The organism is Pseudomonas sp. B21128, assembly GCF_044218865.1.
Lineage (GTDB): Bacteria > Pseudomonadota > Gammaproteobacteria > Pseudomonadales > Pseudomonadaceae > Aquipseudomonas > Aquipseudomonas iridis.
Genome location: NZ_CP162590.1, coordinates 2,534,737 through 2,592,407, shown reverse-complemented (window position 1 = coordinate 2,592,407; position 57,671 = coordinate 2,534,737). Strand labels below are relative to the sequence as shown.

The window sequence follows — 57,671 nt, the reverse complement described above, 5'->3', positions numbered from 1 at the left end:
CGCGCCCTGCAGGGCAACGTGCGCGCGCATGAGAGCCGGCTCAACCAGGCCTGGGACAGACATTTCGACGCGATGATCGGCGTCGGTCTGCCCTGGCCATCCACCACCTCGCTGAGCGAGCATTTGCTCAACGCGCATATGGGGCGGCTGATCGAAGCTCATCGCGGCACGTCTCGTTCAAACGATGCGCTGTACCTGGAGCGCCATGCGCTCAAGGGCCCGCGTGCCTTCAACTACCTGAAAATGGCCCTGGGACTGGTGCCGTTTGTGGGCACGGCACTGTCCATTTACGATGCATGGACAGCGGCCAATCAGGCGGTGGCGGCGTTTTTGCGCGGGGAGATCGGCGACGGGTTGAGCGAGCTCAAATCGGTGCTGACGTGTCTGATCGACGCGGCCATGGACCTGCTGCCGGGCGAGATGCCGAGCTCGTTGTTGTCGCGCACGGCCCGCCAACTCACCCGTACGCGCCAGTTGCGCCGACTGGCGCGCAACGCCGCCGCCTTCCATGACACATCGCAACGGCAGGCCCGGCATGTGGTGCAACGCTTCATGGGCTACGAATACGAACAACCGCTTTCCCTTTCGGGTCTGCACCCGGCCACCAACGGCATTTATCGCGGGATCTACCGGCATGCCGACGGCGACTTCATCGTCCGTCAGGGGCGAATCTACGCGGTACAGCGCAGTCAGGATTCGCGTAACTGGCGCTTGCTGGGCAATAGTCGAAAAACCTACAAACAGCCCATTGCCCTGGACGAAAACGGTGAGTGGGATACTTGGTTCGGTGTATACGGCACTACTTTCGAAGGCGGCGGACTCGGTGGCGGGCAAGTGCTCGGCCACCTGGCCGACGCGCTGGATCCGCTCTGGCCGCAGGCGATTCGTCAGCAATTGCCGCGTTGGTGGGCCGACCACGCGTTTCGCCGTCATCATCGTTTGACCGAAGCAGCCGATGACCTGGCGGATCAGATTCATGCCAGAGGCCGGGTAAGCGATGCGGCGATCAACCGGTATGGCAATGCCGCAGTCGAAGATCGTCCAGCACTGGTCGCGGCTGCCGAAACAGCGTGTCTGGGTGATATCGAACTGGCCAAACGCGCTTTTCAGACACTGGATGAATTGATCCCCCTGGCCAGCGGCAACAAAAAACAGGAGGCCAGGCTGTTCCGCAGCAAGACCGCCTGGCTGTTGACCGATCGCTATCGTCGCCTGGCCTACTTCACGTCACACAGCGTCCTGCCCATCACCCATAAAATCGACGAGTTGGCGCTGGCCCTGGACAATCTGCCACTCGACAACATCGCCCGCCGGATAACGCTGCTTGAGGAGATCCGCCTGCTGCGTTTGCAATTTCTCAGCAAACTGGATCGGATGGAGCGCCTGAAGATCGAGCTCAACCTGTGGAACGATCGCATTCAAGTCAGGGCAGACAAGCTGCAGGTCGCCACCGAAGTCAACGATATCAACAGCAAACACAGTGACGCCAATCTGCTGTACCTGCGCACCAGTCAGCGGCTGGAAACCGTCAAGCACTACGGCCAGATCAATGATGTGTCGTGGTTTTATCTGACGGGTCAGGCGAGCAAAATCCGCATTGATGTCGATCGCGCTCTGTACACGCAATACATCTTGCCGACCCTCACCGCGACCGCGGCCCAACGCAGCCAGATTCTGCAAAACTGCCTCGACCTGTACACCCGTTTTCGGCGCGAGATGAACATCTGGACCCATCGTTACCCACAGCACTTTCACCTTGATCAGGTAGAACCGCTGCTCAGCGGTATCGAGAAACTAGGCGAACGGGCACGCAAGGGGATTATCGATCCGGCGGTGGCGGCACCGACTGGGGAATCTGCCCAGCGCGTTTTCACCACCGCCGACAATCAGCTGATGTATGGCGTCGAGCGTTGGGAGCCAACGACGCAAAAACGCCAATATGTGTCGACGGGCCGGAGCGGCCATGAAGAAATCTGGGAACAGGGCAACGATGGTCAATTCCGCTTGTTGAACCCGCGCCCCGTCGAACCGAACATTTCCACGCACCTGACGCTGGCGGCGCTGTTGACTGATGCGCAGCAGCGCCTCGACACCCTCCCCGGTTATCGCACCAAGGTCCAGTCATACGCGGAGCAGAATATGCTCCCGGTCGATCTGGAGCACATGATGATCAGCGAAGCAGCCGAACTCAATCGACGCGCCGACCGCATCGCGAACCTCGATGCGCAGAACCCGATCATCACGACACTGCGCGACAAGGCCAGTGACCTGACCAGCAGCGGTCGCGCACTGCGAACACGGCAAGCGCTGGCCAGCCAGAAACCCACCGACGGCATGCTTGAGGATCTGCTTGCCCAGCAGGTGGTCGAGCTTCGCAAGACCACCGCGATCAAACACCTGGGCAAATATCGTGGTCGCAACGATTACCTGCAGGAATACGAGGTGTGGAACATGACGCCACCTTCGCCACAGTTGCTGTGGTACGCACATTTCCACTACCGCAATCCGACGCCGGTGTTCGGGCAATTCGAGAAGGCGCACTTGAAAATGCCGCAGCACCGTTTCCTGACCCATGCGGATGACGCCGCTTTGCCCTACGCGGACATCGGTCAAACGTCGGCGGTCCTGCCCCACTTCCAGGCGCTTTGAGTGAGTGCGCCCGGCCCGCAAAAATGCGGGTTGGGCGCAGCCTTTGCGTTGTTGCCGGATGGACGGATTGAACCCGGGATTGAGCGCGTGACTGATTTCGCCTTCATCGTCGACTACGGCTCCAACGGGTACTGAGAGCGAATCAACAGCCCCTCACCCCAGCCGTCTCCCCAAGGGAGAGGGGGCCGACCGAGGTGTCTGACGCTATGCGTCGACTTCAAAGACCCGGTTGATTATGGATTCGGTGAAGATTGTTCAAGTCGACGTATTTCGCCAATATCCCCCAAACAGTCTCCTCTAGGGCCGCCCCTGCTCCAGGTGTCAGGCCAGTTGACCGCGCAACTGTCGCGCCGCCGCCACCATGTTCACCAGTGCGGCTTCCGTCTCCGGCCAGGCGCGGGTTTTCAGACCGCAATCAGGGTTGACCCACAGACGTTCGGCGGGAATTCGCTGCACCGCTTTGCTCATCAACTTGACCATCTCGGCAGTGTCCGGCACCCGCGGCGAGTGGATGTCGTAGACGCCGGGGCCAATGTCATTCGGGTAGTCGAACGCTTCAAAGGCCTCGAGCAACTCCATGTCAGAACGCGAAGTTTCGAGGGTGATGACGTCGGCGTCCATGTCGGCGATGGCCTTGATCACGTCGTTGAATTCGCTGTAGCACATGTGCGTGTGAATCTGCGTTTCGTCCTGCACGCCGGACGCCGTCAGACGGAACGCCTCGACCGCCCAGTCCAGATAGGCCTGCCAATGCGCACGCCGTAACGGCAGGCCTTCGCGAAACGCCGCTTCGTCGATCTGCACGATCTTGATGCCGGTGTTTTCCAGATCAACCACTTCATCGCGCAGGGCCAGCGCCAGTTGCTGCGCCTGAATTTTGCGCGACACGTCTTCACGCGGGAACGACCACATCAGCATCGTCACGGGGCCGGTCAACATGCCTTTCATGACCTTGTCGGTCAGGCCTTGTGCGTAAGTAATCCAGTCGACCGTCATGGCGTGCGGCCGGCTCAGGTCACCATAAATCACTGCCGGTTTCACGCAGCGCGAACCGTAGCTCTGGACCCAGCCGAACCGCGTGAACAGGTAGCCGTCGAGTTGCTCGGCGAAGTACTCGACCATGTCGTTGCGCTCGGCTTCACCGTGTACCAGCACGTCCAGCCCGAGGCGTTCCTGAATCAACACGGCGTGGCGGATTTCACTGCGCATGGCGTCGTGGTAATCGTTGGCCGACAGCTTGCCCTGCTTGAACGCCTGACGCGCCAGACGGATCGCACCGGTCTGCGGGAACGAGCCGATGGTGGTCGTCGGGAACGTCGGCAGCTGCAGACGCGCCTGTTGCTTGGCGATGCGTTGGGCAAACGGCGAATGACGCTGACTGTCGCTGGCGTTGATCGCCTTGATCCGCGCCTGCACCACAGCCTTGTGAATGCGTGGCGACTGCGCACGGCTGGCCTGAACAGCCCGGCTCTCAGCCAGCGCCGTTTGCACCTTGGACGCCTGCGGATCATTCAGCGCATCACGCAACACGGAGATTTCGCTGCACTTCTGCACGGCAAACGCCAGCCAGCTTTTGAGTTCCGGATCGAGTGTGTCTTCACGCTCGACGTCCACCGGACTGTGCAGTAACGAGCAGGAACTGCTGACCCACAGGTTGTCACCGAAACGCTCCTGCGCCGGTTGCAATTGCGCCAGCGCCTGCTCGAGTTCGCAGCGCCAGACGTTGCGACCGTTGACCAGACCCACCGAGAGAATCTTGTAGGTCGGCAGGCGATCGAGCACCTGACCGAGTTGCTCCGGCGCGCGCACCGCGTCGATGTGCAGCCCCTGCACCGGCAGACCCACGGCCAGACCGAGGTTGTCTTCCAGGCCACTGAAATACGTCGCCACCAGTTTCTTCAGCGGTGAATACTGGAGGATGTGATAAGCGCGTTCGAAGGCGCTTTTCCAGGCTTGCGGCAGATCGAGGGTGAGGATCGGTTCGTCGATCTGCACCCATTCCACGCCTTGCTCGGCGAGGCGCACGAGGATTTCGTTGTACACCGGTAGCAGGCGTTCGAGCAGCTCGAGTTTGTCGAAATCATTGCCTTTAGCCTTGCCCAACCACAGATAAGTCAGCGGGCCGATGATCACCGGTTTGACGTTGTGGCCCAGCGCTTTCGCTTCTTCGACTTCATCGAACAACTGGTTCCAGCTCAGCTTGAACTGCTGATCAGCGCTGAATTCCGGGACGAGATAGTGGTAGTTGGTGTCGAACCACTTGGTCAGTTCTTGCGCATATTGAGTCTTGCCGTGCTCGGCGCCGCAGCAGTTGGCGGACGCACCACGGGCCATGGCGAACAAGGTGTCGAGGGTTGGCAGGCCGCGCTCGTCGCGCGCGTTGCCGAAACGCTCGGGGATCACGCCGAACATCAGCGAGTGAGTCAGCACCTGGTCGTACCAGGCGAAGTCGCCGACCGGCAGCAGATCGATGCCGGCGTCTTTCTGCAACTGCCAGTGGCGGGCACGCAGTTCACGACCGACCTGATTCAGGGTGGTCTGATCGAGATCACCGTGCCAATAGGCTTCGAGGGCTTTTTTCAGTTCGCGGTCGGCGCCGATGCGCGGGAAACCAAGGGTGTGGGCCACGGCCATGTCGAATGTGCTCCATTGCATAAAAGATGGCGCCATTGTCGACAGTCAAACCAACATGAGACAAACTCAACCTTTTCGTGTTGATCACAAGTTTTCCTCATGGAGCCAGCCGGTGCTTGAAATCCGTCACCTGAAAACCTTGCACGCCCTGCGCGAAGCCGACAGCCTGGTCGATGCCGCCGACCGTCTGCACCTGACCCAATCGGCACTCTCGCACCAGTTCAAGGAGCTTGAGGAAAGGCTGGGCATGCAGTTGTTCGTGCGCAAAACCAAACCGGTACGCTTCACCAGCGCTGGCTTGCGCCTGCTGCAACTGGCGGACGCAACCCTGCCACTGCTGCGCGCCGCCGAACGCGACATCAGCCGCCTGGCCGGTGGCACTGCCGGGCGTTTGCACATGGCGATCGAATGCCACAGCTGCTTCCAGTGGCTGATGCCGACCATCGACCAGTTCCGCGATGCCTGGCCGGAAGTAGAACTCGATCTCGCATCAGGCTTCTCCTTCGCGCCGTTGCCGGCCCTGGCGCGTGGTGATCTGGATCTGGTGGTGACCTCCGACCCGCAGGAAATCGCCGGCATCACCTATGTGCCGCTGTTCACCTACGAAGCCATGCTCGCGGTGGCCAATCAGCATGCGCTGGCGAGCAAACCGTACATCGTGCCCGAAGACTTGCTGACTGAAACGCTGATCACCTACCCGGTAGAACGCGACCGACTGGATATCTTCACCCGCTTCCTCGAACCGGCCGACATCGAGCCGGCGCAAGTGCGCACCTCGGAACTGACGGTGATGATGATGCAACTGGTCGCCAGCGGCCGTGGCGTCTGCGGCATGCCGCACTGGGCGCTGCATGAATACAGCTCGCGCGGATACGTGAAAGGCAAGCGGCTGGGCGAGAAAGGCTTGTTTGCCACGCTGTACGCCGGGATACGCGCCGACATGCTCGATGCGCCGTACATGCGCGACTTTTTGCTGACGGCCAAGGACACGTCGTTCTCGACACTGGATGGGGTCAGCGCCGTGCGCTGAACCCAGCCCCCCCTGTGGGAGCGAGCTTGCTCGCGAAAGCGGTTTAACATTCAACGAATGGGTTGTCTGATACACCGCTATCGCGAGCAAGCTCGCTCCCACAGGGTTCTGTGTGTGGGTTCAGATCTGGCGCCACATGTGGATCTTGTCGAAGTAGTCTTCGCCGACCCGCACCGCCAGCGGCTCAAGTCCAAACTGGATAAAGCCGCAGCGCTGGTACAACGTGAACGCTGCATCGTTGCCAGCGGTCACCGTGAGCTGGACAAGCTTGAGCTCGGGATGATTGTGCGCCTCGGCCAGTGCCGCTTGCACCAGCTCAAACCCCACACCGTGCTGACGAAAATCCGCCGACACATACATGCCGAACAGCGTGGCCTTGTGTCGGGCCTTCTCGCGTGGCTCGAATGCCAAACCGACAATGCCAGCCAGCGTGCCACCCTCGAATGCGCCGAGCACCACATCAAGCTGGCTGGTCAGACGCGCTTCCCACCAGCTCAACGGCATCACTGCGCGTTCACGCACGCTGGAGGTAAACGCCTGCGGATGCCGGTCGTAGGCTTCGAGCATCAGTGCCCGATAAGCCAGGGCATGGCTGGCGTCCAGCGTTTCGATCCACATCTCAAGCGGCTCGCCGTTGCTCAAGCATCAAGCGAATGGCCAGACCGCCCAGCACCAGGCCCATGAAATAACGCTGCACCGCCAGCCACGTGGGGTTGCGCACGAACCACGACGCAATGCCCGCCGCAAACAATGCAATCAGCAGATTGACGCTGAAACTGACGCTGATCTGGGTCAGGCCGAGGATGAGGCTTTGGACGAACAGCGAGCCGTGTTCAGGGCTGATGAATTGCGGAAACACCGAAAGATAGAACACCGCAATTTTCGGGTTCAGGGCACTGGTGAGAAAACCCATGGTGATCAGTTTGCGCGACGAATCCGGCGGCAACTGCCGGGCTTCGAACGGCGAACGCGCGCCGGGTTTCAGCGCCTGCCAGGCCAGCCACAGCAGGTACAGCGCACCGGCCCACTTCAACACTTCATAAGCCATCGGCACCGCGAGAAACACAGCGGTAAGCCCGGCAGCAGCGGCAAACATATGCACAAAGAAACCCGCGACCACACCCAGCAACGACGTGACGCCCGCCTTGCGCCCCTGACAGATCGAACGCGAGATCAGATAGATCATGTTCGGCCCCGGCGTGAGGACCATCAGCAACGCGGCGGCAGCGAAAATCAGCAGGTCTTGAAGCGGGATCATGGCGGGCGTCCCTTGCGTTAATGATCAGGCGATTTGGGTCAGCGAGGCTCGATAAAACGGCAGGATCAGGTCGCGTGTCAATGGCGCCAGTTCGAGCGCCGGATCAGTGGCCGGATCGACCCAGATGACCTCTTCGATTTCAGCCGCCGGGGCGACTTCGGCATCGATGGTCAGTTGAAAGATTTCTGCCTGTACGACAAATCCCGGTTCATTGGCGGCGGGTGCTGAAAACTGGCCAAGGAACGTTGCCTGGGTGGGATCGATGACCAATCCCAACTCTTCTTCCAGCTCACGGGCCAGTGCCTGCACCGGCAATTCATCGGCTTCGATCTTGCCGCCCGGTTGCATGAACGCCGTGGTGGCGCGTTTGCGTACCAGCAAGGTCTGGCCGTCGGCGTTGAGCAACAGCGCGGCGGCAATATGGATGATGCGAGGTGAAACGGCGGATGCACACGTCATGGGTCAGCCACGGTCCTGGGGAAAAACCGCAAGGATCCCACGCCTGCCCCGCCAACGTCACCTCACACGCCATCACCCTTGTTCCTGAAGCGTCCCTTCTGCTTCCTGCGGCACCTTCACGAACACTTTGTATTTGGCCCCCTCCATGGCCTCGAAGCTGATCAGCTTGTCCACCAGCAGTTCGCTCAAAACCTTGCCGGCATTGAGTAGCAACATGCCGTTGTCGGCATTCAGATTGCGCGCCAGAATCATTCCCGCCGCCAGCTCCCGCGTGCCCAGCACCTTGACGTCCGGGTCGGCCAGCACCACGTCGCTGAGGAACGCCGCGCACACCTGAATGAAATCCTCGACCAGCTCGGGATCGTAGAGTTTGCCGGCGTACTGACGCAGGTATAGCAACGCCTCGTCGCTGTTCATTTGCCGCTCGAGAATCAGCCCGCGCTGCAGTTCGACGAAGTCCACCGCCAGTTTGAGCAGTCGCGAACCCAACGGGATAGCCTCGCCCTTGAGCCGATCCGGAAAGCCGCTGCCGTCCCAGCGTTCCTGATGATGCAGGATCAACCGGGCGGCATCCTTCATCGGGTCGAGGGTCATCAACAGCGATTCGCTCTGTTTCGGATAATCGCGATAGCGATCGCGCTCGGTATGGCGAAGCAAATCCGAGGGGGTGACCATCATGTTGTCGGTCCAGCTCAGTTTGCCGATGTTGTACAACGCAGCGGCCATGGTCAGGTCACGACGGCTGGCTTCATCGATGCCGTGCATTTTGCAGTAGGCGCGCACCAGTTCGATGATCTGCCGATTGGTCTGCTTGGCCGGCGGCAAACGCAGGTTGGCCAGCAACGAGAACACTTCGGTGCCAGTCACGTAACTGTGTTTGAGTTCCTCGTAGGCCAGATCAAGCATGTCGGCGGTCTGCTGCAACTCGGCGGTACGCGCGGCGACGTGTTTTTCCAGGGTGCTGTTGAGCAATTTGAGCTGATCGTTCTGCACTTGAGCCAACCGCTCCAGGCGCTGACGTTCACGCTCGGAATGCTGATGCTCCAGCGCCTGACGCAAGGTCAGGAGCATTTCTTCGTCGTTCCAGGGTTTGCTGATGTAGCGATCGATCCGCCCTTCGTTGATGGCTTTGATGATCGCCGCAGGATCGGCATAGCCGGTGAGCATGATCCGCGTAGTCGCCGGATAGCGTTCATGGACGTGAGCCAGCAATGTAGCGCCGTCCATATTGGGCATGCGGGCGTCGCTCATCACCAGGTCGACGGGCTGTTGGGTCAACATTTCGAGCGCCTGGGCACCGCTGGTGGCCAGCAGCACGTCGTAAGGCTGACTGCGCAGCAGGCGCCGCAGGCTGTTGAGGATCGATTCCTCGTCATCGACCAGCAACACCGTCGGCCGGCGCGGTGAAATCGGGGCAGATTGTTCTTCCATGGGGTCGCCTCAAGCGAAACAGTGAACCTGACAGGCGCGCCGACAGACGTCCTGACTTGCCTGCGCTTGAGGGCAAGGCTAGATGATTTTCGCGGGGTTCACGCGATGCATCCGTTACACACCTGCAAGCGAAGTGCTCTGCGGCCAACTATGCTCAAGAGGTCGAACGACACAAACGGCCTGCGTGCGGGCATGCAAGGAGGGGAAAAAGGATGCTCCCGAGCAACAGCGAGTCTGGATCTGGCGTGGCGCCGTGAGTGCGCAAGTCGGGCCGATCAACCGCCGCATACTCATCGTCGACGATACCGCGTCGATTCATGCGGATTATCTGAAAATACTCAGTCCGGGCAACGCAGGCTCCGACAGCCTCGGGGAAACTGAAAACCTGCTGTTCGGCACCCCGGCCGCCGCACCGAAAGAGCACTTTGAACTGGACTCGGCCTTCCAGGGAAGCGAAGCGCTGAAAAAACTGCAAGCCGCCATGGCCGCCCAACGCCCCTATGCCATGGCGTTCATCGACATGCGCATGCCGCCGGGCTGGGATGGCCTGGAAACCATCGAACGGCTGTGGCAGGTCGACCCCAAGCTGCAAGTCGCGTTGTGCACGGCCTACACCGATTACTCCTGGGAAGATATCGATCAGCGGCTGGGGCTGACCGATGGTCTGTTGATTCTGAAAAAACCCTTCGACGCGATCGAGATCCGCCAGATGGCCAGTGCCCTCACGGTCAAATGGCAGATGACCGAGAACGCTGCGCTGAAGATGACTCAGCTCGAGGTGGCCGTTCAGGCGCGTACTCGAGAGCTGTCCGACGCCAATATCATCGTGCAAAACAGCCCGACGATCCTTTACCGGTTGCGCGGCGACCCCTCGTTCAAACTGATGTATATCTCGCACAACATCACGCGATACGGCCATGTGGCGGCCGATCTGGTGGGATCGGCAAACTGGGCACAGGATCTGATTCATCCCGACGATCAGGCTGGAGTAGATGCCGCCATGGCCCGGGTGCTGGACCGACACGCCTTAGGTGCTTCGATCGAGTTTCGCCTGCGCACCGGAGAAGGCACCTGGCGCTGGGTAGAAAACCGCTACGTCCCGGTCCGCGACCACGAGGGCCGGTTGCTGGAGGTCGAAGGCATCATCCTCGACATCACCGAGCGGCGCGTGGCCGAGGAGAAGCTCGCCTTGCTGGCTCGCACAGACGGCCTCACCGGGCTGGCCAACCGCGCCACCCTGATCGAACGGCTGCATCAGGCGTTTGCTGGCGCACGCCGGGGCGCAGCGCCATTCGCGGTGTTCTATCTGGATCTGGACCACTTCAAGCGAATCAATGACAGCCTCGGTCACCCGATCGGCGATCTGCTTTTGCAGGAAGTGGCGCGGCGGATCAAATCGAGTGTGCGGGAAAACGACGTCACGGCGCGCCTGGGCGGCGACGAGTTTGCGATCCTGCAGCTGGACGTCAGCGATCCGACCCGTTCCGCCGCCATGGCCACCAATATCCTCGATGCACTGATGGCGCCGTTCCACCTCGCGGGCAATGACGTGCATATTTCAGCCAGCATCGGTATCAGCACCTACAGCGACGCCAGCCACGACGCCGACAGCTTGCTGGGGCAGGCGGACATGGCGCTGTACCGCGCCAAGGACACGGGCCGCAATCAGTATCACTTCCACTCTGAGGCAATTACCCAGGAAGTGGCCGAGCGCATGGCCATTGTCGCTGAGTTGATGATTGCGCTGGAACGCGATGAACTGGAGTTGAAATACGCGCCGGAAGTCGACATGCACAGCGGCAGGATTTTAGGCATGGAAGCACAGGTCGGCTGGAATCACCCCGAGCGCGGCCCGCTGCCGGCGGGTGCGTTTGTCCCGGCCGCGGAAAAAACCGGTGCCATTATTCACCTCGGCCGCTGGGTGCTGGATCGCGCTTGCCGGCAAATGAGCCAGTGGCGCAAGGCGGGGGTGGCGCCACCGGTGATGGCGATCAAGATTTCGCTGGCCCAGCTCAAAAGTGGTTCCGAGCTTATCTACGATGTATTGCGCATCACCGCGCGCTATGAGCTCGCCCCGTGGGATCTGCGCTTTGATGTCACCGAAGCGACGCTGGCCCAGACCAAATGGACCCACAACGATGTGCTGCCGAGATTGAGCGAGCTGGGGGTGAAAATCGCCATTGATGATTTTGGCACCGAATACTCATCGTTCGACTACCTGAAAACCTACCGGGTCAATCACCTGAAACTCGCCCAGTCGTTTCTGGACAGTGCGGCGCAGGACATGGCCGGGGCCAACACGCTGAAGGCGATCATCAATTTTGCCAGGGATCTGGGTATCGGCATCATTGCCGAAAGCGGCCAGCAGCCGGGGCACATGCCAACGTCCGGCGCTCCGCTGGTTGCGGCTCAGGGCCTGTACTTCAGCGAGGCGCTCAGCCCCGAGCACGCGGCCCGGATGCTCACGGCCGCCAGCAACGAGTCGACCGGCACAAGGGGGAGTGAGGGATGAAAACGCCCTTCCCCCAGACCAACCGCCGGATTCTGATCATCGACGACACCCCGGCGATACACGCTGACTTTCGCAAGATACTCACCCCGGACACCAGCGGCGAAGCCGATCTGAACAGCCTGGAACAGACGTTGTTCGGCACCCGTCAGGCACCGCACCTGGCCTTCCAGGTCGACTCCGCCTATCAGGGGCAAGAAGCGCTGAAACTGGTGCAACTGGCACTGGAACAAGGCAGGCCTTACGCGCTCGCATTCACCGACATGCGCATGCCGCCCGGTTGGGATGGTCTGGAGACCATCGAAAGACTCTGGCAAGCCGATCCGCACCTGCAAATCGCGTTATGCACCGCCTACACCGACTACAGCTGGGAGGCCATGGCCGAACGGCTGGAGTTCGGCGATCAGTTATTGATCCTGAAAAAACCCTTCGATGCCCTGGAAATTCGCCAGATGGCCAACGCCCTGACCTGGAAATGGCAACTGGCTCAGGACGCCGCACTGAAAATGCTCAACCTCGAACAGACGATCGAGGCACGGGTCCACGAATTACTCAAGGTGTCGCACCTGTTGCAGTACGACACCCTCACAGGTCTGCCCAACAGCACCCTGCTCGGTGACCGCCTGACTCAGTACATTGCTGCCTGCCGACGCCATGACAAAAAACTGGTGGTGCTGTTCCTCGGTCTGGATCGCTTCAAACGCATCAACAATGCGCTGGGGCATCCGGCCGGCGACGAAATGCTCAAACGGGTGGGTCAGCAGTTGCTCAAAAACGTGCGCGGATCGGACTCGGTTTTTCGCTACGGCTCTGACGAGTTCGTGGTGATCCTCACCGATATCAACCACCCCCAGCAGACCCGCAGCATCGCCGAAAAACTGCTGGACGTCATTCGCACCCCTCAGATGATCGCGGGGCATGACGTCAGCGTCACCGCCAGCATGGGTTTGAGTGTTTATCCGGACGACGGGCTCGAGGCCATCGACTTGATCAAAAACGCTGAAACGGCCATGCGTAGCGTCAAGGACTGCGGTCCGGACAATTTCGGTTTTTTCATCGAGGCGATGAATGCGCGCGCACGGGAACAGCAGAGTATCGAATCAGGTATTCGCCAGGCGTTGCAGAGAAACGAGTTTGTCTTGCACTACCAGCCAAAAATCGCCCTGCAGAGTGGTCGGATTGTCGGTGCCGAAGCGCTGGTTCGCTGGCAAAAACCGGGGCATGGCTGGGTCTACCCGTCAGACTTTATTCCAGTGGCCGAAGACAGCGGGCTCATTGTCCCGCTGAGCAAGTGGGTGTTGGCCGAAGCCTGCCGCCAGGCGCGGCAATGGCAAGCCGCAGGATTGCCGCCGATCCGCATGTCGGTCAACACCTCGGCCATCGACTTTCGCCAGCGCCACTTTGTCGAGAGCATCGAACAGGTCCTCGCAGACACAGGGCTGGACCCGTGCCTGCTGGAGCTGGAAATCACCGAAAGTGTGCTGATGCAGAACGTCGACGCGACCATGAGCGCGTTGCAACGGTTGAAAGCACTGGGGATCAAGCTGGCCATCGACGACTTCGGCACCGGGTATTCAAGCCTCAGCTACCTGCGCCGCTTTCCCATCGATGTACTGAAAATCGATCAGTCATTCATTCGTGGTCTGAGCAGTGACAGCAGCGATGCCGCGCTGGTCGGCGCGATCATCAGCCTGGGCAAGAGTCTGAACCTGAACGTCATCGCCGAAGGCGTGGAAACAGCAGCGCAACTGAAATACCTCAAGGATCACCATTGCGAAGAAGCTCAAGGTTTCTATTTCAGCGAAGCCTTGCCGGCGCCGGCGTTTGCCCGGCTTCTGAGCGCGGGGTTTGCTGCGCCCTGGGCCGATCCATCGACCCCCAGCGACAGCCCGGCGACCCGCACGAAGGACCATCTTCAATGATCCTTTTGCGTTACGTGCTGGCCCTCCTGTTTTGCGGGGTGTGTGTCCACGCTGCCAGCGAGCCATTGAACCAGCCACTCAAGCCCTTGCCCGAGAGGGCTCCCGTCAATCGCGAACGCGTCGCGCTGGGTCGCCAATTGTTCAATGATCCGCGGCTATCGGCGAACAACACGCTGTCCTGCGCCAGTTGCCACCAACTGGACAAGGGGGGAGCCGACACCCGTGCCCGGTCTCTGGGGTTCGATGGCAAACCGGTGCCGTTCAACACGCCCACCGTGCTCAACGCCAGCCTCAATTTCCGGCAATTCTGGGACGGACGGGTCGAGACGCTGGAGGAGCAAGCCGACAATGTCATCACCAGCCCCCACGAAATGGGCGGTGACTGGAAAACCGTCGTGCAGCGCATCACCGACGACCCCGACTACCGCAAGGCCTTCGACGGCGCCTACCAGGACGCCGTGACCCAAGCCAATATCCAGAATGCACTCGCCTCCTACGAGCGCACCCTGCTATCCCCCGGGTCGCGCTTCGATCAATACCTCTTGGGCAATACCGACATCCTCACCCTTGAAGAAAAGTACGGTTATCAACGCTTCAAGGACTACGGCTGCATCGCCTGCCATCAGGGCGTGAACATCGGCGGCAACATGTTTCAGAAGTTCGGCGTATTCGGTGATTACATCGCCGATCGCGGCAACCCGACGGTAGCTGACCAGGGACGATTCAATGTCACCGGTGACGAAGCTGATCGCGCGGTCTTCAAGGTGCCGAGTCTGCGCAATGTCGCCCTGACCGCGCCGTACTTCCACGACGGTTCAGCCCCCGACCTCGAACGGGCCGTGGACGTCATGTTCCAGTATCAGCTGGGGCGCACGCCGAGCGCAGAAGACAAAACGCTGATCATCCTGTTTCTCAAGACCCTGTCCGGACAATGGGAGGGCAAGCGATGAAGAAGATGTCACGCAGAACCAGTCTGCTGTTGGTCACGCTGCTAGCCATTCTGCTGGCCTCGACGCTGTTGTTTCTCTATCTCAAGTCCAGCTCCGAAAAGACCGTCACGTACACCGAATCGCGCGACCTGATCCGCCAGATCACCCAGCAGGACGCGCGGTGGGAAAACGAGATACTCAAAGCCCGGGTGGCGATTTCCCACAACTACGACCCGCTGGTGTCTCCGGTGATCGAGATGCGTCAGTTGTGGGAGCGCTTCGCCACAATGGAATCGGGGCATGGGCGCAAAGCCTCCAGGCAATGGAACGATGCGCACGAAGGCTTTCTCAAAGCGATGCAGGAAAAGACTCGCCTGGTGGAGCAGTTCAAGTCACACAACGCCTTGTTGCGTAACTCCCTGGCCTTCCTGCCGACCGCCGAAGACGATATCCAGGCGCAATGGGCGGACCTGTCCGACCTCGACAAGCTGCAGGTACAAAACATCGCCACCGACACCTACGACTTGCTGCTCAGTGCCCTGGAGTTCGCCCAGGTCACGTCGGCCGACAAGGCTGCGGATATCGAAGTGGGGCTGAACAAACTGGCGGTTAACGCGCAACGCTTGCCGGAAGAATTTCATGCCCCGGTGAAAATCCTCAGCAATCACGTCGCGCTGATCTTGCGCGAGCAGCCCATCGTCAACGAACTGCTGGAAAACATCGAAGCTGTCCCCGTGGCCGAACGTCTGGACGCCATCAGCCACATGCTCAACCAGGATCAGCAACGGGTCGAAAAAATCGATCGCGAGTACCACTTTTACATGCTGCTGTTCTCTGTGCTGCTGATGCTGTCACTGCTATGGCTGGCCGTCCGGTTGATCCGTAGCTTCGCCGAGATTCACCGGGTCAACAACGCCCTGCAAAACGCCAACGATGTGCTGGAGCAACGGGTCGAAGAGCGCACCCGGGAACTCAACAACGCCCAGAGCGAACTGCTCGACGCCGCGCGACAGGCGGGCATGGCTGAAATCGCGACCAACGTGTTGCACAACGTCGGCAACGTACTCAACAGCGTGAATATCTCCTGCGAGCTGATCGGGCGAAAACTGCGCAGCAGCAAGGCACTTGGCCTTGGCAAGGCCATGCAATTGATCAACGCACACCCCAACGATCTCGGGCATTTTCTCAGTGAAGACGACAAGGGCAAATTGCTGCCCGGCTATCTCAATCAACTGGTCAGCGCCATTGCCCAGGAACAGCAGGAAATGGCCGATGAACTGGGTCAGATGAACAAGAGCGTCGACCACATCAAAGACATCGTCGCCACCCAGCAATCCTACGCGGGGGCCAACAGCATGACCGAACCGCTGTACATCGACGAACTGCTGGAAGACGCCCTGCGCATGAATGCCGGCGCACTGACTCGCCATCACGTCACCGTGGTCAGGCAATACAGTGAAGTGCCCCAGGTAATGGGTGACAAACACCGCTTGCTGCTGATTCTGATCAACCTCATCAGCAACGCCAAATACGCGATGACCGACCTCAGCAACCGCCCTCGGACAATGACCCTTGGGGTGGAAATCGTTGACCAGGCCTTTCTGCAAATCAGCGTCCGGGACGATGGTGAAGGCATCGCCCCGGAAAACATGACACGGATCTTTGCTCACGGCTTTACCACGCGCAAAGAAGGCCACGGTTTTGGCCTGCACAGTTGCGCGCTGGCGGCGATCGAAATGAATGGCCACCTCACTGCGCACAGCGACGGGCCTGGGCTGGGCGCCTTGTTCACCTTGCAACTTCCGCTGATCACCGTGACGGAGAACGCATGAGCGAACTGTCGAACCGCCGCATTTTGCTGATCGACGACATGCCGTCGATTCACGAAGACTTTCGCAAGATTCTCACCCCGCCCCAAGCGCACTCGGCAGAACTGGACGAGATGGAAACGGCGCTGTTCGGTGCTCAAGCCCGCCCGCAACGACCGAATTTCGTACTCGACTCCGCTTATGGTGGCGAGGAAGGACTGGCCAAACTCAACCTCGCCCTGCAGGAGCAATGTCCCTATGCCGTGGCGTTTGTCGACATGCGCATGCCCGACGGCTGGGACGGCGCGAAAACCATCGAACACCTTTGGCAGCAGGACCCGCAATTGCAGGTGGTCGTCTGCACGGCGTATTCCGACTATTCCTGGGACGAGCTGCTCGATCGCCTTCAGGCTCACGACCGTCTGTTGATCCTGAAAAAACCCTTCGACAACATTGAAGTCCAGCAAATGGCCAACACGCTGTTGACCAAGTGGCAGATGACCGAACGCGCATCATTGCAAATGCATCATCTGGAGCATCTGGTGGATCAGCGCACCGCCCAGTTCAAACACGCCAGCGTGGCCTTGCAGCGCGAGATCGACGAGCGCAAACACCTGGAAGGTCAGTTGGTGCAGTCAGAAAAGCTCGCCTCGCTCGGACAACTGGCGGCCGGGGTCGCCCATGAAATCAACAACCCGATCGGCTTCATTTCCTCCAACCTCGGTTCGCTGGACGGTTACTTTCAGCAAATGCTGAGCATGCTCGACGCCTATCAGGCCGCCGGACAAACGCTGCCACCCGAACCCGCCGCGCAGCTGCAAAAACTGCGCGAAAACCTCGAGCTGGATTTCCTGCTTGAGGATATTCCCGTGCTGATCAGAGAATCCACGGAGGGCATCGGTCGCGTCAGCCGGATCGTCAAGGACCTGAAGGATTTTTCCCGGGTCGACACCCAGCAGCAATGGCAGTGGGCCAATCTGCAACAAGGCATCGAATCGACCCTGAACATTGTCGCCAGCGAACTCAAATACAAGGCCGATGTGGTCAGGGAATATCAGAAACTGCCGGACATCGAATGCCTGCCGTCACAGATCAATCAGGTGATCATGAACCTGGTGGTCAATGCCGCGCAGGCCATGGGACCTGAACGCGGTGTCATCACCCTGCGCACGGGGCTGCAAGGGCAAGCCGCGTGGATCGAAGTGGCTGACAACGGGTCGGGCATTGCCCCCGAAACCTTGCAGAAGATCTTCGACCCGTTCTTCACTACCAAGCCGGTGGGGCAAGGGACAGGGCTGGGTTTGTCCGTGTCCTATGGCATCGTGAAAAAACACGGCGGGGATATTTCGGTGCGCAGCGAACTCGGCGCTGGCACCACGTTCCGCGTGCGGTTGCCGCTGCGTCAGTCTGTTGCCTGACGCCGCAATAGACAGAAGGTCTCCCTGTTCACGGTTTCTACGTTGGCGCAGAATCCCTGCCTGCCCTACAAAGTCCGAACCAAGGAAACCGTATGAGCCTGTCCCTCCTGAGCCGCTACGCCTTCTTTGCCGTCTGCGTGATGTTCACCCTCGCCAGCCTGCCTTTTCTCGAACATGACTGGCTGTGGCCGATCACCGCCGTCACTGCCGTGCTAAGCCTGCTCGGTCTGTTCGATCTATTGCAAAGCCCACACGCGGTACGCCGCAACTACCCGATTTTGGGCAACATCCGTTATCTGGTCGAAGGCATCCGCCCGGAGATCCGCCAGTATTTGCTGGAGTCCGACAGTGACGCCCTGCCCTTCTCGCGCGCTCAGCGTTCGCTGGTCTACTCGCGGGCAAAAAATGAAAGCGCCGACAAACCGTTCGGCACGCTGATCGATGTGTACCAGTCCGGTTTCGAATTCATCGGCCACTCGATGCGTCCGGCGCCGTTGAGCGACCCGGGCAGTTTCCGCGTCACCGTCGGTGGTCCGCAGTGCACGCAGCCTTATTCGGCGTCGGTGTTCAATATCTCGGCGATGAGCTTCGGTTCGCTCAGCGCCAACGCCATCCGCGCACTGAACCAGGGCGCGAAGCTTGGCAACTTCGCCCACGACACCGGCGAAGGCAGCATCAGCCCCTATCATCGTGAACACGGCGGCGACCTGACCTGGGAGCTGGGCAGCGGCTACTTCGGTTGCCGCACCAGCGACGGCCGATTCGATCCGGAACGCTTCGCCACCCAGGCGCAGAACCCCCAAGTACGCATGATCGAAATCAAGATGAGCCAGGGCGCCAAACCGGGCCACGGCGGGATCCTGCCCAAGCACAAAGTCACCAAGGAAATCGCTGAAACCCGCGGCATCATGATGGGCGAAGACTGTGTGTCGCCGTCACGCCACAGCGCGTTTTCCACGCCGATTGAACTGATGCAGTTCATCCAGCAACTGCGTGAACTTTCCGGCGGCAAACCGGTGGGCTTCAAGTTCTGCCTCGGCCATCCATGGGAGTTCATGGGCATCGCCAAAGCCATGCTGGAAACCGGCATCCTTCCCGACTTCATCGTCGTCGACGGCAAGGAAGGCGGCACCGGCGCCGCACCCGTGGAGTTCACTGACCATATTGGCGTGCCGATGCGCGAAGGGCTGCTGTTCGTGCACAACACGCTGGTCGGTTTGAATCTGCGCGACAAGATCAAACTCGGCGCCAGCGGCAAAATCGTCAGCGCCTTTGACATCGCCAGCGTGCTGGCCATCGGCGCCGACTGGGCCAACTCCGCACGCGGTTTCATGTTCGCCATCGGCTGCATCCAGTCGCAAAGCTGCCACACCAACAAATGCCCGACCGGCGTCGCCACCCAGGACGCTCTGCGCCAACGTGCGCTGGTCGTGCCCGACAAGGCGCAGCGGGTCTACAACTTCCATCGCAACACGCTCAAGGCGCTGGCGGAAATGCTCGCCGCCGCCGGCCTCGATCACCCCTCGCAACTGTCGGCCAAGCATCTGGTACGACGCATGTCGGCGACCGAGATCAAGCTGTTCTCGCAGTTGCATGTCTTCCTGAAACCGGGGGAGTTGCTCACCGGAGAAGTGAATGGCGAGTTCTATTCGCGGATGTGGCAGATGGCCCGGGCGGACAGTTTTGAACCGCAGGAAGTGGCGGCGGCCTGAATACAGGAAGCGCCAGCCTGACGCACCGGCCGGCGCATTTGCACCCATGTTTGATCTACAAAAAAGCCCCGATCTCTCGACCGGGGCTTTTGTGTTTCAGCGCTTACAATTTACGAAACCGAACGCACCGCACCTTGCGACACATTGGTCGGTTGTAGCTTGAACACGTAGAACAACACCGTCAGCAGCACCAAAAATGCCGGGCCCACATACAGCGCTACTCGTGTGTCCGGGAAGTACGCCATCAGGCCGACCACCAGCACCAGGAAGGCCAGCGCGAAGTACGAACTGATCGGGTACAGCCACATTTTGTATTTAAGTGCGGCGCGTTCGCTGGCGCTCAGGCCTTTGCGGAATTTCAGCTGCGCCAGCAGGATCATCACCCAGGTCCAGATCGCGCCGAATGTCGCAATTGAGGTTACCCAGACGAAAACTTTTTCCGGCACCAGATAGTTGAGCAGCACACCCAGCAACAATGCACCGATCGACAGCAACAGTGCACGACGCGGCACGCCGTTGTTCGAGGTCTTGGCGAAACCGGCCGGCGCCTGGCCATTCTGCGCCAGGCTGTAGAGCATGCGCCCGGTGCTGAAGATGCCGCCGTTGCACGACGACAGCGCAGCGGTAATCACCACGAAGTTGATGATGCCGGCGGCCGTCTTGATGCCAAGACGCTCGAAAGTCATCACGAACGGACTGCCCTGGGTGCCGATCTCGTTCCATGGGTAGATCGACAGAATCACGAACAGTGCGCCGACGTAGAACAGCAGAATCCGCCAGAACACCGAGCCGATGGCGTTGGGGATGGTCTTTTGCGGGTTCTTCGCTTCACCGGCGGTCAGGCCGATCATTTCCACGCCGAGGTAGGCGAACATGACCATTTGCAGGGACATCAGCACACCGGTCACGCCATTGGGCATGAAGCCGCCGTGGGCCCACAGGTTGGAAATCCCCAGTGCCACGCCGTCATTGCCGAAACCGAAAGCGATGATGCCGATGCCGCCGATCACCATGGCGATGATGGTGACGATCTTGATCAGGGCGAACCAGAATTCGAATTCACCGAAAGCCTTCACCGCGATCAGGTTGATCGAGCCCATGCTGACCAGCGCCGCGAGGGCCCAGATCCAGCGCGGCACATCGGGGAACCAGATGCCCATGTACACCGCGACGGCGGTGATTTCCGCAACGCAGGTCACCAGCCACAGGAACCAGTAGTTCCAGCCAGTGAGAAAACCCGCCAACGGGCCGAGATAATCTTGCGCATAGCGGCTGAACGACCCGGCTACCGGGTTGTGCACGGCCATCTCGCCGAGGGCGCGCATGATGACCAGGATCGCCAGACCGCCAAGAATGTAGGAAATCATGATCGCAGGGCCGGCCATTTCGATGGCTTTGGCCGAACCGAGAAACAGACCGACACCGATACAGGCACCGAGCGCCATCAGGCGAATATGCCGTTCGCCGAGTTCGCGTTTGAGCGGACCGCCATTAGCGGTTTCGCCGTGAGGCAGGTGATTGCCAACTGGCATAGGGATACAACCTCGTCTTGTTATTGGATATGACCACCGAGAGTCGAAGCGTCGGCCGATAGGCCTTGGCTTGAATGAAACCGCGCCGGCTTCGTGGGCGGACGCGTCTCGCAGGACAACCTGCGAGATCAGCGGGGCGTGCAGTATAAAAAGCTTATGGCAGGGCTTTTCACTCTATAAATCACAAGATTCAGCGCAAGGTCTCGCATTAACAGCAGATGATGACAAACATCACCTGAGACCTGTGGGGAAGCTCGCCGCCAAAACGGCGGCGAGTATTGCACAACAATGGTGCAGCGTCATTGCCACACACGTCATGAAACAGCGGCGCGACAGTTACGCTTTTGTGGAAGTGAGGCGTCCAGAAGAGCGCGCCGTGACCACGGGTTTGCTCATGGATTTTCGGACCATTACTCGCTCAAATACCGTGGCGCGGGATGCCGACTGCCCGAACAGGCCCGGCCTGGTAGTGGAGTAACGGAAAATAGTCGGCGTGCCCAGAATGGCCTGATAGTGGATATTCCAGACGCCGCGCTTGCGGTCATATTTCATAAAGGCAAAACCACCCAACAGGGTGTCGAGGTTACTGTTTTGATCCGCAACGATTCCGTAATCCCGATACTCCATGGCTGCACTTTGGCCCCAGCCATGCTCGTGGGTCGCCAGCTTGTTGTACTGCGCATCTTCTTTGCCGCCTTCAACATGCCTGACGCGCAGCAGATTTTCCTCAAGTTGATCAACCACCAGTGAGCAACCCCCGAAGCCTGGGGTGAATACGTGATCGGGTTCACCCCAACCAGGATTGGCCGGTATGTCGACATACCCTCCCTGAGGAGCCCAGAAACCTGACACCGCATTGGATTGGTCAGGTATTTCACCGGCATCAATGTCGACGATTTTGATCGCGTTGAACTCGCCTTTCACCGCTGCGGAGTATTTGACACGCTGCATCTCGAAGACAAAGCTTGCGCCTCCCTGGCGATTTGCCAACTGAGCGCCGACGGCCTTCGAGTAGGGAATTCTCACAGGAGAAAACAAATCCGTATTGATCGGTATTCGTGAAAATTCCGAGACCGACAACGCATTGTTGATCTGAGTACGTTCGGCAATGAATGGCACGTCATGGCGGGGTCCCCAATCAAGCGGGAGACCTTCCGCGCCACGCTGAACACCGGTCGCGATAACCGGCTCCCAGAGACCGTTCGGCAGTCGTTCACGGGTCAATGACGGGGTGGCCGTCGCCAGTATTTCGTCAGTGATCACACGGCCAAAGTCCCCTCTCACAGTGTCGCCGGTCACCTCGCCTTCAACGTCAGCCTCTGGGCGACTGCCGCCGCCCAGAGACAGTGGCTGCCATTGGTCCGCCGCGACTTGTATGAGCCGCGGTCCTTGAGCCCGATTGATGTCGGGATCGACGATCACCACGTCGACAATGTCGCTGTTTATCAGGAAGTCGGACCTGATCCCGTACACGGCCACCTTGCCTGTGGCATCGACATTGCGAATGAAAAAGCGCCCGTCGGGACTTCTACTGATGCCTTTGCTGCTTGGGGTCAGATCGCCAATGTCGGACGGTTTGATGGCATACCGACGAAATGCGTCATTGCCAAAGCCCACGGGCTTCGATGCGTCCGGTGGCGGCAAGCGGGTCAGCGAATGGTGCCATTGACCCGCCTCATCCTGCTCAAGGAACGGCTGGTAGGCCTTCGGATTGCTCGGATGAGCGATCCGCGACTGCCCGCTGAGCGGATCGACGACTTTCTCGAAAACAGCATCATCCAGCCGAATGTAATGCTTGCCATCAACCCGATATTGCCCCAGGCCATCAGGCTGCAAACCTTCCAGCGATACATGGCTGCGGTAAGGCGCAAGGTCTGGCTTCCACAAGCGCTTTTGCCCTGCTGCGACTTCAATCGCCGTGAACTCCGTATGCAGGCCGACAAACAAAGGCAGCGTCGCCACGCTGACGCCGATGTTTTCCAGCAGGTCGGTGATGTGCTCCCACCCGGCCTCCTTATCGCCCTTGCTCAACGCCTCGAAACCCTCGAGCAATTCGTACATCAACTGCACGGCCGAGATACTCAGCATCACCACACCCAGCGGCGGGACGGCGAAGGACAATAAATTCAGTGCGACCAGGCCTACGTCCAGAAGTGTTTCGAGCAGCGAATGAGCATCACGGCCATCGGCATCTTCAGTGGACACGATCGCGTCGGCAGCATCCTGAAAAATCCGTTCGTCGAACTCCCTGCGCAGCGTTGTCCACAGGTCGTAGTGTTGCGCCCATTCATCTCCGGAAGGGTCCAATACCCTGAACTGCAACAGGAAGTCGATCTCCTTTTTTTGCTGGCGAATACGGTGACCGTACAGCGGCACGGCACCGCTCGGTGTTGGAGCCTCTTCGGTAAAACTGTAGTAAAACTTCGCTCGATCCTTATGGCCCATGAACCGACTGAAGAATTGCTGATAAGCCGACGGCGCCTTGGCGGGATCACTTTCAGCGCGACGTAGAAACTGCTCGATCAACCGGGTCTTGAGTTCCGTTAGCGTTTTGTAATGCTTGACCGGATGATCGGGATCATCGGGGATGTAGGCAATGAAATCATTTTTGGCGTAGCCGTCGACCGTGGGTAACAAAGCGTCCCAGACCCCTTCGTCATCAGGGTCGGCGATTTCGAACATGGTGCAACTGTGTACAGGCATGCCCGTGACACTCAGGCTCCGATACCAGACAGGTTTTCCATCGATCCTGACGTTTTTATCACCTTCGACGATCGCCGCCAGTGCGTCGTAGTGCTTCTGTTCGATATCCTTTTTGCACAGAGCAACGTAACTCGCGGCCTTCAAAGCCGATTTCTGATAAACCACGAACAGATCATTCAGGCGTTCTCGCGCATGGGGCTCATCCCAATTCAATGCCTCCCTTATATGTGCCTGGTACTTTTTACCCAAATCGAGCTGCCGGCATAGACCGACAAATATATTAACATCCAGTTTAATATCCATTACCGTGCCGTCTGAATTGACGGCAAAGCAGTTGGGAAAGAGGAAATACACCCCCATGTCTGTTTCCGGAAAATTATGTAACGCCGCTTCCAGAAGTGTGACACTCGACAAGTTCCTGTTATCCCACAACTGGCTGACAGACAGATTTACTCGAACTTTATTTACATCGACGTCCAGCCCTACTTTGTCTTTGATAGCCTTTCTCAGCAGAGGCGCTGCAAATTCCTGCTCCGCGCTGACGGCCTCCATGCGCTCGTTGAAGGCGGTGTGGGCGATAACCGCATTTTCGATGAGCTGTTGCGCATCAGTGCGTTGTCTGGCCGGCAGGCTGGCTAACCAGTCAGGTTGTTCAACCGGAACCTTTTTCAACATGCGCAGATTATCTTTCGACATTTGCTTTATCGACAAAGGCGTGACCGACCTCACAACTTCATAGTTTTCAGCGAGCGCAGATACGTGATCACCGTTGTCAACATCAAGCGCTGCCACCGGAGAATAGCGAGTGACAAACTTACAACATTCCTTGTTCATCAAATTGAATAGCGAGTGAACAACGAAACGTTTTAACCACATAGCGCGCGTATGTAACCAGAACTAACTAAAAGACAAGAAACAACTTACCAAGTTACGTTTGCCATAACTTTCCATTCCCCCGTATCAGATCGTTACAGGCTCGCCGCTGCCAGCGATGAGACTGAGCCTCGTTCGCGACTGGTGTGAACCACACAATTTTTTCACCAGCGCCAACCACCGTCTAAGCTTCAGACAAGTCCGATCAATCTGCGTGAATGGATCAATCGACTATGGGCGCTTTGTGGCAAACCGATTCGAGTAAAGCCGTGGTTCCGACTGAACGTGTGGATGATCAAGCGCCTGTCCCTGAAAAACCCCGCCGCAGCCGGCACGGGTGGAAGGCTTTCTGGTTGTTGCTGCTGATTATTGCGGTGGTGGTAGGGCTCGGTGCGTCCAAAGAAATGCGCACCTCGCGCTTTCAATCCCGTGAACTGAGCCAATATGCCGCCTCGCTGACCTACAAACTGGAACCCGGCCCCAGTGAAGCGATTCGGTATCCAGGCAACGGCCCGTTCGATTTGCGCCTGGGTTACAGCTCACTGGATGAATTCCTGCCGCGCCTGATCAAGCGCAATTACGTGATCACCGAGCAGACACGTTTTTCACCCGCCCTGCTCAGCTACACCGACAAAGGCCTGTTTGTGCCGTATTCGGAGAAGATCCAGGCCGGGTTGTCGATCACCGACTGCCGCGCCGCGCCGCTGTACAGGTACAACTATCCGCAGCAACTGTATTCGAATTTCGCAGCGATTCCGCCGGTGGTGGTCAGCAGCCTGCTGTTTATCGAAAACCGCTTTCTGCTCGACCCCAAACAACCGCTGGCCAACCCGGCAGTGGATTGGCCACGGTTCGGCATGGCTGCCTGGTCGCAAGTGGCGAAAGTGCTTCACCTGCCCGGGCAATCGGCGGGTGGCAGTACGTTGGCGACACAACTGGAAAAATATCGGCACTCTCCTGAGGGCCTGACGGCGTCCGGCGCCGAGAAGATCCGTCAGATGATTTCCGCCAGCGTGCGTGCTTATCAGGACGGTCCGCAGACCCTGGGTGCACGGCAGAACATCATTCGCGATTATCTCAATAGCGTGCCGTTGTCCGCCGTACCGGGCCACGGTGAAGTGCACGGCATGGCTGAAGGTTTGCGGGTCTGGTACGGCACCGATTTCGTCAAGGCCAACGAGCAGCTCAACAGCCCGCAGACCGACCCGAAAACCATGGCCGACAAAGGCCTGGCCCTGCGCGAAATGCTCTCGTTGATGATCGCCCAGCGCCGCCCTTCGTATTACCTGACCAGGGGCCGTGAAGAACTCGCCAACCTCACCGACAGCCATTTGCGGCTGCTCAAGCAGAGCGGCGTGATCGACAGCGCGTTGGCCGATGCTGCACTGGCCAGCACCGTCAGCTATCGCGACTGGCAGACCCAACCAACGATTCAGCCCATCGAAACCAACAAAGGCATCAGCGCGGCCCGCAGTCGTCTGGCGAACATGCTCAATCGGCCCCTGTACGACCTCGACCGCCTCGACCTGTCGGCCACCAGCACCTTGCAAGGCGAGCTGCAAACCCAGGCCACCGCCTACCTGAAGAAACTCGCCGACCCGGCCTACGCCGCAGAAATCGGTTTGCTGGGAGAGCGCTTGCTGACGCCGACCAGCACCACTCAGGTGCGCTACAGCTTCACCCTGTTCGAGCTGACTCCGGACGGTTCGCGCGTACGGGTGCAGACCGACAGCACCGACCAGCCGTTCGACATCAACGAAGGCAGCAAACTCGAACTGGGCTCGACGGCGAAAATGCGCGTGCTCACCACCTACCTGCAAATCATCGCCGAGTTGCACGACAAGTACGGCGCCATGGGCGTGCCGGAACTGAAAAAGGTCGAAGTGCCGGAGCAGGATCGCCTGAGCCGCTGGGTAGTCGATTACCTGATCCAGAACAAGGATCACGATCTGTCGAAGATGCTCAGCGCTGCACTGGATCGCAAATATTCGGCCAGTCCCGGTGAAGCGTTTTTCACCGGCGGCGGGTTGCACACGTTCAATAATTTTCGCAAGGAAGACAACGGGCGCCTGCCGACCCTGCGCGATTCCCTGCGCGAGTCGATCAACCTGCCGTTCATTCGGCTGATGCGCGATATCGTGCGCTACACCACTTACTCCGGCCCCAATAGCAGCGCCGAGTTGCTCAAGGATGATCGGGACCCACGGCGCCAGGAATACCTGGCGAATTTTGCCGATCGCGAAGGCACCTCGTTCCTGCTCAAGTTCTGGAAGAAGTACCGAAACAAAGACACCCAGGCGCGGCTCGACACGTTCCTGGACGGCATGCGCCCGACCCCGATCCGCATGGCCGCCGTGCACCGTTATCTGTTGCCGAACGCCAGTCAGGAAGACTTCAACACGTTCGTGCGTTCACACCTCAAAGGCGCCAAGCTCGACAAGAAACTGACCGACGACCGCCTCATCCGCCTCTACGACGCCTACGGCCCGGGCAGCTACGATTTGCCCGATCAAGGCTTCATCGCCAAGGTCCACCCGCTCGATCTGTGGCTGATCGGCTATCTGCTGAATCACCCGGACGCGACCTTCACCCAGATCGTCACAGCCAGTCGATTTGAACGTCAGGAAGTCTACAGCTGGCTATTCAAAAGCAAACACAAGGGCGCGCGCGACACTCGCATCCGCACCATGCTCGAGATCGAGGCGTTTCTTGAGATTCATCAACGCTGGAAGCAAGTCGGCTACCCGTTCGATCACCTGGTGCCGTCGCTGGCCACCGCCATCGGCAGCTCCGGCGACCGTCCGGCAGCGCTGGCCGAACTGATCGGTACCATCCTCAATGACGGCGTGCGCATGCCGACCCTGCGTATCGACAGCCTGCATTTTGCCGCCGACACCCCTTACGAAACCCGACTGGTCAACGACCCGCACGTCGGCAAACGAGTCATGCCGTCCGAAGTCGCCAACGCCATGCGCGAAGCGCTTTCGCAAGTGGTAGACGCCGGTACAGCCAAACGTGTTTCCGGCAGTTTCAAACTCGCGGATGGCACCCCACTGGCCATGGGTGGCAAGACCGGTACCGGTGACAACCGCATCGAAGCCATCGGTTCGGGCGGACGCATCCTCAGTTCGAAGTCGATCAACCGCACCGCCACCTTTGTGTTTTACATTGGCGATCACCATTTCGGCACCCTCACCGCTTTCGTTCCGGGGCGTTCGGCGGAGAACTTCAAATTCACCTCGGCCTTGCCGACGCAAGTGCTCAAGGGCATGGCGCCGATTCTCACGGCGTATCTGCAACCGGGTGGCGACTCGCAGTGCCGCCCGGTTGAAGGTTCAAGCGTTGCACGCCTGGAGCAACACTGATTGGCGCCCCGGCAGGTGGTAGTCGGTTATTTTTCAGATTCAAATACTCCTCGGATAAACGGGTAAAAGCGCCGCTGGGGCGGCAACTTTTAGACTATTGTTTTGCCCTCCAACAGATAGGCTGGTCATCCTCAAACAATCAAGGATGATTGCCATGTCTGATACTTCCAGGCCTGACCCAGACAAAGGTCGGCACTACGATTTCATACGCTCTACCCTGCCCGAAAACGTCAAAACCGCGAGCCTCGTCCGCGGCAAGGCACTGGCGAGCACCGCACTCAAGATCGAGCCCTGGTACAACACCGCGCCTGCTGCCCGACACGCCCAATTGAAAACCGCCAACCTGAAGGCCTGGGGCTCTCAGAACAAAGTCGACCGGCTGTTCGAAAAACTCCAGGACGTACGGACATTCGCGGCGCCTCTGCTCCAGGCGAAGCTCAAGGAACAATACGCCGTCACCCATGACGTCAAGACAACCTGCCTGCACCTGTACATTCCCAAGGAAGGACCTTGGTACACGATCGATACCCTGGGCGGTGTCACGACTCGAACCGTGTCCCTGCTGGACGCCGCGTTGCACAACTTCGCCGCCAACGAAACGGTGCTTGCCGACTCGCAATACATCAGCCAACCCGACGAGCGCGGGCACTTCGATATATTGCCGATCAAGGCAAAGATGACCATCAGCCAGTTCCAGACGCTGTGCAGGGAACTGGACATCGGCAAACGGTACAACCAACACCTGCAAAGCTACCTGCTGCCCAGCGAACCGGTGGCCGTCGCCGTCATGAAGCACAACGTGACGCAAAGTCTGAAGGACGCATTAAGCGCAGCGGCCGAATTGGCATTGACCACCGGCGACATCCAGCCCGACGCCTACAAGCTGATCAACGCGCTGGCCAATGGCGCCCCTCTGCCGCTGCTCAATGGCCAGCGCATGCAGTGCCGTGATCTTTCCATAATGGAGACACGCCTGACCGGCGTTCTGCTGCTGATTCCTGCCGTGAGAGACAGCCGAGGCATTCACCAGCTTATTGCCTACGTCCCCCATGATCCGGAGCATCCGCTGAAGCAATACACATCACCCGATGCCTTCATGACTGAGCTGACTCGGCAACTGCGCGAAAACAAAACCGGCGCTGCCTCGCAACTCAGTTACCGCCAGTTCTTCAGCCAGTTCGTAGATCATCAACAGCGTGGGCACTTCTTCGCCGACATCGAGCAGCGCCTCAGCCACGTGGTCTGGCACGAAAAGGTTGATCCGGCGGATTCGCGTCCGGTATGGCGTACAGAAAACGCGCGCGATGCGCACCTGAAGTTCGAACACCTGCCACTGCCCCACGATTACTGGACACATGCCTATCAGCAAAAACTCAACAAGATTCTCAACGACGCCAAGGAAATCGCCGTGTCCACCGCCGACACGGACACCAGGACACGCTGGGCCTGGTGGGACAATTTCAAGAAAATCGTCTCGGACATTTTCAACGTAGCCTTGCTGATAGCAACACCCTTCGTACCGGGCCTGGGCGAATTGATGATGGCTTACACGGTTTATCAACTGACCTATGACGTGATCGAAGGCATTGTCGATCTTGCCGAAGGCCTGGGCCTTGAGGCGGCCGAGCACGTCGTCAGCGTGGTGACGGATGTCATTCAACTGGCGGCATTTGCAGCCGGGGCCGAGATTGCGGGCGCGTTCAAGTTCAAGCTATCGCCACTGATCGAGGGCATGAAGCCCGTGCAGCTGCCCGATGGTCGTGACACCCTCTGGCACCCGGACCACGCCCCCTATGAACAGCGAACAATCGATCTGCCGAAGGACGCCAAACCCGACGCAACAGGCGTGCACGCCTACGACGGCAAGGAAATTCTGCGTGCGCAGGACAAACACTACGAACTCACGCGCGATACACCAAGCGGCACGACTCGTTTGAGACACCCTGAGCGCACGGAAGCCTATCAACCGCACGTCACGCTCAACGGCGCCGGTGCCTACGTGCTCGAAGGCGAGCAACCGCGAACCTGGGACGACGCCACTTTATTGCGTCGCATTGGCCCTGCCGTGGCGGATCTGAGCGATGCCCAGCTCGAAACCGCGCGCAGGATCAGCGGCACCGACCCCTCTGAATTGCGCGGCATGTATGTCGAGAACCTGCGCCCTCCCACTCTGCTGACCGACACGATAGAGCGCCTTGATATTGATTCGGACATCCGTTCGTTCATCGACTCCCTGAGCAGCGACGACCCGCTGGTCTATGGAAAAGCCGACCCCGTCACGCAACTTCAGATACTCACCGCTCATGGCATGTGGCCCGAAAAAGCCTCCATGAGGATTATTGACGTCAAGTACAAAACGATCTGGGAACACACAGGCAAAGAGGCTTCGGCAGGTCAAAAGCTGATTGTTCAACTCCAGGACCGGCAATTGTTCAATGGCGAACTGTTGAAGATCGTGATGCAGACACTCGATGAAAACGGTACGGCGATCATTCTCGATGTCCCGGCAGATGTCCTTCCGGCATCGCTGGACGCGCGTGTTCGCGCTTTGCGCAAACGCATCGTCGCCGTCACTGAGAACGGCCGCGGCAAATTGTTCAACGAAGATTACGCCAGCCGTGAAGTATTCGAGAATGAAAGCCTGGCGCCACTGATCCGCGCTGCGTTTCCCGACATTCCGGCCCAAGGCATCGACAATCTCCTGGCCACCGCCACCCACGCCGAACGGGCGATCATGCTCGCCGAAAGTCGCCTTCCCCTGCGCCTCAAACGCATCGCCCGCGAGCTGCAACTGGAAACGCGAACCGCACGGGCGCATGAAGGTTTTTATAGAAGATCGCTGACCAGCGTCGATACCGAACGCTTGACGCTTAACGCGCTGCGCCTTTACAGCAATGCACTAGAAGGTGTGCGCATCGAGCTGCGTAACGCAGGTTTCGATGGCGAACTGGCTTGCCAGGTGGGCCCGGAGGATGCCGCCACCGTACGAATTCTGGTCAAGGGCAGCAACGGCCGTTATGAAGTTCACGACGCCCAAGGCACAAGGTTGTATGCGCCCACTGATCTGTATCAAAGCGTTTTGCAGGCGCTGCCTGACGAGCAATTGAAAACGCTGGGGTTGCGCCGCAGCGAAGGGAACCGATTCAAACAGTGGGTCATCACGCAGACCACAACGCCGGCCGAACGCCGGATCGTCCTTGATGATCGAGGCCGTGTGCCTGAATGCCCACGAGAGGATTTACTGTTGCTTCGGGGGCCCAAGCAGTCCAGACATGGCGCTAACCTCACCTCGCGAGTAGAGGATTTGTATCCCCATTTCAATCAACGAGAAGTCAGGCAGTTTGTCCAGTCGCTGAGTACCCGGGACGATCCGATTGCCACACTCATGCACTTGGAAACAGAGCTCGACGACCTGCGTGTGCGCCTTCGCAGGTGGCAATGGGACCAACCGGATTACCCGATATCAGACCCACGCAACTTCGTCGGCGGTGGCGGCCAACACATCGCAGACCAACTGATCGAATGTTTTAAACGCAAAGCAAAGTTCCTCGACAAACGCAGCGCCCACCTGGACGAGGGATATACGCTGGACCTGTCGACGGACTTGTTACCGAGCGATCTTGTACGGTGGTGGAAAAAGCTGCCGGACCTGGGCAAGTACCTTGAACAGATCACCGCGCTGAATATTGATAACTGTCGCTTCAACGTCGGCACCAAAGGCCTGCTCAAAGACTTTCGACAGTTGCGCCATCTGAGTGCCAGACACTGTCAGTTGACTCGATTGCCCGAAGGGATTGGCGATATGCATATGCTCGAGACGCTGCGCCTGAGTGACAACCTGATTGAACTGACCGCCGCCGACGTCGAGCGTCTGCGCAACCTGACGCGCCTGGAAAGCTTGCGGCTCGACGGTAATCCGTTGGGTCGCGCGGTAAATGTCGAGCGCATGCCACGCTTGAAGGTATTGAGCCTGAACAACACCGGCATCGATGGCTGGCCGGAGGGGATTTTCAAAAAACGCCGGCCCAGAGGTTTCTTTCTGGACATGCAGGGAAACCCCATCAGGCGAATCCCGGAGGTGACCGCAGGTTCCGATCACGCGCTGCTCATTGCCCGTACACGCCTTGATGGCGAGGATCTGTCTGAAGCCAATCGCCTGGCTTATTACGAGTATAGAAAATCGGTCGGCATCGACCCCCAGCACTACTACAGCAATCTGGCCGAGCAGGATCTGGCGCTCTGGCGTCTGTCTGGCATGACATTCTGGGGCACGAGCGAGTCCGGGCGCGGAACGTTCAGGCGCGAAGCCTGGCACGACCTGGCGACAGAACCCGGTTCCCTGGGGTTCTTTCAGGTCATCGAAAAACAGCTGGATTCTGCCGACTATCGAAACGGTGGTGACGCTCGCAAGCAACTCACCGATCGCGTCTGGCGCATGATCGACGCCGCTTATCTCGATCCCAAAATACGCAACGAACTGTTCACTGAATCTACGGCGCCGACGACCTGCGCCAATGCCGGCGCGCAGATGTTCAACAACATGGGCATCAAGGTACTGGCCTCAGAGGCGTATTCGTATTCGACGTCCCAGGCAGAACTGGAAGGCAAACTGGTGATACTGGCAAAAGGCGCGGCGCGTCTTGAGCAAGTCAACGAAGTCGCCCGTGCCGACATGGCCACCCGCGCAGGCCGACCGGATGAAGTGGAGGTGCATTTAGCCTATGAAACCGGACTGGCCGAGCGCCTGGAGCTGCCTTGGCAGTCTCAAGGCAGGCGCTGGTCACAGGTCGCCGGCGTCGATCAGAAGGCCATCGATCAAGCGTATGACACGGTTATTGCGCTGGAAGAGGGCGACGGTCTGGTCAACAACATGCTCGAGCAGATTTTCTGGATGGAGTACTTGCGCGACACTTACCCGGGCCAATTTGCAAACAACGCGCGGATCTACGAAGGCAAAGCCGAGCAACTGGACGCATTGCGTTCAGCGCAACAAGCCTGGGCCGATGGCAAAGATTTGCCCGAAGCGCAAAAAACAGCGCTGAGGGAGGCATTGCGAAACCTTGCCCGACAGCTATCGGTGCCCGACTCAACGGTGCTCACCGGTGAAGCCATGACCGAAGCGGTGTACGAACGGCTGTACACCGACATCGGCAATGAAGAACAGGCGCTGGGCAGACGATTGACCCGCACAGCGATGGCCAACGCTGGGATCTGAAACCGCATCCACAGCCGCTCTTCGGGGTATGGCGACGATGGTCGTCATACCCGCGTCTCGCCCGACTGCAACCTGCGATGTCGGGACAAGGCTCAGACCTGTGAATCCCAAATCACGGTGACGTTGCCTGAGTAGTGGCGGGCGGTCCCCTCCTTGATCATCTCTTCAACGTCGTCACGCGGCACTTCGAAATGCAACGTGCCCGGTTTGCGGTCGACGTAAATACCAGGCTGAAACAGCTGCGTACCGACACCATCGCGACGCAATGGGCGACGATTTACCGGCTGGTTCGACGCGTCGGTCAATCCGCTGGGCAACGTGACGCTGACTTCGAGCGGCACAGCATGGCCGGCATTTGGCTCCCAGAGTGCGCAGTTGTTCCCGCTGGCGTACTGGCATTCCAGGTTCATCTTGAAGCGCGAAGAAGCCGACAGGTTAAAGGTCTGGTCGCGGAACAATCGCGTGGGTTTGCGCCCCTGATTCAACCAGGCTTGCCAGCCACCCTGGGGCAGCAACTCGACCCGCTGCCCACCGGGCGGGACTTCAACCTTGAGGGTGTGTTGCACCGACAAATTGAAGTTGAAGGTGTAGAGGTTGTCGGCAGGAATCACGACATCACCGAAGTCGAAATCTTGTCCCGGGCCCATGGTATAGGTGATAGAGCCGGTGTAGTTGCCGGTGGACATGGTTAACGGATTGGGCGTCCTGAGCTCGTAGGCGTATTCAAGGTGGGTATACCAGAACCTGGGGATTTCAGTGCCAGGTGCCATCCCGCACGCGCCGGCATTTTCAGGGACGAGCCAGAAGAACAGCACCATAGAACTGCCCGCGGCGATGTACTTGGTCCCTACACAAGGAGCAACGCCGTCAAGCCACCGCCGATTCCAGGGAATTTCTGGAGGTCCTGGCAAGGTCCACGCAGAAACCCCCGGCGGACGGGGCAAATCCCACCGGTGGCCGATGCCGGCAATACGCACCTCGACGGTTTCCACCTCGCCGGTTATTTCGTGGGTAACAGCTAACGGCCGCCATTGAGACGGAACCTTGAACATCGCAGCCTTTCTCAGATCGGCGCCGGGCAGAATGGGCCCGATCGATTCAGCGCGAAAGGCCGTATCCCGAATCGAGAAGATGTTAAGCGCCTTGCATTGCGCCGGAATATGCCACGCACAGACCCCGGATATGGGTGTGTCGTTGCGAAACTTGTTCATCTGCGGGTTTGCCGCATCGGGTCGAAACGACGCGTCGATATTTTGCGTAAGCGCCTGCGCCGGCAGGCTCAGTGACGCAGACAGCGTGATGCCCGCTACCAGACGCTTTAACGCATTGTTGAATCGGTGACTGCTTTTCATTTTGACAATCCTTGTGACGAGACCAGAGCCGAACGACGCCCGCACAGCTGACAATTACCCAACCAACGGCCCGGATGCCGGCCAGCGCAGTGATGTCCTCCCGGATGAACGTTCAAGGCGCCAGCGCTTCAAAAATCATGTGCACGCTGCCGTAGTAATTGCCTGGCCGATAAGCGTCCACCGGTAACGCCGCGGCTATTTCCAGGCCCACCCGCTGGCCTGCCTGGCCATCCAGTGCAGTGATGACAGGCTCGGCAACAAGGCTCAGGCGTTTGCGGTTGAACGTGACGGTCAACGGGATGTTGTCCGTGTCCCTGCCATTGCTCAGGTAGGGCTCGGTACTCATACGGGCCGTAATGCCGCCATTGACGTTTTTCACATCGAAGTTCTTGCGCAGCGGGGTGAACCTCCCCGATACCGGATTGAACGGCAGCGCCTGCTCCTGATGAATCCAGTCGGGGTCGGAGGGGATTACATAAAACTCCGCGCTGGGGATACTCACCGAGACTTCAAACGTTTCACGTTCGGTGATCGCATTCACAATGCCGCTCACGGGTAACATCAGCGCCAGTGACAGGGCGGCGCGTGTGGGGTTTGACATCTTCATCACCTTTTACGTCCGGGCATCAACCCTTGACCTCGATCGGTTTGCTCGACTTGCCCTCGATCAACATGAAGTTGTATTCACGGCCGCTTTGTTTATCGAACTTGAAGGAGCGGCCAGGCAATACGTGATGTTTCGTGGTCGGTTGGCAGTCGCGTTCATCGTTGGCCGAACAGTTTCTGAACTCGTCGACCACCACCGTACTGTTGCCACTGTTGCGCACTTCATAGCGGGTCGCTTCGTTGCTGATCACGCTGTTGAACCGAGTTTCCCTGGGCCGCACGAAGAACACCGTGCCGTACCCGGCCAACACGTTGACGCCTGCCGACAGGCCTTTTTTATATTCATCGCGCTCCTCTTCGGCCACCGCAAATTCATCTTCTTTTTCCGGCACGACCGGAACGAATCGCACGCGGAAATAACGTTCCTGTTCCCGTTCGCCCATGAACACCAGACGACTGCCCTGCATGCCATTGGCGGGGACGATCAGTCGCGCGGGGCTGGCCATCAAGCCATCACGGGCATTGGCTTCGGTCTGGTTGACCAGCGGAATTTCCCGCGCGGTGCCGTCGGCGTCGTAAACAATTTCGAGGATGTTGATCTTGACGAACGCCGTGGCGTCGCCGCTGTTGAAAACCCGCTTCAGGTAGGTGCTCTTATCACCGTCGAGGTAGTCGTAGACCACGCCAACATTGATCGCGGGCCCGGCGTGGGAGATAAGCGGTAGCCAGCCTGCGAGTAGCAGTGCCAGTCGATAATTCATGGTCTAAGCCTCTGGATGTGGAACGGTGGACGAAACACGCACGGGGGTTATCAGGTTTGCCAGTCCCAGCTCACGGTGACGTTGGCGGTGCAGTTCTTTCCCTCTGCGGGGAGCAAACGTCTGTGCAGCCATTGCTCAACCTGCCGTTCGCAGAGGTGGCGTGGTGTCTGCCAACGTATCCGGTGTGCACCGCAGATCGCCGATCATCAGCACATCGTTTTCACTGCGCGCATTGGCCGTGTCGAGACGGAACTGGCACAGCAACTGTTCACCGGAGCGCACTTCGAGGGTCGGTGAACCGGCGTTCATTTCCATCGAGAAGAAGCCGTCTACCTCGCTGACACCGCGACTGGCGTGGTTGATGATGTGGTGGCCCTTGAGCGGTTTGCCTTGCGGATCGAGCAAGCGTCCGAGCACTGTCAGGGTTCTGCTCACGGTGAGCTTGCGATACCCCACCCCGCCCTTGTTCATGTGATAGCGGGCGCGCTGCGGTTGAATGCTGGCGGACGGTACGTGGTTGCCTTCAAAGTCGAAGCTCACCGAGCTGTTTTTATAGGCGGTCAGCGAGACGTAATTGCGCCCCGGACGCAGGGTTGTGCTGCCGCCACTGAGGTCGTCGGCGCGCAGGGCGATGTCGTCGAGATCGGTTTCGACGTCGATGATCATCCCGGCACCGCCACTGGCGTGCTGGCTGGTCATGACGATCTTGTCTGCGCCCACGGCCACGGTGCTGTCGAGGTTGAGACCGCCGGTGTAATTGCCGTTATAGGAAGAGCGCTGAATAAACGCATCGCCATTGAAAGCATCGGTGCGGAAACTGCCGAGGCCTGACACGCCGACGCCATAGGTGTCAGCGAGCGCCGTCACCGAGACGTTTTGCAGCACGTGATTTTCCAGAGTTTTGTTGTAGGTCAGTGACGCATTGTTGTCGCGGCCACCCTCGCGAGCCGTGCGCGTGCCGATGCTGCCCGACCACTGTTCGCCCTGGGCGCCGAGGGCCAGGCTGACGCTCAAATCGACGCCGCGATTGCGCGCCTGCCCGCTGCTGAAACTGGCGGGGCGATCGAACACCGAGAAACGCCAACTGGCATCGCTGCCGAGCAACAGGCTTCGTTGCGTCCAGCCCAGATCGATACCGACGCCCTCGACATTGCCCTCGCTATGGGAAATCCGGCCATTGAGCGATTGCTTGCTGTTGAGTCGATGGTTGATCGCCAGCGACGTGTTGGCGGTCTGGCCGATATACACGTTGCGTTGGCGGACCCGTGTACCGTCCGGCAAGGTCTCATAAATATTGGTGGTGTCCAGCCAGCTGCGGTTGTGCGTGGCGAACAGGTTGCCCGACCCGTAATTGTAGATGCCTTGCAAATCCATCCCGGTGCCGTGGTCTTCGGTCTGATACACGTTGGCGTACAGGCTGGTGTTATTGGCCAACGTCCAGTCGACCGACGAAGCCACCTGCTGCTTGCCCTGCAGTTGCCGCGCCGAGAGACCGAGGATCACCCGCGGGTGCAGCAGATAATTGAGCGCTGCACCGGCCGTCATGTCGCCACGAGACTGCACGTCCCAATTGCTCAACAATTTGCTTTCCTGGCCGGCGAACAGGCTGTAGCGCCAGCGCTCTTCGTGATTGCGCCAGTTGCTGGGTTTGTACACCAGCTCCTGCGTGGTTGAGGTGATCTGACCGTCTTCGATCAGCCGCACTTCGACTTCGTAGATACCCCCGGGCAGCGGCCGGGTGTCGAGGGTTTGCAGGCCGGCACTGATCGCTTGTGTGTTGACCAGCAGACCATTGCGATAAATTTCCACCGATGCCTGGCGGTTGGCCGTGACGTAAATCGGATAGACGCTGGGCGTAGGATTGTTGATCGCCAGACTGTCGGAGCTGCCAAACATCACACCCGCCGCCGTATCGGGGCTGGCGCCAAATGAACGCAACTGCCGCGTCAGCCCCTCGGAGCTGGGGGTGAAATAGCCCAGGCGCAGAAAATTGCCCTGCAATTCACGCTGGCCGTACAGCTCGTGCACTGCGTGATAGAGCTTGTCGTCAGGTCCGCCCAGGCGCGCCACTTGCAGGTTGACGCGCTGCGTCCAGTTGCCGAGGCTGCTGCTCGCCTCAAGGCCATAGCGACCACCGAGGTCTTGCTCCTGACCGCCGTTGAGGTTCAGTTGATTACGCAGGATCAACCCGGTGCTGCCCTTTTCGGGGAGAGCGTAATAGCGTAGAGCGTCACTGCCACGCTCAGCATTTTCGGTCGCGATCGATACCAGCGAATTCTGCAGGTTGTAATGCACCGCCAGTACTTGTTCAGGGCAACTGCCCTGACAGGCGCCCAGGCTTACCCCCTGCTTCAAAAAACTGCCCAATACATCCCGTTCACTGGCCGGGATCTGGCTGTCGCCGGTGTCGGTAAACTCCAGCAGAGTGACGCGATCATCCTTGCTTAACACGACCATCGCCTCACCGAGAAATTGTTGATCACGCTCAACCCGAACGGCTAATGGCACATCGAAGAAATGTTCTTCGAATTCGGCCGGCAAGCCTTTGGCCTGAGCGAGCAGACTGCGCGGCGTGTTAGCGTTATTAGTGGGCGCGGCCAAGGCACTGGCACTTAAAAAAAGTGCGAGCGCTGCCGCGATGGGCGTCATCGGGAACATGATCTTTAATACTCAAATTACTTGATGAGCAGGGCATCCACTGATCATCGAAAGATGACCAGTGGGCCAAGACTATTGAATAAGCATTGCGTTATTCAAAAAGTTGTTTCACGGTTTCAAAACAGGCTCGAATACCACAGCGAAGCTACCCGAGTAGTTACCCGATTGAGTAGCCGCTGGCGAGGCTGCCTTGATGATCATTTCCCGCTGCACGCCAGGTACAGAGTCGGTTTCGTTCACGATTTCGGTGGAGACGCTGGTCACTTCCACGCCACCGATCTTGACGCTCAACGGGATGCTGTCGCGGCCGTTGTACAACGCAGCGGTGCCGTCGAGCACGGCATTGATCGCGCCCTTGTTATCGGTATGCTTCATGTTGAAAATTTCACTGATGGTGCTCAGTTCGCCGCTGCCCAGTTGGGTCATGGTTTCATCAACACCGAAGCCAGGCGTCTGCGGGGCGACATTGAACAGGGAAGTAGGCACGAAGGCCTTGATGTTGATCGTCTGGCTAATCGGGTCTGCGGCAAACGCCACGGAAGAACTCAGTGCCAGGATGGCCATCGGGGCGGAGATTGCAAACTTCTTGAACATGATCAGTACCTGCTTTTGATAAGGATTGGCGCGTGGAAACTTTTGTCGGTTGCCGACTTAACTTTCAACGCGGAGGCATGATCAAGTAATTCAACCACAAAGTAAGTAGGAAATTTCACCACTACCCGTAGTTACTGATACCCATGTAAAAGAGGAAAAAAACTGCTTTTAGCAATTAAGAGAACAGTGACTCTCAGAACTATACTACATACAGTTTTTAGCAAAAAAACATACAGATTCAAAACTATCCAAAACGCTTGTTATTACTGGCCCACGCGCTAATAACGAAACTAATATTCGACTTCACACTGTTGTAATTAGCACAATTACTCTAGAAAAAACCAACATTCATCCCGCATCAGCGAGGGCGGTCATTTTCGTTGCAGCGCCGCCGCGACCATTGATCCGAATGTCTTGCATCGGCCATAAGATATATCTTAAGTTGTATCTAAACACGACGAGAGAAGACAGAAATGAGAGACCATCATTCCCCCCACCGCGAGCACGGCGACGGCCGCGACGGCTTCGAGAAGCGCCCCGGCCGTGAGCGCGGCGGGCGCGGCCCGCGAGTGTTTGCCCCGGGCGACCTGAAATTGCTGCTGCTGGCACTAGTTGCCGAACAACCCTGCCACGGGTATGACCTGATCCGCCAGATCGAAGGCATGTTCGACGGCGCCTACAGCCCGAGCCCCGGCGTGATCTACCCGACCCTGACCTTTCTGGAAGAAAGCGAATTGATCAGCGGCGACGCCGAGGGTGGCAAGAAACGCTACCGCGTGACTGACGCCGGACGCCTGTCCCTGAGCGAGCAAACAGTGGCCCTCGATGGTGTGCGCATGCGCATCGACGTCAGCAAGCGCTCGCTGCGCGGCCATGACCGGCCGCCGGAAATCCATGAAGCGGTGCACAACTTGCGCCACGCTTTGCAGTTGCACCACGGGCGCTGGAGCCCGGAAGAAATCCTGCGCGTACGGGATCTGCTCAACAACACCGCCAAAGCCATTGTCGACGGCCCCGCCGTGACCACAGCCCCGGAGAAAGCCGAATGACCACAGTCGATACCCAAACCATTCACCGCGTGATGCATGAAATCAAACGCCGTCGCCTGCAAGTGCTGCGTGTGGTCGACCTGACCCCGCGCATGCGCCGCATCACCCTGGGTGGGCCCGAATTGGCCGGGTTTATCAGTCTGGGCACTGACGATCACGTCAAACTGCTGTTCCCGCAGAACGCCGAACAAACCGCCGCACTGGAGACAATGGTGCTCGGCGGCAAGAACGAAGGCCCGATGCCCGAGATGCGTGATTACACCCCGCGTCGCTATGACCTCGAGACACTGGAGCTGGACATCGATTTCGTCCTGCACGGCGACGGCCCTGCCTCGACCTGGGCCGAACAGGCCACGCCTGGCCAATTCCTGCACATCGGCGGGCCGCGCGGGTCGATGATCGTGCCGGATATATTCGACAGCTACCTGCTGATCGGCGACGAAACCGCCCTGCCCGCCATCGCCCGTCGCCTTGAAGGCCTGGCTGCCAATCGCAAGGCGCTGGTGGTGATCGAAGTGGCAAACGGTGCCGAGCAACAACTGCTGGAAAGCGCCGCGCAGGTCAATGTGATCTGGGTACTGCGCGATGGCGGCACGGATAACCTGCTGACCACCGTCAAGCAACTGCAGGTGCCCAAGGGCAATCTCTATGCGTGGGTAGCGACGGAGACCAAAGTCTCGCGGCAGATCCGCCGCGTGCTGCTCGATGAGCACGGGCTCGACGAGAAACTGGTGAAAGCCGTCGGCTACTGGCGCGCCGAAGGCTCTGAAGAAGAGTGATACCCGCTGTAGGAGCTGCCCCAGGCTGCGATCTTTTGATCTTGTCGTATCAAGCCACAGTCAACAGATCGCAGCCTGCGGCAGCTCCTACAGATACTTTAACTAGGTGCGGGAGCGCCAATGGTCAAGGCCGATCATCGCCAGGCCAATCCCCACAAACCCCGCCAATATTCCCCCGGCATTGATGAACACCTGTGGATAACCCAACACCGCCACATCAATGAACGGATACGCATACGCCCCCAGCAAACCCCCGCGCAGCAATGCGTAAGCGAAATACACCAGCGGATAAACCAGCCACACCGGCAGATGCCACAGGCGCAACGTGCCTTTCGGCACGCAAAACCACCAATAGCCCAGAAACACCAGCGGCATCACGTCGTGGAGCAATTCGTCGGCGATGAATTGCCAACCCTCGGGATGCCATAAATGCCGCAGCAAAACACTGTAGGCGAGGCCGACCACAACGATGCTCACTGTCACACCGCTACTGACCCAGGGTTGCAGAAACCAGCGCCTTGCAGCGGATTCGCGCGGGGTCACGGCGCAGGTCAGCACGGTGGCCACCAAGGTATTGGTCAACACCGTGAAATAGCTGAAGAAACTCACCAATCCGCCCAGCAGACTGGCATCGACGCTCAAACGCGCGATAAAAATCAGGTACAGCTGAATGCCCAACCCCGCCCAGCCAAGGGTGGCTGCGAGGGTGATCAAGCGATGGCGCCACACGGCGTCCATCTCAGAGTGGTCGCTTGGTGCGCATCAACTTCACGTACAGACGCTCGACTTTCTCCCGCGCCCACGGGGTTTTACGCAAAAACGTCAGGCTCGACTTGATGCTCGGATCGCTCTTGAAGCACCGAATGTCGATACGCTCGGCCAGCCCCGACCATTCGTAGTGGGCCACCAGCGCGTTGAGGATCTGTTCGAGGGTTACGCCGTGCAGCGGATCGGGGGTTTGTTCGTTCATGCCTGGCCTTTGGGCGAAGTGAAAATGCAGAAGCCGCGCACCTTAGCCGAGGGGCTGACCGGGTGGAAGTGCTTCCTTCAAATGTAGGTCAACCCGCGAAGATCGCAGCCTCGCAGACGCCCGACAATGCGCCCGTTTGCCGCACTGTTACCAAATACGAAACGCTGCATGTCGACAAAAGCACTTTGTCTTTTTGTTACAGATCATTATCCTGCCGCCCTTCCGCTGAATCGCTTCACTGCCTGCGACAAATCGTAGCGGCCAGCTTATCCCCAGAAAAAGACCCAGAAAGACCCTTTTTTATGCCCGATTTTCCGTTGTTTCGAGATAGCGCTATCTCAACCCTGCGCCTGATTGGCGGCTGCACCGCCCTCGGCCTCGCCACCTGCGCCCAAGCCGCTCCCGCGTTCGACAGTGAATCGCCGTACATGCTCGGTGACTGGAACGGCACGCGTACAGAACTCTCGGAAAAAGGCTACGACTTCAAGCTCGATTACACCGGCGAAATGGGCAGCAACCTGCACGGCGGTTACGACCACGATCGCACGGCGCGCTACAGCGACCAGTTCGGCCTCGGCACGCACCTGGACCTGCAAAAGATCCTTGGCTGGAACGATGCCGAGTTTCAACTGACCATCACCAAGCGCAGCGGCAACAACATCAGCAACGACCGGATCAACGATCCGCGCGTCGGTGGCTTCACGTCGGCCCAGGAAGTCTGGGGCCGTGGCCAGACCACGCGTTTGACGCAGATGTGGTACCAGCAGAAATTCTTCGATCAGAAACTCGACATCAAGGTCGGCCGTTTCGGTGAAGGCGAAGACTTCAACAGCTTCCCGTGCGACTTCCAGAACCTGGCGTTCTGCGGCTCGCAGGTCGGCAACTGGGTGGGCGGCATCTGGTACAACTGGCCCGTCAGCCAGTGGGCGATGCGCGTCAAATATCACCTGACGCCCGAGCTGTACGCACAAGTCGGCGCTTACGAGCAAAACCCGTCAAACCTCGATCGCGGCAACGGCTTCAAGTTGAGCGGCAGCGGCACCCAAGGCGCGATCCTGCCGGTTGAACTGGTGTGGACACCGAAATTCAACGGCCTGCCGGGCGAGTACCGTGCCGGTTATTACTACAGCAACGCCAAGGCCAGCGATGTCTATAAAGACAGCAACGGCCAACCCGCCGCCCTCAGCGGCGAAGCCTACCGCAGCGCCTCCAGCAAACACGGTGTGTGGCTCGGCGTGCAGCAGCAGATCACCAGCATGGCCAGCGACAACTCGCGGGGCCTGAGCGTGTTCGCCAACGGCACGATGCACGACAAGAAAACCAACGCCATCGACAACTACGTGCAAGCCGGCCTCGTCTACAAAGGCCTGCTCGCCAGTCGCGCCAAAGACGACATCGGCTTCGCCATGGCCCGCGTCCACGTCAACCCGGCCTATCGCAAAAACGCCGAGAAGACCAACCAGGCGCGCGCCGTTTATGACTACGACGACCCATCGTTCCTGCCGCCGCAAGACACCGAATACAGCGCCGAACTGTATTACGGCGTGCATGTGACGAACTGGCTGACCGTACGCCCGAACCTGCAATACATCCGCCATCCGGGCGGTGTGGACAAGGTTGATGACGCACTGATCGGCGGGATCAAGATCCAGTCTTCGTTCTAACCAACACCGAAAAAACCTGTGGGAGCTGGCTTGCCAGCTCCCACAGGGCTTTATGAAATTAGCTAGCTAGACAAGTTTTTTATCTGAACCATGCCCACGCTAAATCGTCATCTACAGTGACTACAGCGCGGGACTACATAAACGTCACGGAGAATCACACTATGAGCACCGAAAGTGCTTCGAGTCGAGGCCGTCTGCTACCGAGCCTGCTCGGCATCCTGCTTCTACTGATGGGTCTGGCCATGTTGGCCGGAGGGGTCAAGCTGAGCATGCTCGGCGGCTCGCTGTACTACCTGCTGGCCGGTATCGGCATCGCGCTGACCGGCATTCTGTTGCTGCTGCGTCGTCGCGCGGCGTTGGGCCTGTACGCCATCGTGCTGTTTGCCAGCACCGTTTGGGCGCTGTGGGAAGTCGGTCTGGACTGGTGGCAACTGGTGCCGCGTCTGGCCATGTTGTTCGCGCTGGGCCTGGTCATGTTGCTGCCATGGTTCCGCCGTCCGCTGCTGCTCAACGGCCCTGCCCCGATGGGCACCGGCGCCTTGAGCGTGGCCGTGGTGCTGGCCGGCCTGACTGCGCTGGCGAGTCAATTCACCAACCCGGGTGAAATCAAGGGCCAACTGGACCGCGACAGCGTCGAAGGCATGACCAACACCGCCCCGGCCATGCCCGACGGTGACTGGAATTCCTACGGCCGCAGCGCCCACGGTGACCGTTATTCGCCACTGGCCCAGATCACTCCGGCCAACGTGAGCAAACTGGTTCCAGCGTGGACCTACCGCACTGGCGACATCCCTGGGCCGAATGATCCGGGTGAAACCACTGCCGAAAACACCCCGCTGAAAGTCAACGGCATGCTCTATGTGTGCACGCCGCACAGCCAGGTGATTGCCCTTGATCCGGATTCGGGCAAGGAAATCTGGCGTTTCGATCCGAAGCTGAGCACGCAGAACGCGGCCAACTTCAAAGGTTGGGCGCACATGACCTGCCGTGGCGTGACTTACCACGACGACGCGGTCTACGCGTCCGAGCAGAGCCCGACCGGTTCGGCCAGCCCGGCCCCGGCCAGCGCTTGCCCACGCCGCATCTTCCTGCCGACCGCCGACACCCGTCTGATCGCCCTGAACGCCGACACCGGCAAAATGTGCGAAGACTTCGGCGACAAGGGCCAGGTTGACCTGTCTGCCAACATCGGCGGTTTCAATGCCGGTGGTTACTACTCCACCTCGCCTCCAGCGGTCACCAAGGATCTGGTGGTGATTGGCGGGCACGTCACCGATAACGTTTCCACCGACGAGCCTAGCGGCGTGATCCGCGCGTTCGACGTGCACACCGGCAAACTGGTGTGGAACTGGGACAGCGGCAACCCGGACGACACCACGCCGATTGCCGAAGGCAAGACCTACACCCGCAACTCGCCCAACATGTGGTCGATGTTCGCGGTGGATGAAAAACTCGGCATGCTCTACCTGCCGATGGGCAACCAGACCCCGGACCAGTTCGGTGGCGCGCGTACCCCTGAATCGGAACTGCACGCAGCCGGCCTGACCGCGCTGGACATCGCCACCGGTAAAGTGCGCTGGAACTTCCAGTTCACCCACCATGACCTGTGGGACATGGACGTTGGCGGCCAGCCAACCGTGATGGACATCAAAACTGCAGACGGCGTGAAGCCTGCGGTGCTGGCGTCGACCAAGCAGGGCAGCATCTACGTGCTGGATCGCAACACTGGCAAAGCCATTGTGCCGATCAACGAGATCCCGGTACCGCAAGGCGCGGTGGAAGGCGACCACACGTCGCCAACCCAACCGAAATCCGACCTGAACTTCATGCCGCCGCCGTTGAAAGAACGCGACATGTGGGGCGTTACGCCGTTCGACCAGATGCTGTGCCGGATCGACTTCAAATCCCTGCGTTATGACGGCCCGTTCACCCCGCCGTCGCTGCAAGGTTCGATCGTTTATCCAGGCAACTTCGGCGTGTTCGACTGGGGCGGCATCTCGGTCGATCCGGTTCGCCAGATCGCGTTTGTGAACCCGAGCTACATGGCGTTCCGTTCGAAACTGATCCCGGCCGCTGATATCGCCAAGCAAGGTCCACGTGTCAGCGAAACCGAAGGCGTGCAGCCAAACAAAGGCGCGCCATACGGTGTGATCCTCGAAGCGCTGCTGTCGCCAATGGGCCTGCCATGCCAGGCGCCAGCGTGGGGTTATGTTGCCGCGGTCGACCTGACCAACAACAAAACCATCTGGATGCACAAAAACGGCACCGTGCGCGACAGCTCGCCGGTTCCGATTCCACTGAGCATGGGCGTACCTAGCCTGGGCGGCACGTTCACCACTGCCGGTGGCGTTGCATTCCTGAGCGGTACCCTCGACCAGTACCTGCGCGCCTACGACGTGAAAAACGGCAAACAACTGTGGGAAGGCCGCCTGCCAGCAGGCGCGCAAACCACACCGATGACCTACACCGGCAAGGACGGCAAGCAATACGTGCTCGTCGTTGCTGGCGGCCACGGTTCGCTGGGCACCAAGCAAGGTGACTATGTGATTGCGTACAAACTGTCTGAGTAAGCGTTAACGGCAGTTGAACAAAAGGCGATGTCCCGTGAGGGGCATCGCCTTTTTTGTGCACGCCAATTTTGAATCCTCTGGAGAAACCTGTGGGCGCTGGCTTGCCAGCGATAGCGGTGGATCAGGCAGCAAATAGGCCGGGTGACAGATCGCCATCGCTGGCAAGCCAGCTCCCACAGTTTGATCAGCGTTGGATGTAGGAATTTTGCTCGTCCTACAGAGGCCGGGAATTGCGCGGAGTTTTCCGACAAGTCGCGTCGGTTGTGCGTCGGAAATGGGGTGGATAGGCTCGGTGGGTCGCTGCAAATTCAGCGACCGGGCGTCGCGGCCCGAGCAGTTCATTCGATTTGATGCATAATCGCCAGCCCAAACTGGAGCGCCCAGCGCTTTTTGTCTGGTTTGATGGTGGCTGTGCGCGGGATACCTTCGGGTATGCCGAGATTGCCGAATGGCTCGGTCCGCGAACCCGCGTACAGCTGCCACCCTCTGTCGCGTCGCGGTGATTGAGAGTGAAAGCCCCACTTATCATTCGGAGTTTCACTATGAAAAAGCACACACCCAACCCACCAGAAACCAACGACACCTCGCCCTACCAATCCCCCGATTCGAAGAAATTCCACGAAGCCGCCGAACGCGCCCTCGACCACTACCTCAAACCCAACGCACTCACCCTGCGGTTCCACAAACCCAGCACCATGTTCCAGGTCGCGCCAGACCAGGACAGCGAAAGCCTGCTGGTCCACGCCTGCGAATCCCTGGCACAAGCCAGCCTCATGAGCAGCGACATCGCTGCCTACATCGACCTGCCGCAGCGGCGGACGATCCTGGCGATCCAGCAAATCATCATGCTCGCGGAATTGGCGGTGAATCGGGTGCTGGATAACCTTGAGATCCCTGCAAAAGGTTGATGGCCCGGTGTGCCGTGCGCACGAGGGTGGACGCGATGACACTGCATCACACCCTCCCGCGCACGGCTTTGCTCTTTATCAGAGAGCAGGCGCGGTTTTGGCATTCCCTGCCTTAACCAAATCAAATCTACACAGAATATCCATAGGGCCGACTCCCACTCCCTTGACGATTCCATTGAAAGACGCTTGGTAGAGTCCTTTCTCAATATCGAAATTGATATCGACCGATATCGCTTCCCTTGCTTCAGCCTTTTCCAGAGTGAACTCAGATAGCGATCGATAGATCAGCTGATAAAAAGTCGGAGCCTTGGTTGCCCCGTTATTTTTGAAGAGAAAGTAGAGGCTTCTAAACTTTCGAGCGCTCTCTTCCTGTGCGCCGTAGACGTGAATAAACTCGCCATCATAATGAACACCGCAATCATTCACTTCAAGATCGGGACGCTCCTCAATCTTCGCGGTAAATTCTCCCGTCACACCGGGTAAGACAATGCGCTTGCCAGTCATATTCAACTCCATTCAATCGCTAAGTGGAGTGGCAATAGTGTGGGTGGCCTGAAAGTAATGTAACTGTCAGGTTTGACAGGTTTTTAGATCGATTTCATTGAACGGGTGTTATGGAAAGAACCCCAGCCCAGCCACCCTAACCTCACTCTCCGAGAGAGAGAACTGACTGAAAGCGTTGGGATAGATAAAACAGCGTGAAATACCCTAAGCGACCACTCGGCGGGGCCAGCGGCCCGTTTAAGCAGAACGGATACCAGTGCCGCGTGAAGCGGCACTGATAAAGAATTAAACAGCCAGCAACAATTAGGCGCTACGGGTGCTTTCATTCGCCACGACGGCGAAGGTATTCCGCGAAAAGAGGAACGGTGAAATCAAGGTAACCATGGTCGGTGCTGTAGATCATACCTTTGGAAATGATATTGGCCCTAGCCGGGCCTAGCGATGACTGATCGCGCGCCATCTCCCTGGCGATACCTGCCATTGGATAAGGGCCATCACCAAGAGCAGCCATCGCCATTACAAACTGGATCTCGGCCTTGGTAAGCCGGTCATACCGAACCTTGAAGAAGCCTGCATCAAGACCCGAGAGAGTCTCTGGATAGGCGCGTTCGACATCACCGAGCGTGATCGCAGGGCCAGATGCAACATCCCATGAGGTTGATCCCCATTCCTGCAAGAAAAATGGATAACCCTTGGTTCGCGCAAAAATAGCGTCGAGAGCAGCATCTTCAATGGTTTGCTCCTCCTCCTCGACGGGTTTTCGTACTGCAAGTTTTGCCGCTTCTTCATCAAGCGCGCCTACAGGTGGGTACAGGAACAGCCGCTCCGCATACGACTTTGCCTCGCCAGCCAATTTAGCTACCTGCGGCAGTCCCGCTCCAACCATAACCACAGGCAACCCGCGCTGAGCCATTCGATGCATCGCAACAATGAGTGCGGATAAATCGTCTTCGGAGAGGTACTGAACTTCATCGATGAGCAGAATCCACCCCTTGCCAGCGGCTTTTGCGCCTTCGCCAATAACGGTGAACAGGTCTGGGAGGTCGTGCTGCAGATCGCCACTATCCGCGAGCCCAGGCTCTGCACCTTCCGCACCGACCTCAACGCCACCGATGTCAATTTTAAAAATCGAGGCAAAGTTGCGCAGGGCGCCCATCCCCCGACTGGCAATCTGCTTAGCCGCTTCAAATCCCGAAAGTGAACGCATCACGCGCCGTAGTTCTGGGTAAAGCAGAGTAGAGAGTGTGTTTTTCTCCGGAGCCTCAAGCTGAGAAACGAGCATCTCCTGCTGTCTCGCAATATTTCCGATTTCGTTCAATAAAACCGTCTTGCCAACGCCACGAAGGCCCAGAAGCATCAGCGACCGCGCAGGTTTCCCTCTCACTGCTCGCCCGCAGGAAATACGAGCCATCTCCAGGATGGGGTCTCGGCCAGCGAGCTCCGGTGGTGGAAAACCAGCCCCGGGGGCGAAGGGATTACGGTAGGGATCCATTTAGAACCTCATTCGGAAATTAGCGTTAAATAACCATAGATAGCGTTTTTTACTATCTTTACATAGATATCGGTACAGTCCAATCAAAGGGCACAAGTACCGTCCTGAAGAGGAGCTGGCGTTATCGGGCTACAAGCTTGGTCGGCTCCAAGGCCGCCAAGTCCAAAGCATGACCCCTGTCAAAACCCTGAACACAAACAGAAACACTCCCCCACCATTGAAACCACTCACGCCCTGCCCCATCTAACACCCATACCCAATTGCGCAGGTGCCCCATGAGCGACCAGCAAGAATTCCCCGATAACCCCGACGACTACACCGAAGCCAGCGAAGACCACATCGAACACACCACCTCCGGCAAAGGCCTGGCCCTGCCCGGCCAGAACCTGCCGGACAAGGTCTATATCATCCCGATCCACAACCGCCCGTTTTTCCCGGCGCAAGTGCTACCAGTCATCGTCAACGAAGAACCGTGGGCTGAAACCCTCGAACTGGTCAGCAAATCCGAACATCACTCCCTGGCCCTGTTCTTCATGGACACGCCCCAGGAAGACCCGCGCCACTTCAACACCGACGCCCTCCCCGAGTACGGGACACTGGTCAAGGTGCACCACGCCAGCCGCGAAAACGGCAAACTCCAGTTCGTCGCCCAGGGCCTGAGCCGCGTCCGCATCAAGACCTGGCTCAAGCACCACCGCCCACCGTATCTGGTGGAAGTCGAATACCCGCACCAGCCGACCGAGCCGACCGATGAGGTCAAGGCTTACGGCATGGCGCTGATCAACGCGATCAAGGAACTGCTGCCGCTCAACCCGCTGTACAGCGAAGAGCTGAAGAACTACCTCAACCGCTTCAGCCCCAACGACCCGTCGCCACTGACCGACTTCGCCGCCGCCCTGACCTCGGCCACTGGCGCCGAGCTGCAAGCCGTGCTCGACTGCGTGCCGATGCTCAAGCGCATGGAAAAAGTCCTGCCGATGCTGCGCAAGGAAGTCGAAGTCGCGCGCCTGCAGAAAGAAATCTCCGCTGAGGTCAACCGCAAGATCGGCGAGCATCAGCGCGAGTTCTTCCTCAAGGAACAACTCAAAGTCATCCAGCAGGAACTCGGCCTGACCAAGGACGACCGCAGCGCTGACCTCGAACAGTTCCAGCAGCGTCTGGAAGGTAAAGTCCTGCCGGCGCAGGTGCAGAAACGCCTCGACGAAGAAACGCACAAACTGTCGATCCTCGAGACCGGCTCGCCGGAGTACGCGGTCACCCGCAACTACCTCGATTGGGCAACGTCGGTGCCGTGGGGCGTTTATGGCGCGGACAAACTCGACCTCAAGCACGCGCGCAAGGTGCTGGACAAACACCACGCCGGCCTCGACGACATCAAGGACCGCATCCTCGAATTCCTCGCGGTCGGTGCCTATAAAGGCGAGATCAGCGGTTCTATCGTGCTGCTGGTGGGCCCGCCAGGTGTGGGTAAAACCAGTGTCGGCAAATCCATCGCCGAATCCCTCGGCCGCCCGTTCTACCGCTTCAGTGTCGGCGGCATGCGCGACGAAGCCGAAATCAAGGGCCACCGCCGCACTTACATCGGCGCACAGCCAGGCAAACTTGTGCAGGCGTTGAAAGACGTCGAAGTGATGAACCCGGTGATCATGCTCGACGAGATCGACAAAATGGGCCAGAGCTACCAGGGCGACCCGGCCTCGGCGCTGCTGGAAACCCTCGACCCGGAACAAAACGTCGAATTCCTCGACCACTACCTCGATCTACGCATGGACTTGTCGAAAGTCCTGTTCGTCTGCACCGCCAACACGCTTGATTCGATCCCCGGTCCGTTGCTCGACCGCATGGAAGTGATTCGTCTGTCGGGCTACATCACCGAAGAAAAAGTCGCCATCGCCAAGCGTCACTTGTGGCCGAAATTGCTGGAGAAGGCCGGCGTGTCCAAGGGCAGCCTGAGCATCAGCGACAGCGCCCTGAAGACCTTGATCGACGGTTACGCCCGTGAGGCCGGGGTGCGTCAGTTGGAGAAACAACTGGGCAAACTGGTGCGCAAAGCGGTGATGAAACTCATCGACGAGCCAAAAGCGGTGATCAAACTCGGGCCGAAAGATCTGGAGGCTTCGTTGGGCCATCCGGTGTTCCGCAACGAGCAAGTGCTATCCGGCACGGGCGTTATCACGGGGCTGGCGTGGACCAGCATGGGCGGCGCCACATTGCCGATCGAAGCGACGCGGATTCACACACTCAATCGCGGTTTCAAACTCACCGGGCAGTTGGGTGACGTGATGAAGGAATCGGCGGAGATCGCCTACAGCTACGTCAGCTCGAACCTGAAGCAATTCGGCGGGGATGCGAAGTTCTTCGACGAAGCCTTCGTCCACCTGCACGTACCGGAAGGCGCGACACCGAAGGATGGCCCGAGCGCCGGCGTGACCATGGCCAGCGCTTTGCTTTCCCTGGCGCGCAATCAAGCGCCGAAAAAAGGCGTGGCGATGACCGGCGAACTGACACTGACCGGGCATGTACTGCCGATTGGCGGGGTCCGTGAAAAGGTGATCGCGGCCCGGCGGCAGAAGATATTCGAGTTGATCCTGCCAGAACCGAACCGGGGCAACTTCGACGAACTGCCGGACTACTTGAAAGAAGGCATTACCGTGCATTTCGCCAAGCGGTTTGCAGATGTGGCGAAGGTGCTCTTCTGAACATGAAGTAGCGACTGCACTACCGCTATCGCTGGCAAGCCAGCTCCCACGATGTTCATTGGTGCTCACAAATCTTGTGCTCTACCGAGAAACCTGTGGGAGCTGGCTTGCCAGCTCCCACAATGTTCATTGGTGCTCACAAATCTTGTGCTCTATCGAGAAACCTGTGGGAGCTGGCTTGCCAGCTCCCACAATGTTCATTGGTGCTCACAAATCTTGTGTTCTATCGAGAAACCTGTGGGAGCTGGCTTGCCAGCGATGGCGTCCTCGACAACACCGCCAAACCGCCCGACGGTCACACTTTGTCTCATCTTCGGTTATGCTCGCCGTTCGTCGCAACGCCGGAGCCGCTGACCTTATGTCCCCCATTCGCCTGTTTATCCCAATCGCCCTTTCCTTGCTGGCCGCTTGCGCCACGCAGCCGAAACACAACGTGACCGTGGAGAAACAAAGCGAATGCCCTGTGCGACTCACCAATGGGCAAAACCTGATCGTGATGCTGCCAAGCAATCCGACCACGGGGTATCGCTGGGCGATTCAGGATTCCGCCGGCGGCGTCTTGCGCGCCCTCAGCCCCGAGGTCTATAGCAACCCGGAAGATGCGGGCGTGGTCGGTGCTGCCGGGCTTTCCACCTGGCGTTTTCAAGCGTTTGCTACCGGCACCGGACGCCTGCGCCTGACCTCGCAACAACCCTGGGCACCGGAAGTGCTGCCGGTAGAGACCTTTGACTGCGCCATTTCGGTGAACTGATCGTGGGCTGGCTGATTCTGGCGCTGATGGGCGCGGTGACCTTTCTCTATGGCTTGAGCACCCACGCCACGCTGCTCTGCCTGTTGGTCAAACCACTGCCGGTGCTGGCATTGCTCGGCTGGCTACACGACGCGCCGCCCAGCGACTATCGCCGCTGGATCAGCCTCGGTCTGATTTTTTCCCTGCTGGGCGATGTGTTGTTGGCGTGGCCAGGGGATCTGTTCGTGTTCGGGCTCGGCGCATTTCTTGTTGCGCATCTGGCGTATCTCAAGGCTTATCTCAGTGACTGCAAACGTCTGGCGTTGATGCCACTGATGCTCGCGCTCGGCGTGGGTGCCGTGCTGTTGGGGATGCTGATTTCCAGTGGTCTGGGCCCACTGCTAATACCCGTGATCGTCTACGGCACAGCAATAAGCGCCATGCTCTGGCGTGCTCTCGCTCGCCTCGGCACCGACGTGCCCAAGCGTTCGGCGTTGCTGGCAGCGGGAGGTGCGCTGGCATTTGTGTTCTCTGACAGCGTGATTGGCATCGATCGGTTTGTAGCGCCGTTCCATGCCGCGCCTTACGTCATCATCCTCAGTTACTGGCTGGGCCAATGGGGCATTGCTGCCTCGGCGTTTAATAAAGACGAACAATCTGGCGATGTGTCATAACCATAAACATCTGGTTCTATCTCAAAACGTTATAAAAACCTGTCAGGTCTGACAGTGCCTCGAATTTCTTCCGCTGATTACCATTGCGTGGCGTTATCCAAATCACGAATGTCAGCCAAGGAAGAACATCATGAACGTATTCAAAAACAAAAATTCGGCAAATGCACCGGGTCCCTTTATCTCCGTCAACTGTGATCTCCAGGCCTCGATTTCAAACCGCGTGCATTTCAATACGCAAAATATCGAGTTCCAACAAGACGCTAACAGCAATCGAATCGCGTTTATTGCCCGCTCTTACGAAAACGCTCTTATGAATACAAGAAAGGGAATGATGTTTATTTTTCCCAGCGACATTAAATCCGGCAGTTACAAACCAACAGATGCAGACTTCCCGTTTGGCACATTCCAATATTATGAAATTGGCGTTAACGACAACTTCTCAACTTCTTATGATTACAGTCCGAAAAGCGGCACTGTTGATATCGAAGTCATTTCGAACGATTCTGAGGCACTTTGCTACGTAATCAATTTTGAATACGTTGGTGGAGGCGACGAGACAGAAGAGCTGCACATCACTGGCAAAGCCGAATTCAACGTTTTCATGCGCGCCTTCTGATCTCAGCCGTCAATGACCAGGTCTTATGTTGACCTGGTCATTCACTGCGCTCTCCAGATGATCCTGCGCCCCCGCCCTCTGTACGCTGCGCGCCAATTCCCCACGCTTTATCAGACAACTCAAGCATCCCCGCGCCACTTTGGCTAAAATGCCGGCCTTTTCCACCGACACCGCCGGAAACCGCCGTGAGCAAAGAACCCGATCGCATTTTCGCCCAGCCCTTGGACAAGGTGCCTGACTTCGCCTTCAACGAAGACGTGGTGCGCGTGTTCCCGGACATGATCAAGCGTTCGGTGCCGGGTTACCCGACCATCGTCGAAAACCTCGGCGTGCTCGCCGCTCAATTCGCCCAGCCGAACAGCGTGCTCTACGACCTCGGCGCCTCCCTCGGGGCAGTGACCCAGGCGTTGCGCCGTCACGTGCGCACCGACGGTTGCCGGGTAATCGCGGTGGATAACTCGGCCGCCATGGTCGAACGTTGCCGCGAATACCTCAACGGGCAGGACTCGATGTTTCAGGAGTTGCTGCCGGTCGAAGTGATCGAAGGCGACATCCTCGCCCTCGATTTTCAGCCCGCTTCGGTGGTGGCACTGAACTTCACCCTGCAGTTCATCGCCCCGGATCAGCGCACCGCATTGTTGTCGCGCATCCGCCAGTCATTGCTGCCCGGCGGCGCACTGATTCTGTCGGAAAAACTGCGCTTCAACGATGCCGAAGAACATGCATTGCTCACCGATCTGCACGTCGCGTTCAAACGCGCCAACGGCTACAGCGAACTGGAAATCGCCCAGAAGCGCAGCGCCATCGAAAATGTCATGAAGCCCGACAGCCTCGAAGAACACCGCGAACGCCTGTTGGCCGCCGGGTTCTCGAAAGTCGTGCCGTGGTTCCAGTGTCTTAACTTTGCCTCGTTGATTGCCTTGCCATGATTGATCTGTCCCCCCTCGCCCGCCGTCTGGCCGGTACACCGCTGGCCGACTGGGCCAACAGCCTGCAGCGTCAACTCGACAAGAAAATGGAGAAGGGCCACGGCGATCTGGAGCGCTGGCAAAGTGCGCTGGACGCCTTGCCGAAGATCCAGCCGAGCGAAGTCGACCTGCTCAACGGCTTGAAACTGGACACCGATTGCGACGAAGAAACCCGCGCGCAAATGCGCACCGCGCTGATGGGCCTGTCGCCATGGCGTAAAGGGCCGTTCGATCTGTTTGGTGTGCACGTCGACACCGAATGGCGCTCGGACTGGAAGTGGTCGCGGGTCGCCCCGCATCTGGACCTGAAGGGAAAACGCATCCTTGATGTCGGTTGCGGCAACGGCTACTACATGTGGCGCATGCTTGGCGCCGGTGCGGACAGCGTGATCGGCGTTGACCCGAACTGGTTGTTCTTCTGCCAGTTTCAGGCTGTGCAGCGTTATTTGTCTGAGCCAAACGCGTGGCACCTGCCCTTCCCGTTCGAGGATTTGCCGCCGAATCTGGAAGGTTTCGACACGGTGTTTTCCATGGGCGTGTTCTACCACCGCCGCTCGCCGATCGAGCACTTGCTGGCGCTGAAGGATTGCCTGGTCAAGGGCGGTGAACTGGTACTGGAAACGCTGGTGGTTGAAGGCGACAAGCACCAGGTGCTGGTGCCCGAAGATCGTTATGCGCAAATGCGTAACGTGTGGTTCCTGCCGTCAGTGCCGGCGCTGGAGTTGTGGTTACGGCGTGCCGGGTTTACCGATATTCGTTGCGTGGATGTCAGTACGACGACGATTGAGGAACAGCGCGGTACTGAGTGGATGAAGTATCAATCGCTAAGTGACTTCCTTGATCCGGATGATCACAGCAAGACGATCGAAGGGCTGCCGGCACCAATGCGTGCGGTCATCGTCGCCCGCAAGTGACTAAAACGCCCTGACACCGCGGTGAGCCCACCCCTCACCCCAGCCCTCTCCCCAGGGAGAGGGAGCCGATCTTTGGGCGTTTCAGGATCCGAGTTCAACTCGATATCCCGGTTGCCGCACCTCTGCCAATCACCTCGGTCAGTCCCCTCTCCCTCTGGGAGAGGGTTAGGGTGAGGGGCTTTTGGCTCGGCGGGCTCTGAAGAACTCGGTCAACACCGCCCCGCACTCCTCTGCCAACACACCGCCCTCATACAACACCCGGTGGTTCAAAAAACCCTGGGTGAAAAACTGCCCCTGGCTTTGCACGATCCCGGCTTTTGGCTCCAGCGCGCCATATACCACCCGCGCCACCCTTGAATGCACGATCAAACCGGCGCACATGCTGCACGGCTCCAGCGTCACGTACAGCGTGCTGCCGGGCAGGCGATAGTTATCCACCGCCTGCGCCGCAGCGCGGATCGCGACCATTTCGGCGTGAGCGCTCGGGTCGCTGGCACTGATCGGGCAGTTGAAGCCACGACCGATGATCTCGCCATCCTGCACCAGCACCGCGCCCACTGGCACTTCGCCGAGCGCTGCGCCTTGCGCTGCAAGGGCAAGCGCTTCACGCATGAAGTCGCGGTCACGGCTGCGGTCGATGATCGCTGTGGGGCGAATCTGGCGCATCACTTCACCTCAATGGCGGCCATCAGGCCGGTTTCCATGTGGTCGATCACGTGGCAATGAAACATCCATACCCCCGGGTTATCCGCCACCAGCGCCACTTGCGCGCGCTCGTTCTTGCCCAGCAGATAGGTGTCGGTGAAGTACGGGATGACCTTGTGCCGGTTCGACGCAATCACCTTGAAGCTCATGCCGTGCAGGTGAATCGGGTGCTGATACTGGGTCATGTTCTTCAGTTCGAAAATATAGCTCTGGCCCAGTTTGAGACTGGCAATCGGCCGGTCAGCGCACGTCTTGTCGGTGATGTCCCAGGCCTTGCCGTTGATCTGCCACAGACTCGGCGGCTTGCCGTTGTCGACGTTGACCGACACCGAACCGACCCATTCGAAATTGAAGTTGAGTTTCTCGGCATTGGCCAGGTCCGGTTCGGCCACCGGGTTAGCGGGCAGTGCCGGCGGCCACTCGGGCGGCGCGTCCGTGCTGGCCACCGAGCGCAGAGTGCCCAGACGCACCGGGCCGTTGCGCAGCGACAATTCTTCGCCTGCCGCCGGTGCCTTGATCGCCAGGCAAATACGCATGCCGGGGCCGAGCCAGTATTCCTTGCCCAGCGGGCGCGGCTCAACCGGATTGCCGTCCAGCGCGTAGATTTTTGCCTCAACACCAGGAATGTTGATGCGGTAAGTCAGGGTGTTATCGAGATTGAGCAAACGCACGCGGGTGATCTGCCCGGCCGGCAGGTCGATCACCGGCAACGGCACGCCGTTGATGGTCGACAAACGCCCCGCCGTACCACCGCGCGCGGCTTCACGAGGGATGCTGAATTCGACGAAATTGCCTTCATCGTCGATGTGCCAGTTCTTCAGGCTCAGGGTCTTTTCGTAGTTGAAACCGGTCGGCTCGCGCTCTTCGATGATCAGCGGCCCAACCAGTCCGCGCCCCAGTTCTTCGCTGCTGCTGACATGCGGGTGATACCAGTAGCTGCCGGCGTCCGGCACGCGGAATTTGTAGTCGAAGTATTCGCCCGGCAGCACCGGCAATTGCGACACGTACGGC

The 57,671-nt window shown here is 58.8% G+C and carries 40 protein-coding genes (2 of these 40 only partly in view); 22 read left to right on the top strand and 18 right to left on the bottom strand.

Going from position 1 to position 57,671, the window contains the following annotated elements; all coding sequences use genetic code 11:
• Both AB4P91_RS11520 and AB4P91_RS11515 read left to right on the top strand, forming a co-directional pair.
• A protein-coding gene (locus AB4P91_RS11520; protein WP_395604828.1) for a hypothetical protein crosses the window boundary here: on the top strand, positions 1-2,649 show its 3' portion. Its footprint begins 2,040 nt before the window's first position; the window shows 2,649 of its 4,689 coding nt (coding positions 2,041-4,689); its start codon lies off the left edge, out of view; its stop codon occupies positions 2,647-2,649.
• Positions 2,650-2,784, top strand: coding sequence for a hypothetical protein (locus AB4P91_RS11515; protein WP_395604827.1), 135 nt, complete (start codon positions 2,650-2,652; stop codon positions 2,782-2,784).
• A 186-nt stretch (positions 2,785-2,970) separates the two neighbouring features.
• Here AB4P91_RS11515 and metE read toward each other — a convergent pair whose 3' ends face one another.
• Complete coding sequence (metE, locus tag AB4P91_RS11510; protein WP_395604955.1) at positions 2,971-5,283, bottom strand: 5-methyltetrahydropteroyltriglutamate--homocysteine S-methyltransferase; 2,313 nt, start codon at positions 5,281-5,283, stop codon at positions 2,971-2,973.
• Between the two features lie 112 nt (positions 5,284-5,395).
• Here metE and metR point away from each other — a divergent pair, with 112 nt between their 5' ends.
• Positions 5,396-6,313, top strand: a complete 918-nt coding sequence (gene metR / locus AB4P91_RS11505) for a transcriptional regulator MetR (protein WP_042560760.1) — start codon at positions 5,396-5,398, stop codon at positions 6,311-6,313.
• Between the two features lie 120 nt (positions 6,314-6,433).
• Here metR and AB4P91_RS11500 read toward each other — a convergent pair whose 3' ends face one another.
• From AB4P91_RS11500 to AB4P91_RS11485, 4 genes are all read right to left on the bottom strand, one after another.
• Positions 6,434-6,931, bottom strand: coding sequence for a GNAT family N-acetyltransferase (locus tag AB4P91_RS11500; protein WP_150592768.1), 498 nt, complete (start codon positions 6,929-6,931; stop codon positions 6,434-6,436).
• Position 6,932: 1 nt separating this feature from the next.
• Complete coding sequence (locus tag AB4P91_RS11495; protein ID WP_395604826.1) at positions 6,933-7,571, bottom strand: LysE family translocator; 639 nt, start codon at positions 7,569-7,571, stop codon at positions 6,933-6,935.
• Positions 7,572-7,595: 24 nt separating this feature from the next.
• Positions 7,596-8,030 (bottom strand): NUDIX domain-containing protein, encoded by a 435-nt coding sequence (locus tag AB4P91_RS11490; RefSeq protein WP_395604825.1) that lies wholly within the window; start codon positions 8,028-8,030, stop codon positions 7,596-7,598.
• 72 nt (positions 8,031-8,102) lie between these two features.
• Positions 8,103-9,461: an HD domain-containing phosphohydrolase gene (locus AB4P91_RS11485; RefSeq protein WP_395604824.1), complete on the bottom strand. Its 1,359-nt coding sequence runs from the start codon at positions 9,459-9,461 to the stop codon at positions 8,103-8,105.
• A gap of 253 nt (positions 9,462-9,714) precedes the next feature.
• On the opposite strand from AB4P91_RS11485, the gene AB4P91_RS11480 reads away from it, so the two are divergent.
• The 6 genes from AB4P91_RS11480 to AB4P91_RS11455 all read left to right on the top strand — a co-directional run bounded on the left by AB4P91_RS11480 (position 9,715) and on the right by AB4P91_RS11455 (position 19,759).
• Positions 9,715-11,973 (top strand): EAL domain-containing protein, encoded by a 2,259-nt coding sequence (locus AB4P91_RS11480; RefSeq protein ID WP_395604823.1) that lies wholly within the window; start codon positions 9,715-9,717, stop codon positions 11,971-11,973.
• Complete coding sequence (locus AB4P91_RS11475; protein WP_395604822.1) at positions 11,970-13,892, top strand: putative bifunctional diguanylate cyclase/phosphodiesterase; 1,923 nt, start codon at positions 11,970-11,972, stop codon at positions 13,890-13,892. Before AB4P91_RS11480 ends, AB4P91_RS11475 begins: the two co-directional genes overlap by 4 nt.
• Positions 13,889-14,842 carry a cytochrome-c peroxidase gene (locus AB4P91_RS11470; RefSeq protein WP_395604821.1) on the top strand — a complete coding sequence of 318 codons (954 nt, stop codon included), beginning with the start codon at positions 13,889-13,891 and terminating at the stop codon, positions 14,840-14,842. Before AB4P91_RS11475 ends, AB4P91_RS11470 begins: the two co-directional genes overlap by 4 nt.
• Positions 14,839-16,653, top strand: a complete 1,815-nt coding sequence (locus AB4P91_RS11465; protein WP_395604820.1) for a DAHL domain-containing protein — start codon at positions 14,839-14,841, stop codon at positions 16,651-16,653. The genes AB4P91_RS11470 and AB4P91_RS11465 overlap by 4 nt, the downstream gene beginning before the upstream one ends.
• Positions 16,650-18,047 (top strand): ATP-binding protein, encoded by a 1,398-nt coding sequence (locus AB4P91_RS11460; RefSeq protein ID WP_395604819.1) that lies wholly within the window; start codon positions 16,650-16,652, stop codon positions 18,045-18,047. The genes AB4P91_RS11465 and AB4P91_RS11460 overlap by 4 nt, the downstream gene beginning before the upstream one ends.
• A 92-nt stretch (positions 18,048-18,139) precedes the next feature.
• The gene (locus AB4P91_RS11455) at positions 18,140-19,759 is read left to right on the top strand and encodes an FMN-binding glutamate synthase family protein (RefSeq protein WP_395604818.1); all 1,620 of its coding nucleotides are present in this window, start codon (positions 18,140-18,142) and stop codon (positions 19,757-19,759) included.
• A 110-nt stretch (positions 19,760-19,869) separates the two neighbouring features.
• Here the strand turns inward: AB4P91_RS11455 and AB4P91_RS11450 are convergent, their stop codons facing one another.
• Both AB4P91_RS11450 and AB4P91_RS11445 read right to left on the bottom strand, forming a co-directional pair.
• Positions 19,870-21,291, bottom strand: a complete 1,422-nt coding sequence (locus AB4P91_RS11450) for an amino acid permease (RefSeq protein WP_395604817.1) — start codon at positions 21,289-21,291, stop codon at positions 19,870-19,872.
• Positions 21,292-21,627: 336 nt separating this feature from the next.
• Entirely contained in the window at positions 21,628-24,870 is a 3,243-nt protein-coding gene (locus AB4P91_RS11445) for a dermonecrotic toxin domain-containing protein (protein ID WP_395604816.1), read from the bottom strand.
• Between the two features lie 230 nt (positions 24,871-25,100).
• Here AB4P91_RS11445 and AB4P91_RS11440 point away from each other — a divergent pair, with 230 nt between their 5' ends.
• The gene (locus AB4P91_RS11440; protein ID WP_150592756.1) at positions 25,101-28,232 is read left to right on the top strand and encodes a transglycosylase domain-containing protein; all 3,132 of its coding nucleotides are present in this window, start codon (positions 25,101-25,103) and stop codon (positions 28,230-28,232) included.
• A 154-nt stretch (positions 28,233-28,386) separates the two neighbouring features.
• Entirely contained in the window at positions 28,387-33,447 is a 5,061-nt protein-coding gene (locus tag AB4P91_RS11435; protein WP_395604815.1) for a dermonecrotic toxin domain-containing protein, read from the top strand.
• 92 nt (positions 33,448-33,539) lie between these two features.
• Here the strand turns inward: AB4P91_RS11435 and AB4P91_RS11430 are convergent, their stop codons facing one another.
• The 5 genes from AB4P91_RS11430 to AB4P91_RS11410 all read right to left on the bottom strand — a co-directional run bounded on the left by AB4P91_RS11430 (position 33,540) and on the right by AB4P91_RS11410 (position 39,418).
• A complete protein-coding gene (locus tag AB4P91_RS11430) occupies positions 33,540-34,799 on the bottom strand; it encodes a hypothetical protein (RefSeq protein ID WP_150595738.1) in 1,260 nt (419 codons plus the stop codon).
• A gap of 112 nt (positions 34,800-34,911) precedes the next feature.
• A complete protein-coding gene (locus AB4P91_RS11425) occupies positions 34,912-35,400 on the bottom strand; it encodes a CS1 type fimbrial major subunit (protein WP_150592753.1) in 489 nt (162 codons plus the stop codon).
• A gap of 25 nt (positions 35,401-35,425) precedes the next feature.
• Positions 35,426-36,166, bottom strand: coding sequence for a molecular chaperone (locus AB4P91_RS11420; RefSeq protein ID WP_150592752.1), 741 nt, complete (start codon positions 36,164-36,166; stop codon positions 35,426-35,428).
• Positions 36,167-36,301: 135 nt separating this feature from the next.
• Positions 36,302-38,824, bottom strand: coding sequence for a TcfC E-set like domain-containing protein (locus AB4P91_RS11415; RefSeq protein WP_150595740.1), 2,523 nt, complete (start codon positions 38,822-38,824; stop codon positions 36,302-36,304).
• A gap of 108 nt (positions 38,825-38,932) precedes the next feature.
• On the bottom strand, positions 38,933-39,418 hold the full coding sequence (locus AB4P91_RS11410) for a CS1 type fimbrial major subunit (protein WP_150592750.1): 486 nt from the start codon (positions 39,416-39,418) through the stop codon (positions 38,933-38,935).
• Positions 39,419-39,891: 473 nt separating this feature from the next.
• Here AB4P91_RS11410 and AB4P91_RS11405 point away from each other — a divergent pair, with 473 nt between their 5' ends.
• On the top strand, positions 39,892-40,467 hold the full coding sequence (locus tag AB4P91_RS11405) for a PadR family transcriptional regulator (RefSeq protein WP_150592749.1): 576 nt from the start codon (positions 39,892-39,894) through the stop codon (positions 40,465-40,467).
• The gene (locus tag AB4P91_RS11400; RefSeq protein ID WP_150595742.1) at positions 40,464-41,246 is read left to right on the top strand and encodes a siderophore-interacting protein; all 783 of its coding nucleotides are present in this window, start codon (positions 40,464-40,466) and stop codon (positions 41,244-41,246) included. Before AB4P91_RS11405 ends, AB4P91_RS11400 begins: the two co-directional genes overlap by 4 nt.
• 102 nt (positions 41,247-41,348) lie before the next feature.
• Here AB4P91_RS11400 and AB4P91_RS11395 read toward each other — a convergent pair whose 3' ends face one another.
• Together AB4P91_RS11395 and AB4P91_RS11390 are read right to left on the bottom strand one after the other, a co-directional pair.
• Positions 41,349-41,984 (bottom strand): Pr6Pr family membrane protein, encoded by a 636-nt coding sequence (locus AB4P91_RS11395; protein ID WP_395604814.1) that lies wholly within the window; start codon positions 41,982-41,984, stop codon positions 41,349-41,351.
• Between the two features lies 1 nt (position 41,985).
• The gene (locus tag AB4P91_RS11390; RefSeq protein WP_042608309.1) at positions 41,986-42,216 is read right to left on the bottom strand and encodes a VF530 family DNA-binding protein; all 231 of its coding nucleotides are present in this window, start codon (positions 42,214-42,216) and stop codon (positions 41,986-41,988) included.
• A 302-nt stretch (positions 42,217-42,518) separates the two neighbouring features.
• Here AB4P91_RS11390 and AB4P91_RS11385 point away from each other — a divergent pair, with 302 nt between their 5' ends.
• The 3 genes from AB4P91_RS11385 (at position 42,519) to AB4P91_RS11375 (ending at position 47,358) form a co-directional block, all read left to right on the top strand.
• Complete coding sequence (locus AB4P91_RS11385) at positions 42,519-43,880, top strand: carbohydrate porin (RefSeq protein WP_150592746.1); 1,362 nt, start codon at positions 42,519-42,521, stop codon at positions 43,878-43,880.
• Between the two features lie 161 nt (positions 43,881-44,041).
• On the top strand, positions 44,042-46,450 hold the full coding sequence (locus AB4P91_RS11380; RefSeq protein WP_150592745.1) for a glucose/quinate/shikimate family membrane-bound PQQ-dependent dehydrogenase: 2,409 nt from the start codon (positions 44,042-44,044) through the stop codon (positions 46,448-46,450).
• Between the two features lie 542 nt (positions 46,451-46,992).
• Positions 46,993-47,358: a DUF6124 family protein gene (locus AB4P91_RS11375; RefSeq protein WP_150595745.1), complete on the top strand. Its 366-nt coding sequence runs from the start codon at positions 46,993-46,995 to the stop codon at positions 47,356-47,358.
• Positions 47,359-47,436: 78 nt separating this feature from the next.
• On the opposite strand, the gene AB4P91_RS11370 is transcribed toward AB4P91_RS11375, so the two are convergent.
• The gene (locus tag AB4P91_RS11370; RefSeq protein WP_210703452.1) at positions 47,437-47,862 is read right to left on the bottom strand and encodes a hypothetical protein; all 426 of its coding nucleotides are present in this window, start codon (positions 47,860-47,862) and stop codon (positions 47,437-47,439) included.
• Positions 47,863-48,184: 322 nt separating this feature from the next.
• Positions 48,185-49,354, bottom strand: coding sequence for an ATP-binding protein (locus tag AB4P91_RS11365; protein WP_395604813.1), 1,170 nt, complete (start codon positions 49,352-49,354; stop codon positions 48,185-48,187).
• A 275-nt stretch (positions 49,355-49,629) separates the two neighbouring features.
• Here AB4P91_RS11365 and lon point away from each other — a divergent pair, with 275 nt between their 5' ends.
• The 6 genes from lon (at position 49,630) to cmoB (ending at position 55,955) form a co-directional block, all read left to right on the top strand.
• A complete protein-coding gene (gene lon / locus AB4P91_RS11360; protein ID WP_395604812.1) occupies positions 49,630-52,053 on the top strand; it encodes an endopeptidase La in 2,424 nt (807 codons plus the stop codon).
• 358 nt (positions 52,054-52,411) lie between these two features.
• Positions 52,412-52,804, top strand: a complete 393-nt coding sequence (locus AB4P91_RS11355; protein ID WP_395604811.1) for a protease inhibitor I42 family protein — start codon at positions 52,412-52,414, stop codon at positions 52,802-52,804.
• 2 nt (positions 52,805-52,806) lie between these two features.
• Entirely contained in the window at positions 52,807-53,457 is a 651-nt protein-coding gene (locus AB4P91_RS11350) for a lysoplasmalogenase (protein WP_191624448.1), read from the top strand.
• 130 nt (positions 53,458-53,587) lie between these two features.
• The gene (locus AB4P91_RS11345; protein WP_395604810.1) at positions 53,588-54,073 is read left to right on the top strand and encodes a hypothetical protein; all 486 of its coding nucleotides are present in this window, start codon (positions 53,588-53,590) and stop codon (positions 54,071-54,073) included.
• 185 nt (positions 54,074-54,258) lie between these two features.
• On the top strand, positions 54,259-55,002 hold the full coding sequence (gene cmoA, locus AB4P91_RS11340) for a carboxy-S-adenosyl-L-methionine synthase CmoA (RefSeq protein ID WP_150595751.1): 744 nt from the start codon (positions 54,259-54,261) through the stop codon (positions 55,000-55,002).
• Positions 54,999-55,955: a tRNA 5-methoxyuridine(34)/uridine 5-oxyacetic acid(34) synthase CmoB gene (gene cmoB / locus AB4P91_RS11335; protein ID WP_395604809.1), complete on the top strand. Its 957-nt coding sequence runs from the start codon at positions 54,999-55,001 to the stop codon at positions 55,953-55,955. Before cmoA ends, cmoB begins: the two co-directional genes overlap by 4 nt.
• A gap of 165 nt (positions 55,956-56,120) precedes the next feature.
• Here cmoB and tadA read toward each other — a convergent pair whose 3' ends face one another.
• Together tadA and AB4P91_RS11325 are read right to left on the bottom strand one after the other, a co-directional pair.
• Positions 56,121-56,621, bottom strand: coding sequence for a tRNA adenosine(34) deaminase TadA (gene tadA / locus AB4P91_RS11330; protein ID WP_395604808.1), 501 nt, complete (start codon positions 56,619-56,621; stop codon positions 56,121-56,123).
• Positions 56,621-57,671: the 3' portion of a multicopper oxidase family protein gene (locus AB4P91_RS11325; RefSeq protein ID WP_395604807.1), read on the bottom strand. Its footprint extends 326 nt past the window's final position; 1,051 of the gene's 1,377 nt are visible here — the last part of the coding sequence; its start codon lies beyond the right edge, outside the window — the gene reads right to left on this strand; it ends in the stop codon at positions 56,621-56,623. The genes tadA and AB4P91_RS11325 overlap by 1 nt, the downstream gene beginning before the upstream one ends.

Coding starts and splice junctions, on each gene's coding strand:
- metE (WP_395604955.1), bottom strand. CDS start 5,283: ATGGCCGTGGCCCACACCCTTGGTTTCCCGCGCATCGGCGCCGACCGC.
- AB4P91_RS11500 (WP_150592768.1), bottom strand. CDS start 6,931: ATGTGGATCGAAACGCTGGACGCCAGCCATGCCCTGGCTTATCGGGCA.
- AB4P91_RS11495 (WP_395604826.1), bottom strand. CDS start 7,571: ATGATCCCGCTTCAAGACCTGCTGATTTTCGCTGCCGCCGCGTTGCTG.
- AB4P91_RS11490 (WP_395604825.1), bottom strand. CDS start 8,030: ATGACGTGTGCATCCGCCGTTTCACCTCGCATCATCCATATTGCCGCC.
- AB4P91_RS11485 (WP_395604824.1), bottom strand. CDS start 9,461: ATGGAAGAACAATCTGCCCCGATTTCACCGCGCCGGCCGACGGTGTTG.
- AB4P91_RS11475 (WP_395604822.1), top strand. CDS start 11,970: ATGAAAACGCCCTTCCCCCAGACCAACCGCCGGATTCTGATCATCGAC.
- AB4P91_RS11470 (WP_395604821.1), top strand. CDS start 13,889: ATGATCCTTTTGCGTTACGTGCTGGCCCTCCTGTTTTGCGGGGTGTGT.
- AB4P91_RS11465 (WP_395604820.1), top strand. CDS start 14,839: ATGAAGAAGATGTCACGCAGAACCAGTCTGCTGTTGGTCACGCTGCTA.
- AB4P91_RS11460 (WP_395604819.1), top strand. CDS start 16,650: ATGAGCGAACTGTCGAACCGCCGCATTTTGCTGATCGACGACATGCCG.
- AB4P91_RS11455 (WP_395604818.1), top strand. CDS start 18,140: ATGAGCCTGTCCCTCCTGAGCCGCTACGCCTTCTTTGCCGTCTGCGTG.
- AB4P91_RS11450 (WP_395604817.1), bottom strand. CDS start 21,291: ATGCCAGTTGGCAATCACCTGCCTCACGGCGAAACCGCTAATGGCGGT.
- AB4P91_RS11445 (WP_395604816.1), bottom strand. CDS start 24,870: ATGTGGTTAAAACGTTTCGTTGTTCACTCGCTATTCAATTTGATGAAC.
- AB4P91_RS11440 (WP_150592756.1), top strand. CDS start 25,101: ATGGGCGCTTTGTGGCAAACCGATTCGAGTAAAGCCGTGGTTCCGACT.
- AB4P91_RS11435 (WP_395604815.1), top strand. CDS start 28,387: ATGTCTGATACTTCCAGGCCTGACCCAGACAAAGGTCGGCACTACGAT.
- AB4P91_RS11430 (WP_150595738.1), bottom strand. CDS start 34,799: ATGAAAAGCAGTCACCGATTCAACAATGCGTTAAAGCGTCTGGTAGCG.
- AB4P91_RS11425 (WP_150592753.1), bottom strand. CDS start 35,400: ATGTCAAACCCCACACGCGCCGCCCTGTCACTGGCGCTGATGTTACCC.
- AB4P91_RS11420 (WP_150592752.1), bottom strand. CDS start 36,166: ATGAATTATCGACTGGCACTGCTACTCGCAGGCTGGCTACCGCTTATC.
- AB4P91_RS11415 (WP_150595740.1), bottom strand. CDS start 38,824: ATGTTCCCGATGACGCCCATCGCGGCAGCGCTCGCACTTTTTTTAAGT.
- AB4P91_RS11410 (WP_150592750.1), bottom strand. CDS start 39,418: ATGTTCAAGAAGTTTGCAATCTCCGCCCCGATGGCCATCCTGGCACTG.
- AB4P91_RS11405 (WP_150592749.1), top strand. CDS start 39,892: ATGAGAGACCATCATTCCCCCCACCGCGAGCACGGCGACGGCCGCGAC.
- AB4P91_RS11400 (WP_150595742.1), top strand. CDS start 40,464: ATGACCACAGTCGATACCCAAACCATTCACCGCGTGATGCATGAAATC.
- AB4P91_RS11395 (WP_395604814.1), bottom strand. CDS start 41,984: ATGGACGCCGTGTGGCGCCATCGCTTGATCACCCTCGCAGCCACCCTT.
- AB4P91_RS11390 (WP_042608309.1), bottom strand. CDS start 42,216: ATGAACGAACAAACCCCCGATCCGCTGCACGGCGTAACCCTCGAACAG.
- AB4P91_RS11385 (WP_150592746.1), top strand. CDS start 42,519: ATGCCCGATTTTCCGTTGTTTCGAGATAGCGCTATCTCAACCCTGCGC.
- AB4P91_RS11380 (WP_150592745.1), top strand. CDS start 44,042: ATGAGCACCGAAAGTGCTTCGAGTCGAGGCCGTCTGCTACCGAGCCTG.
- AB4P91_RS11375 (WP_150595745.1), top strand. CDS start 46,993: ATGAAAAAGCACACACCCAACCCACCAGAAACCAACGACACCTCGCCC.
- AB4P91_RS11370 (WP_210703452.1), bottom strand. CDS start 47,862: ATGACTGGCAAGCGCATTGTCTTACCCGGTGTGACGGGAGAATTTACC.
- AB4P91_RS11365 (WP_395604813.1), bottom strand. CDS start 49,354: ATGGATCCCTACCGTAATCCCTTCGCCCCCGGGGCTGGTTTTCCACCA.
- lon (WP_395604812.1), top strand. CDS start 49,630: ATGAGCGACCAGCAAGAATTCCCCGATAACCCCGACGACTACACCGAA.
- AB4P91_RS11355 (WP_395604811.1), top strand. CDS start 52,412: ATGTCCCCCATTCGCCTGTTTATCCCAATCGCCCTTTCCTTGCTGGCC.
- AB4P91_RS11345 (WP_395604810.1), top strand. CDS start 53,588: ATGAACGTATTCAAAAACAAAAATTCGGCAAATGCACCGGGTCCCTTT.
- cmoB (WP_395604809.1), top strand. CDS start 54,999: ATGATTGATCTGTCCCCCCTCGCCCGCCGTCTGGCCGGTACACCGCTG.
- tadA (WP_395604808.1), bottom strand. CDS start 56,621: ATGCGCCAGATTCGCCCCACAGCGATCATCGACCGCAGCCGTGACCGC.